Here is a 57,671-nt window from a genome sequence, read left to right as displayed (position 1 = left end):
TCTCACCGCTGACCAGGAGTGCCGTTGCCCAGGCGTCCGCCGCCATACAGGTGCTGGCCAGAACCGTGACCGAGGCGAGGCGGTTGGAAAGCGGGGCTCCCGTGCGAGGATCCATCGTATGGGAAACCACCCGGCCGCCGACATCCCGGCGGTGACGGTAGTGGCCCGATGTCGCCACGGCGCAATCCGTCAATTCGAGAACGCCCGCGAGACTGCGAAGGCCGGGCTCTGGCTGCTCGTGGCCGACCGCCCAAAGCCGTCCGTCGGGCTTGATGCCACAGGCGCACAGCTCCCCATCGATGCCAGCGAGGAATGCGGTCACTCCGGCAGTCGCGAGGACCCGCGCTATCTCATCCACGCCGAAGCCCTTCGCGATCCCGGAGAGATCCAGCGCAAGCGGCGCGAGCTTGCGCGCCCGGCAGCCCGGCTCATCGACCTGCAGCAGATTTGGCGTCACCAGAGAGGGGTGGCCCGACAAGGCCGCGATCGTGGCCGCGTCAGGCATTCGCGCACCGCTGCCAAAGCCCCAAGCGCGCACGAGGGTCCCTACCGCGATGTTGAATGCGCCGGCAGAGGCGCAGCCAATCTCGATCCCGGCGGCAAGCACGATGGCGAGTTCGCGCGGGATGTCGATCCAGGTCCCCACGCGGGCGGCGTTGAGGTGGTTGAGATCGGAGGCAGGATCCCAGGTCGACATCTGCCGGTCCACCTTGGTCACCGCCGCCTGGATGGCAGCGCGTAGCCCTTCCAAGTCATCTCCTGTCGAGGAATAGAAGACGGCCGACCACCGCGAGCCCATGGTGGGACCGTTGAGTGCCACGCGTCGCCCCGAGGGCGCGGCCCGCAGCCGTTCAGTAGACGTCTTCGACATAGAGCCCACGCGAGCTGAGGGTAGCGACATCGAGGCCGAGCGGCTGAACGACCCCGTCGAGCACGCGTTTCACGGCTTCCGCCATGTCGCGCCGCCCGCAGACCAGCACGTGGCCGCCTTGGCAAATCAGTTCCCGCACGAGAGCAGCGTCGGCGGCGATATGGTCCTGCACGTATCCGCCGCCCGGCTGGCGCGAGAAGGCTGTCCGCAACGTGGTCAGCCGCCTTTCGGCGAGGTGCTTCGCCAGCTCGTGCTCGTACAGGTAGCCCGAATTCGGGCTCCGACCGCCCCAGTAGAGATGGATGGGCCGTCGCGCCCGGTTCGACCGGACGAAGCCTGCGAGCGGCCCGATCCCGGTCCCGGCGCCAATGAGGATGAGCGGCGCCTTGCCCATGGCCGGGCGGAAATGCGGGTTGGTCCGGATGAACGCCCTCACGCGGCCCCCCACGGGGAGAGTGTGGAGGAAGGTGGAGCAAACCCCTCCTTGGCGCAGCCGCACGCAGACCTCCAGCACACGGTCTCCCGAAGAGGAGGCGAGCGAATAGAAGCGGGCCATGGTGGTACTCGGCGGTAGGATTCCGACGAGATCACCGGCTTCGAAGGGGGGCAGCTCTCCGATCTCCAGGTCACGCGCGGGAACGAAACGCAGGATCGCGATCGGCGCACCTGAGGCGACGCCGTAATCCTCCCGACTGACGAGTTCCAGCGTCGCGGTTTTCGGCGCCGGAGCAGCGTGCTCGAGGACGAACTCCCGCCCGTGGCCGAGCGCGTCCGCCAAGTCGCGGCCCCACTGCGCGAAGGCCTGCGCAGACTGGCGGTCGATACACGTCAGCGGCATCAGCCGCGGCCAGCCCTTGCGGTCGAGCGCATCGGAAACGTCCTGCGCGAAGCGGCAGAATTGGGGGAATGTTCGGTCGCCGAACCCGAGTACGGCTACCTGAGGCGAAGCCCCCACGGCGGCCAGACGGGCCATGAAGTGTCTGGCGGCCGCCGGAGCGGCACCGTCGCCGGCCGTCGCGGTCAGGATCAGGAGGCGATCGGCATGGCCGTGCACCGGCGACAAGGCGTTCATCGCGGCCGTGTGCACCTTGTGGCCGGCCCGGGTAAGCGCGGCATGCAGGGTCGCGGCGAAGCTCCAGGTCGTGTTGCCCTCGCTGCCGACCAGGATGACCGTGTCGGCCGACCGGGCGGGCAAGTTGTCGGGGATCTGCGCCCGCGCAGAGCGTCGTTTCCACCAGGTCGCGGCGCCCGTGATGGCGAAGACAGGAACGCAGCCGGCGCTCAGCCCAAGAACAAGGCCGATGGCCCACGCGCCGCGGCCCGTGTGGAGCATGACGACGGTGCGCCCCACATGATCGAGGTTAGTCGCTGAAACAAAGGAGAGAATGCGGCCCGTAGCAGGGTCGATGGACCACTCTCCCTTCAAGGTCCGCAACGTGTAGACGTCAGCGCGGTCCGTCGGATCGGGAAAGGTGAGGGCGTCGAGGTCCGCCACATCGACGGAACGCAGGGCTTCGAGCGAGCCCACGGGTGCCGGAGTGCCGCCGCTCGCGACAGTGCTCGCCACGGCCGCCTCGCGGGCCGGGAGCAGATCGAAGGTGTCCGCGGACATCCAGAGGCCGGTGAGGGACGACAGGATCAACCCGAGCGCGGCCAGCCGTCCGAGTTCGGCGTGCCAGCGCTGTGCGGGGGTGCCGCGCACCGGCCGCAGGAGCGCCCACCGGCCGCCCTGCCGGCGCGCCAGCATCTGCAGACCGGTCACGGCCAAAACGAACATGACCAACGCGGCGACAGCCGCGGCGATCCGGCCCGCATCGCCGGCCAGAAAAGCTCGGTGCAGATTCGTGACGATCCGCGTCGCCTCCGAGACGTGGAACGGGCCGAGGCTCTCGCCCGTGGCGGGATCGACGATCTCCACACCGCTCACGTCGCCATCGACGTAGGTGGCGGCCACCGCGCCCGTCGGACGGTGCACAATCTTCGTGACGGCCCGGTGCCGGGCCGCGACCGCTTCGGCAAGCGTGGCCACGCTCGTCCCGCGTGAGATGGTGGGGACAGTCGCGCGGTCGGCTGCTGGAACCAGGGACAGGGTCGCGCCGGAGACGGCAGTGACAATGAGGACCGCAGCCGGGGGAAGCCCCAGGAGGAAATGAATCCAGCGGAACACTGTTTCCTCCGGTCAGAAGGTGACCGTGAAGGTCTTCACGTGGGCCTTGCCGGGGGCGGCCTGGCCCGACGCGCCGGTAGAGAGCGGCACGACGACCTCGGACGGCTGATCCAGGCCGTCCTCGACGGCGGTATCGACATGGATTTGGTAGCCGGCGTCGATCAGAGCGTCGGCAAGATCGACAGTGACCTTCAGCGTCTTGCCCGAGCCGATGCTGGCACCCGTGATCCCGTCGATCTCGGCCAAGGCGCCGGTCGAGGCGCGTTGCCAATCCGAGAGGTGGCGATAGTACTTGGCCTTGCCTCCAGCCATCCAGAGCGTGCCGCGATACTTGCCAGCGACATCGGTCACGTACATGACCACATAAGCACCATTGCCGCCGTAGTTCTTGAGCTTGGCCTCGAAAGTGACCGGCCTTGCCAGGGCAGGGACGGCCAATGTGGTCGCAGCCGCGACCGACAGCGCGAGCTTCATGAAATGTCTCCGCGGTGTGATGGGGATGCAACCGGTTACTGGATTTGCACCCGGGGACGGGTCGTGCCGTTGAAGAGACCGCTGTCGGGGCCCGGAGCGTCAGGTGCGCTCAGGCCAGCCCGCGGAGGCGCCGGGCCGACCCCGCGTCCGTCGTCATCCTCGTCGTCCTCTTCCTCTTGGTCGCGCCGGCGGACCTCGCCGTAACGGCCGTGCTCATGCGCCTCGCTGACCCGGACGATGGGCCAGTTCTCTGCGCCGGACCGGATGTGATCCGCGTGGCCGTGCTCCGCCGGTCCCTGCGCAGCATCCGCTGCAATCACGGCGCCGACGGCCGTCATCGCCAGGAGCAGGGCCGTGCCGATCAGAAGGTGTTTGGTCATGGGTGCTCTCCCGTTGTTTCGTGCGGGAGCACCGTGTTGCGTGAGCCTGACGGTGAGCTGAAGCGCCGAGCCGGAGGCGTTCAGCCCGCTGTCAGGCTGCAGGCGCCGGCGGGCCAGAGGCGGCCGCAGCGATGTGGACACTCGCCTGGAAGCCGCTCATTTCGCCTGGAATGGGCGACGCAAGGTCGAGCCGAAGCCCCGCGCCGCGGCAGATGGCAGCCGCGATTGCCAGCCCTAATCCCGATCCTTCCGTCCGTGCGGGTCCCCGCGTGAAGGGACGGGTCAGATGCGCGAGGTCTTCGGGAGGAACCGGCGGACCGGCATTGCTCACCTCGAACACCTGCTCGGACAGACAAACGACAACCGGATTATCGGGATCGCCGTGCTTCAGCGCATTCTCGATGAGGTTGCGCGCAAGGATAGCGAAGGCATCAGGGTCAAGGTTCGAGACGGGACCGGCCTTCGACGCCATGACCACCTGCAGGCGGTCGCTGCCGTCGCGGTTGCGGCGCAGTTCATCGATGACGAGACGAAGCACAGGAGCGAGCGGCGTGGCCGTCTCGGCGATTAGTCCGCCGCCTTCGGCCTTGGCGAGTTGGAGCAGCTTCTCGGAGAGGCGCGAGAGCCGGCGCAGCGCACCCTCGATGGCGCGGGCGCGCTCGAGGCGCTCCTGATCCTGCAGTTCCGCGCAGAGACGCTGGGTCTGGGCCAGAGCGGCGGCGATGGGCGTGCGCAACTCGTGCGCGCTGTTGGCGGTGAAGCTGCGCTCGGCCTCGAGCGCGCTGCGCAGGCGGCCGAGCAGCGCGTTGACCGCGGCCGCCACCGGAGCCATCTCGGTCGGCAGGTCTTCCGTGGCGATCGGCGAGAGATTGCCCCGGCCGCGCGCCTCGATGGCATCCCGGAAGGCAAGCACCGGCCCGAGCGAGAGACGGACGGCCAGCCACACGGCGGCGAGCGCGAGGGGCACGAGCGCAGCGAGCGGCCAGACCAGGGTCATTATCGCCTTGAGAACCGCGGCCCGGCGGTGATCGAGCCCCTCGGCAGCGGTCACCAATATCGTCCCCCGGACACCCGCCTCCGTGTAGGTGCGCAGACCATTCACGGTCTGGAACCCCGGCGCGAGGCCGCTGGGGATCTTCATCCGATGGGCGTCGCTCGACCGCAGGAGTTCGCGTCCGCTGGCATCCCGCACGACGTAAGTGATGTACTCCCGATGCCGGCTGACGGGCGGCATGAGTTGGCTCGTCGTGCTGTCCTCCCGCGCCAGGACTTCGGCATAGGCGAGAGGCAGCACCCGCTGCGCGACCTCCTGCAAGGCACTGTCGAAGACCTCGTCGATCTCATGATGCAGCACCAGCCCGGCCACGACCGAGGCCGCGAGCCACACCGCCGTCACGCCGAGCGCCAGCCCGGCCCCCAGCCGGCGGCGCAGGCTCACCCGCCCGGATCGCAGGGCGGTCCTCACACGCCCCTGGCGGGCAGACCGAGCCGGTAGCCCATCCCGCGCACGGTTTCGATCACGTCCGCACCGATCTTCTTGCGCAGCCGCCCGATATAGACCTCGATCGTGTTGCTCTCGACCTCGGCGTCGAAGGAGTAGAGCCTCTCCTCCAGCTGCGTCTTTGAGAGCAGAGCATTCGGCCTCTGGATGAGAGCCTCGAACAGCGACCATTCCCGAGCGGTCAGCGGCACGGGCTTCCCACCTTTGTGGACCGAACGGGCCGCGAGATCGATGTCGAGGTCGCCGATCGTGACGAGCGGGTTGGGATTGCCGGAATAGCGCCGCCCAACGGCGCTGATGCGCGCGGTGAGTTCGAACAGGTCGAAGGGCTTGATGAGGTAGTCGTCCGCGCCCGCATTGAGGCCAGCGATCCTGTCGGAGATCTGGTCCCGGGCGGTGAGAATGATCACGGGCGTGACGTCGCCTAGGGAGCGGCGATGCTGAAGGAAGTCGATCCCACGGCCGTCCGGCAGCATGAGGTCGAGCAGGACAAGATCGTAGACGGCCGCCGTGATTGCGGCCGCGGCGTCAGCGACGGTCTTCATCCAATCCGCCGAGTGCCCGTCGGACAGGAGGTGGTCGCGGACGGCCTCGCCCAGCACGAGATCGTCTTCGATCAGGAGGATGCGCATGCCCGTCTCGGTTGACCTGCCGCGAGCTTACAGCGTTTCTCCGTCCGGAGGACCAGGGGACCTGCGTCCGGCGTTCAGGCCGGCGTCAGGTTGGGATGGTTGATGTGCGAGAGACGCACCGCGGATCCGGAGTTCCGGCAGTGAGACGCGTGATGACCACACTCGCCCTCGGCGCGACCCTGCTGGGCGGCCCTGCCTCGGCGGATGTGCACTGCAGCGTCCCGCTCGCCGATTGGCAGCCGCGCGAGGCGCTTCAGCGCAAGCTGGAAGCCGAAGGATGGACTGTGACCGCCATCCGGGCGGATGACGGCTGCTACAAGGTGCGCGCGACGAACGCACGGGGAGAGCGGCTGGAGGGGAAGTTCGATCCGGCCCGGCTCGAACCCGTTCGGCGGAAAACTCAGGAGGACGACGAGGACTGACGCGCTCCGTCAAGCGAGGCCGGTAGTCGGCGGAGCCGGGCGAGGAGCAAGGAAGGCCGCGAGGGCCACCCGTTCGCGGTCGCGGGTCGGGGAAGGGTGACCTGAGAGCCGGACTCACAAGTTCACGTTGGATAGCAGTACCTTGCGAGCCGTCGTGACATCAGCCGGATGCTGGCGATGAAGGCCCACGCAGCGGAACTCGCGGTGGTTTTCTCCCGGTCCTTCGCGAGGCGCCGGCAACGGCCAAGCCAGGCGAACGTTCATCCGACCACCCATCTGCGCGGGAGAACCGCGAAACCCTCCGCGGTGTCGGATCGCTTGATGATCGCGATGGTCCAGACGCCCTGGCCCTGACGCGCAGCGCGCAGCTTGTCACCCGGGGCCGAAATCCGCGTCGTGGTCGCGCACATACGTCAGGGCCCAATCGTGCAGTCCGTCACTCAGGGTCGAGCGCCGCCCGCGGGGCCTTGTGGCGAACGGCGAACGCGCCCTCAGCGCGATAGGCCTTGGCGAGGCTGTGAGCCTGGCGCCGGCTGATCCCCAGCACCCGCGCGGGCGGCCGTGACGGTCTGCCGACCCGCCAACACGGCGGAGAGAACCTCGACCCGCCGAAGCTCGCGCTCGCTCATCACACCCATCCCATGCCGGCCTCCCATGCCCATGCGGCAGACAGAGGAGTGTGACATTCCGACTTGGCCCAGGTGGGACACTTTAACTTTGCGCCTACAGCTTGGCCAGCGGAGTTGGTCGCGTGAGCTGCGTTATGAAACCGTAGTCCGGCATCGAATGTCCGGAGGACGTTCGAAGCGGCCTTCGGATGCACGCGGCATGAAGGTCCGCAGAGGATCAGCCCCGGTCATTGCAGGTCAAGGCGTAAAGGGACCCTTTTCACCCCAAATGGCCCCTTCATAGCCAAGGCGATTGGGTATTGATCCTGATGCGCCCCGCGCCCAGTGTCAGCAAGCCCGCCCGGCGCCGCCGCGCCGGGCTTCTTCGTTTCATCAGAGCACGCCCGACCAGTCGCCGCGGATCACGCCGGACTGAGGGTGCACCCCGAACAGCGTGATGGTGTCCCAGCCGAGCTGGTCAGCCTCAGGCCCGAAGGCGTCCACGAAGCGCCGGCAGTTTGCGAGCGTCTCGACTCACGCCTCGGGCCGAAACCAGGGCAGGGCGGGCTGGCCGGGCGACAGGCTGGTGAGCCCGCAGCCCCATTCGAGAACGGTGGGGGAGGGGGTGTCGAGCACGGGTGAGTCGGACATGACGGGGCGCTACTTGCGAGCGTGGCCGCGCGCGAGTGCGAACCGAACTTGCGGCCTGATGCTGGCGGTAGCCGTCGCGTGAGTGGCTGATCCCACCGCCGTCCACGATCGCTTGTTGACCACTCATTGGACAGGAGAGGACCGCGAATAAGCTAAGCCGTTGAGAAGGTTGGCGCACCCGTCACGTTTCGAACGTGAGACCTTTGCCTCTGGAGGGCAACGTATAGTCCAGCGCGGCCACCCGCAGCAGCTGCTCAAAGAACAAAAGCCGCGAGCCGAAGAAGGTGCGCCGCCGCAGCTACGCCTCATTGCTCGCGCTGCCAGCCATCTTTGTCGTCCAAAGCGCTCAAGGTTGTTGCTGATGCCAAGGAGGTTTCGCATCCAGACGGTGCTGACGCATCGGGTCGTTGACCCATCTCGAAGTGTCGATGCCAAGCCCAAGGCTTGACGAAAATTCGAGAACGGAACGAACCGTCATTTTAATGCCCGTTGGTATCGGAGGTCGGCTCGCCCAGCGTCACGATCCGCAGCAGGTTGGTGCTGCCGGAGATGCCGAATGGCATGCCGGCCGTTACCGCAAAGATATCGCCGGTTTGCGCAAAACCTTCCCGGGACGCGATTTCGCTGGCGTATTCCACGATTTCCGCCACATCCCTGACCTCGCGAACCACGACCGGGTGCACGCCCCAGACCAGCGCCAAGCGGCGCGCAGTTGTGACACTGGGTGTCATGCTGAGGATGGGAGCTGCCGGCCGTTCTCTCGCAGCCCGCAGGGTCGTGAACCCGGATGTCGTATAGGTGACCGTCACGCAAAGCGGCAGTATTCGCGCAGCCTGCCGCAGGGAGCAGCAGATGGCGTCCGCAACCGTGCGCTCGGGTGCGGGATGCGCTGCATCGGCCGCCCGAGCATAGTCGGGATCCTTCTCAACGACCTTGATGATCGAGTCCATCATCTCGACCGCTTCGAGCGGGAATTGACCGGATGCAGATTCAGCCGACAGCATGACGGCGTCGGCGCCGTCATAGATGGCGGTCGCAACATCGGAGACTTCCGCTCGCGTCGGGGCTGGCGCCTGAATCATCGATTCCAGCATTTGAGTCGCCACCACGACCGGCTTGCCAGCGAGCCGGCAGGCTTTGAGGATCCTGCGCTGGATGGGCGGGACCTCTTGCGGAGGCATTTCCACACCAAGATCCCCCCGCGCGACCATGACCGCATCGCAGGCGGCAATGATGGGCTCCAGTTGCTCCACCGCTGCCGGCTTTTCCAGCTTCGCCATGAGGGCCGCCCTGCCCGCGATCAGGTCGCGCGCTTCGTGGAGGTCTTCCGGACGCTGCACGAATGACAATGCGACCCAATCCACTCCCAGTTCGAGCCCGAACGCGAGATCCGCGCGATCCTTCGAAGTCAATGCCGTCAGCGGCAGGACGGCGCCGACCACGCTCACGCCTTTGCGCTCGGACAGAACGCCTCCCGTCACAACGCGGGTGAGCGCGTGGTCGGGTCCACACTCATCCACCCGCAGCCGGATCTTTCCGTCATCAAGCAGCAACTGCACTCCGGGCGAGAGTGCCGAAAAAATCTCGGGGTGCGGAAGGTATACGCGTGTGGAATCGCCCGGTTGGTTCTTGAGATCGAAGCGAAAGACAGCACCGGCCACTAGCACGACGGAGCCCGAGGTGAACCTTCCGATCCTCAGCTTCGGTCCCTGCAGATCCAACAGCACGGCGATCGGACGCCCCGTATCCCGCTCCACCTCGCGGATAATCTCGAAGCGCCGTCTGTGATCGTCGTGGCTTCCATGGCTGAAATTGAGACGAAACACGTCGACGCCGGCCTCGAACAGGGAGCGGATGAGCTCCGGAGTCGAACTCGCCGGCCCGAGCGTCGCTACGATCTTCGCCTTGCGCTGTCGCATGTCATTCGACCGGCCTGCTTGGCCGCCCCGCTGGTGCAGTCAGTTTGAGAACAGAACCAACAGTCACATGAAAATGACTGTTGGTATCACATCACCAGCGCAAGGCATCCTGGCGTGCTCGCGTCTCACCAGCGCTGGTACAATCGCCGCTATCGGCCAGCTACGAGGCGGGATCGGAAGCGGACGGCCCGGTGACGGAGCGTCAGCTTGCGCGCTGCTGCTCGATCTCGAAGTTCGAGAGCCTCTCCAACGCTCGCACCATCGCGGAGTGATCCCATGCGGCCCCTCCATGCGCGGCACAGCAGTTGAACAATTCCTGCGCGGATGCGGTGTGCGGAAGCGACAGCCCAAGCTGGCGCGCACTGGACAAGGCGAGATTGAGATCCTTCTGATGCAGTTCGATCCGAAATCCCGGGTCGAATCTGCGCTTGATCATGCGCTCGCCATGCACCTCCAAGATCCGCGAGGACGCGAAACCGCCCATCAATGCCTCGCGCACTTTTGCAGGATCGGCACCTGCCTTGGCGGCGAAGAGCAACGCCTCGGCCACGGCCTCGATATTGAGCGCGACGATGATCTGATTGGCAACCTTGGTCGTCTGGCCGTCTCCGTTTGCGCCGACGAGGGTGATGTTCTTGCCCATCAGCTCGAACAACGGCTTGACCTTGTCGAAGGTCTGCTGCCGCCCGCCGACCATGATGGACAAGGTCGCCGCTTTTGCGCCGACCTCGCCGCCCGAGACCGGCGCATCAAGATACTCGCAACCCAGTGCGTTGATGCGCTTGGCAAACTCCTTGGTGGCGAGAGGCGAGATCGAGCTCATGTCGACCACGACTTTTCCCGCCGACAAGCCGGCCGCGACGCCTTCGGCACTGAACAGGACGTCCTCCACATGGGGCGTGTCGGGCACCATGATGATCACGATCTCGGCGTTCTGCGCGACTTCGCGGCCGGACGTGCAGGCTGTGCCGCCGGCCACGACAAGGGCCTCCGGAACCGAGCGGCCACTGTGGAGAAATACGTCATGGCCGCCCTTGATCAGATGACCCGCCATGGGTGATCCCATGATTCCAAGTCCGATGAAGCCCACCTTCATGACGCCTTGCTCCTATGCTTCGACTGGACGCGCGCTCCTCGACAGCCAGGCCAGTCCGGCCTGCGTCTCTCCGCGCGGCTTGTATTCACACCCGACCCAACCGGCGTATCCGAGCCGATCGAGATGCTCGAAAAGGAACGGGTAGTTGATCTCTCCGGTGCCGGGCTCATGGCGACCGGGGTTGTCGGCAACCTGAACATGGGCGATGTGCGGCAGCAGCTTGGCCAGGGTGTTGGCGAGCTCTCCCTCCATCCGCTGCATATGATAGATGTCGTACTGCAGTTTCAGGTTTTCCGACCCAACGTCACCGATGATCCTGATCGCCTGATCCGACAGATTCAGATAGAATCCCGGAATGTCATACGTGTTGACCGGTTCGATAAGGAGAATAATCCCCTCGCTCTTGAGCGTCTCGGCAGCAAACCGCAAGTTGCTGACCAGTGTCTCGCGTTGAACCTGCGCATCGACATCGGATGCAGCCAAGCCGACCAGGCAATTCACCTGCGGACAGCCGAGGGCCTTGGCGTATTCGATCGCCTCGCCGACGCCGGTGCGAAACTCGCCGACACGGGCCGGATGACAGGCGATCCCACGCTCGCCCTTGTCCCAATCCCCCGCCGGAAGATTGAACAGGATCTGCTGGAGGCCCAGGGCCTTGAGCCGATCGGCCAGATCCCGTTTCGGATAGGCATAGGGGAACATGTACTCTACTCCCTCGAAGCCGGCGTTTTTTGCTGCCGCAAACCGGTCGAGGAAGGGCACTTCCGGAAACAGCATTGAAAGATTTGCACTGAACCGCGGCATGATCTTCTCCCTTCAGTCCAGGAGGGCGATTGCGGTGGGTGCGTCTTCCGCGGACAGGGCGAGGTCCTCGAATTCGGTCACCTTGTCGATGTCCACTCCCATCGCGACGTTCGTGACCCGTTCCAGGATGACCTCGACCATGACCGGCGTCTGAACCTGCTTCGCGAGGCTTTTCGCTTCCTCGAGAGCCGGAAGCAGCAATTCAGGATCCGTTACGCGGATGGCCTTGCAGCCGAGACCCTCGACAACCCTCACGTGGTCGACGCCATAGGCGCCGAGTTCCGGCGCGTTCTGGTTCTCGAAGGACAACTGCACGCAGTAGTCCATGTCGAAGCCGCGCTGAGACTGACGGATGAGCCCGAGATAGGAGTTGTTGACGACGACATGAACGTAAGGCAGGCGGAACTGCGCGCCGACCGCCAGTTCCTCGATGAGGAACTGAAAATCGTAATCTCCGGAGATGGCGACCACCAGCGAGTCGGGATCTGCCGCTCGTACCCCCAGTGCAGCCGGAACGGTCCAACCCAGGGGACCGGCTTGACCGCAATTGATCCAGCCGCGGGGCTTGTAGACATGCAGGAGCTGGGCGGCGGCGATCTGAGAGAGGCCGATCGTGCTGACATAGGTCGTGTCGCGGCCGAACGCCTTGTTCATTTCCTCATAGACGCGTTGCGGCTTGATCGGCCGATCCTCGAAATGCGTGCGGCGCAACATCGTTCGCTTGCGCCCAGCGCATTCTTCGGCCCAGGCGGACCGATCGCGAAGCTTGCCGCTGCGCGCCCTTTCCCGCGCCGCTTCGACAAACAGCTCAAGGGCTGCCTTGGCGTCCGAGACGATGCCGTAATCAGGCATGAAGACGCGCCCGATCTGAGTCGGTTCGATGTCGACATGCACGAAGCGACGTCCCGCCGTGTAGACGCCGAGGCTTCCGGTATGGCGGTTCGCCCACCGGTTGCCGATGCCGAGCACGAAGTCGGAGGCAAGCAGTGATGCATTGCCATAGCGATGACTGGTCTGAAGCCCCGCCATGCCGACCATGAGCTTATGATCGTCGGGGATGGAGCCCCATCCCATGAGCGTGGGAATCACCGGGACGCCGGTGATCTCCGCGAAGTCCACGAGCAAAGCGGAGGCATCCGCATTGACGATCCCGCCGCCCGCGACGATCAGCGGGCGCTCGGCCTCGTCGAGCATGGACAGCGCTTTCTCGATCTGAGCCCGCGTCGCCTGGGGCTTGTAGATCGGCAGGGGCTCGTAGGTTTCGATGTCGAACTCGATTTCGCCCATCTGCACGTCGAAGGGCAGATCGATGAGAACAGGCCCCGGCCGGCCCGAGCGCATGAGGTGAAACGCCTGCTGGAAGACACGCGGCACCAGGGCAGGCTCGCGCACCGTGACAGCCCATTTCGTCACCGGCTTGGCGATCGCCTCGATGTCGACAGCCTGGAAATCTTCCTTATGCAGTCGGGCAAGCGGGGCCTGACCGGTTATGCAGAGGATCGGAATTGAATCAGCCCAGGCAGAATAAAGACCGGTGATCATGTCCGTACCGGCCGGTCCCGAAGTGCCGATGCACACGCCGATGTTGCCGGCTTTCGCCCGCGTGTAGCCTTCGGCCATGTGCGAGGCGCCCTCCACATGGCGAGCGAGGAAGTGCTGAATGCGATTGCGGCCGCGCAAGGCTGCATAGAGGGGATTGATGGCTGCCCCCGGAATGCCGAAGGCAACCGAGATCCCTTCACGCTCCATCACCTGCACGGCTGCAGCCACCGCTGTCATCTTGGGCATGCGTTCCCTCGCTCCCAAATGGTGCCTTGCACCAAGGTCATCCGGCCTTCGTGTCAGCACCTTTTGCCTTGATGACATAGAACACAAAGACGAGACATTAGCAGGAGCGATTTCACATCGTGGAAATCCCGTTCTCAGGCGGCAGAGTCGAGCCGGCACCTTTGTCTTTGGTTGTTGCGGCTACAAAAAGGGGCGCGGCCTTTGCGAATGAAATGCGACACCAACAAGGTGAGCCCCCGGGCCAACGAGCCAGCGCAAGGCGTTCGGTTCGAACTGGACGAACCCCTCGCTCTGGAGTGTCGTCAACAGTCGATGTGCCGTGGACGGAGCCAGGCTGGTGCCCCGAACGATTTCGGTTAGCGTCATGCCGCGCCGATCCTGCGCAAGACACTTGAGGATCGACAAGGCACGTAAAACAGCCTGCACACATCCATGGCTCACAGCTATCTCGTGGCCATCACCACCCAGATTATGGGTGATATTCGTAGCCAGGCCCTTCTTATTATTATGACCGCTGGTCCAACGCGACTTGGCTCTTTCGGCAGCGCAGGCCAATGCTTCCTCCCATTTTTTTTGATAATGGATGGCCATGGTGTGCCCCTTGCAAACTATATGTCAAATATATTATTCGGATGCGATTATATCCGAGACGTATTTGTTGTCGGGGCGTGCTGTCCGGCGCGGCCGTGAGATCCGTGCGGCCCATCGGCCTGTCAGGGGCCTGAAGCTGACCAGTGCAGCCTGACGAAGCACACGATCCGTTTGCTGCCACCAGTGCGGGGACGGGTCCAGTCAGTCGCGCATTGTGCTTCTGCGATGCCGATCAGCCAAAAGCAGCCCCCGCCCTCAACCTGAGGGCGGGGGCTGCGAGCCGGCGAGGTCAGGGAATCAATCCCGCGTCAGGGGCAGTGTGGACGCATCAGCAAAAAATCCAGTGGATGCTAGCGAGCAGAGGGGACCTGATGCAGTTCCGGCTGCTCCCTATCCAACGCGTCCTCGCCTGAAACAGAGCGATCACCATTGAGAACCCGGTTGGCTTGAGCGCGGTCGATATCTCCCTCCCAAACAGCAATGATGACGGTTGCTACACAGTTGCCAATCAGGTTGCCGAGCGCGCGGGCCATTCCCATGAACCAATCGACCGACAACACGAGAACCAGGCCGATCACCGGGATGACAGGCACGGCAGACAACGTTGCGGCTAGGACGACGATTGCCGATCCCGGTACGCCATGCGCTCCTTTTGAAGTGAGCAGCGCAACACCCAAGACCACAAGCAAATCTGTCTCAGAGAGCTGAACGTTCGTGGCTTGCGCGATGAACACCGCTGCGAGAGTGAGGTAGATGGAAAAAGCGTCGAGGTTGAATGAATAACCTGTCGGAATCACCAGGCCGACAGTAGAGTCCTTGATGCCCATATGCTCGAGCTTTCGCATCACCTGCGGAAGCACGCTGTCGGAAGAGGCGGTGCCAAGCACGATCATCAGTTCTTCGCGAAGATAGGCGAGGAACTTAAAGAGACTGAAACCCGCCAGCCACATGATGGTGCCAAGCACACCAACGACAAAGACGATCACACTTACATAGAACAAGGCGACCAAATAGCCTAACTGCTGCAAGGACGCCACTCCGTACTTGCCAACCGTGAAGGCGATGGCGCCAAACACTCCGAGAGGTGCCAGCCGAACGATAAAGCCGATGACTTTGAACAGAACATCCGTGGTGACCCCAATGAAGTTGGCGACCGGTCGGCCCCGCTCGCCAAGAAGGCAAAGGCCCGCTCCAAAAAGGATCGCAAAGAGCAGAACCTGGAGAATATCGCCTTTGGTAAAAGCGTCGGTCACAGTCGACGGAATAATGCGCATTAAGAAGTCGACAGTTCCCGTCACTTCATGCACGTGTTCCTTATAGGAACTGAGAGCTTTCGCGTCCAGATTTGCCGGGTCAATGTTCATGCCCGCCCCTGGCTGGAAGAGGTGGGCCATAATCAATCCCAGGCATAACGCTATTGTCGTCACAACTTCGAAATAGACAATTGCCTTGACACCTACACGTCCGACTTTCTTCAAGTCTCCGGCACCAACAACCCCGTGAACGACAACGCCGAAGACCAACGGCGCAATGACCATCTTGATCAGCTTAATGAAACCATCTCCAAGGGGTTTCAGCTGGCTGGCAAAGCCGGGCCATACGATACCAACCAGGATGCCGAGCAGAAGCGCGGCAACTACCTGCCCAAAAAGGGATCGCAAGAATCTTGACATGCTTTCCTCCACAATCGGCGCGGCGTTATCGTTCTGATTCTATTAGAAGGGCCATCTGGGTTATCGTGGAGGAGCGAGCAGGGTCCGTCCTCCCACATGCCCATTCACCGTACTCACAAGGCCGTGCACGACGGCCGGTTAGATCACACAACCACGATGCCAGGAGGGAAGATTCCATATCATGGAATTGGCGGTTTTCGATCCCCTGGCGCACCTCCGCTGCCGTCCCGCGGACGCGTCCGGCCTCGCGGTGGAACGGTCGGAGGTTCTTCAATCAGATCCGGCCTTTGATCGGAGGCGGCTTTCCGCTTAGTGATACCGTCCGAGCAATGCTGCCTGGAATAGTACCTGACACCGACCGAAGAGCCTCCAACCGTGACCGCGTTCTATTGACCCCTCTTATCGTTGAAGAACTCGCGGGCCTCGGAAAGGAAACGGTGCACGACAGCACTATGATCCGGCCGATACAGCATCTTCACATCCGCAACTGGCGCAGGCTCTGCGAGCGCCTTATAAATAACGCCTGGGCGCGACAGCTCTTTTACAGCCTCTGGCACAAGAGCAATACCGAGGCCAGCCGCCACCAAGCTCAACAAGGAGTAGGCTTCGACCACCTGCTGCGAGATATTAGGAGCAAAACCGGCCTCGACGCAGCAATCTCTCAGATATCGAGCGAACCGGGAGTCCTTCAGCCGCAGGAAAACAAACCGTTCATTGCGCAGATCGGCAAGGGCGACTTCGCTGCTGCGCGCAAGCGCATGCGATAGGGGCATGACGACACCGACTTTCTCCGGCCACGCCAACTCAGTGGCCAAATCAGACACGCCTATTGGCCCGCGCAGGAAGCTGATGTCTATTCTGCGTGCATGAAGCGCTGCCTCCTGTTCGAGCGGCGGCATCTCCTGAATACGGACCATAACTTCGGGAACTCGCGTACTAAATCTGGCTATTAACTCTGCCAGCGGGCCGAGAAGCACCGACCCGGTCGTGGCGAGATCGAGCGTTCCAATCTGGCCAAGGCCAATCGCGTGTGCCTGCTCGGCGGCTTCATCAACCTGTGCAAGGATGGCGAGTGCGTATCGGCGAAAGGCGACACCTGCCGCTGTCAATTCGACGCGCCGCTTGTTCCTGACAAAGAGCTGAGTCTTCAGCTCATGTTCCAAATCTTGGATCTGCGTGCTCAACGGTGGTTGAGAAACACCTAGCCGGGCGGCTGCCGCAGTGAAACTCAGCTCTTCCGCGATGGCGATGAAGTAGCGCAAATGGCGCAGTTCCATGGCATTTTCCAGATGCTTGACGCCTGATCACATCATATCAAGCCGATCACTCTCGTCAGGCCGACATTTTCCATGATGCGGAAATGGGGATGCCGATGTGAGCCTTTCATGTCCGCCGTGAACGGCTCGCATTGCGCCTTCCGCGTTGCACGAAGGGAGACGGGGCGGCCTTGACCTGCGGTTAGCCTTCGACCTCGAACCCTCTGGCGTCAACCACGTCCCGGGGGCACCAGCGGTGCGCTCGTTCAGCGACGATGCGGCGAGAAGCCCGACAGGGGGCACGCGTTCGGGGACAGCATACCATTTCAGTCGCATGTTGCGGTGGCTGATGGGGCGGCATAGCCGGTCGGCATGACCCCGCCCTCCTACGCCGGCTACCGCTTCCCGCCTAGCGTCATCCAGCGTGCCGTCTGGATGTATCTCCGGTTCGCTCTCAGCTATCGCGACGTGGAGGAACTCCTCGCTGAGCGCGGCATCATCGTCGCCTCCGAGAGCATCCGACGCGGGGTGCTCACCTTCGGTCCGGTCATCGCGCGCCGGCTGCGCGCCTCTCGCCCGACGCCGCACGGCCGCTGGCACCTTGAGCTGCGTCCGCCAGGTGTTCGGATGGGGGCAGGCCCTTGGCGGCCAGCGCATCGTGGATCGCCTCGACCCGCATCACCTCGTGCACATTCGCCGGGGTGGCGTCGGCGTGCACGACGAGGGCGGCGCGTCTGCGTCGCAGGTCTCGGTGAGATGGACCATGTAGCCGATCCAGGTCGTACGCCGCTTGGTGCGGAACCGGGCCTCGGCAACGTAGGGCGACTCGACGCGGTCACCCGGGCCGCGACCCTGCACGAGGCGCAACTGCACGCCGGAGGTCGGGTCGTCCTGAACCTTCGGGCTGTCAGGCTCAGAGAGGGGCGACTGCCTTAACACACTGACAACCCGTGCACCGGCGCGTTTGCGGCAGGCCTCTTGCTGAAGCGGGTCTCGATGGAGGCGCACAATCGCGGCAGCGTCCACTCGCCACCCTCTTCGTCCAGACTGGGACAGCGGAATACCTTGGCCCACTACGGCGCCTGCTCGGCGTTGCTGAGCATCGGTAGCCGACCCGGCTCGGAGCGGTCGCGCAAGCCCGTGAGGTCCCCGGCGGCGCTATTCCGATGAAGGCATCTTCCGGGTCTTGCTCGATGCTATGAGCGGCGCGGCGCGGCGCACAAAAGTTTTTACGGCAAAATTCGACTGAATTCGGGCTACGCCGGGCAAAGTTGTCATGTAATCAAGAAATGTCTGGTAGTGTTTTAGATCACGCACGACGGCATGGATCAGATAATCTGGGTTCCCGCTGATCAGAAAGCCGCCAATGACCTTAGGCAATCTGGCAACTTTGTCTTCAAAGATTGTTAGATTCTCTTTTATCTGGCGCTCCAGAGTCACCGAAATAAAAACCACCATCGATCCGAGAACGCGCGTCTCGTCGATGGACGCCATGTAGCCACGGATCGTCCCCTCTTCCTCGAGGCGTCGAACGCGTCGCAACGTCGGCGAGAAGGACAGGCCAATCCGGTCGGCGAGATCGCGCCAGCTGATCCGCCCTTCCTCAGACAGCACCTGCAGGATTTTCAGGTCGAAGGTGTCGAGATCCCGTTCCGGCATCATGCGATCCAACAATCCACGTGATTGTAGATCATATGATCTAAAAATTTCCTGTATGACAAGCCAAACCGCATAAACATGCACGCCGAACAGCACTAACCTTGGTGCAGTAGGACGCTGGTGGCGGCAAAGCGCGAGGTCGGTTCTTTGAGCTCGGCTTCAGAGAATGGATGGCGCCTCGGCCATTAAACGCCTCGAAGAACGGCGCTTTCCTGGCCACCCTCGCCGCTTTGCCGGCAGGGCGCGGCACACGTCAAGGGAGGTAGGTTGATGGCTCAGACCCTCATACTCCGTGCCGCGCAAGGCTCTGATGATCTCGTTGTTGCCGGTACGACCAGGCGAACGGCTGATTGGGCGTCGAACGCCATGCCTCGCGCGGGCTGCGTGCGGCATCCGGGGCCGCCGGCGGCTACCCGCGTCGAGGCTGTCGAGACCGACATCGTACCCATTGTCGGCACTCTGCGGCCTGGGCATGATGTGACGGCAGAGGTGGAGCGCGTCTTCGCCGAAGCTGGCTGCCGCGGTGGCGTCGCTTTCCTTCAAGGAGGCTATTGCCAGCCCTTCCAATATGTTGGCCCAGCACTGTCCCGCGATAGCGAGCACGCGGTTTGGTACAGCGACGTCGTTGCTCCAGCCCATGGTGCCAGCATCCTTGCGGCGACGGCGCTCGTCGGGCGGCGGGATGGCGCAACCTTCCTCCACTGCCACGGGACGTGGGAGACGGGCCGTGGCACTCCGAACATGGGGCACATGCTGACCTCCGACAGCATCGTTCGTGAGCCGATCGCACTCACCGCGTTTGGCAGTCAGACAGCGTGGTTCGAGAGTCTACCCGACGCGGAAACCAACTTCACGCTCTTCACGCCACGGAGCATCGAAGCAGGCCGCGGCTCGTTGCTGCTCCGCATCCGGCCGCACGAAGACCTGTGCTTCGCGATAGAGACGGAATGCCGTCGCCATGGGATTTCAAATGCACTCATCTACGGCATCGGCAGCCTGATCGGCTCGAAATTCGAAGACAATGAAGGCCTTGGCTGCGCCGTCACCGAGATTGCCGTGGAGCGGGGCATTCTGACCAACGGCATCGTGACCCTCGATCTGGCAGCCGTCGACGTCGAAGGCACCGTTCGGCGTGGGCGGATCAGACGCGGCGACAACCCTGTCTGTGTAACCTTCGAGCTCGTGGTGATCGGCCTCAGTGGAGGCGGTCGCGCTTAATCCAGAGGACCACTCAAGTGTAAAACTGGACGCCTTCTGTCATCGGGGTTCATGCTTCTTCCCGTGATCGGCGCCGCTTCCATCACATGACGTGGCCAGACAAGACCCGAAAGGCGATTTCATCGGAAAAGCATTTGTAATCGCGAGTGAGAGCGAATGCCGGACAAGCTTGCGCCTTAACGTCCGGAAGACCTTGATGCTCCATGTCGTAACTGGCGCAATCTCATCTCGACCCAATCCGTTTCACGACGAAGGAGCTTCTTCAATTCCTGCTGGCGTTTCTCGCCAAGTCTTCCTTCGATTGCTCCGATAGAAAGCGCGCCAATAGGTCGCCCATTCTCTCCGCGAATGACCATTCCGATCGCCCAAGACCCAGGAAGCATCATGCCAGGATTGAGTGCGTAGCCATTTTGTCGTGTTTCTTGGACAAGCCGTAACAGTGTCGAACCGGCATATCTGGGATATTTTTCGGCGAGAATGTCCGCATTGGCTGCGATGATCTGCTCGACCTCCCTGTCCGGAAGGGCGGAAAGGAGTGCGAGACTTCCGGCGCCCACCCCGAGAGGGTGACGATCTCCCGCCTCCAGCGAGTGCACTTTGATCGGGTAGGGGCCGTCCTCGCGATGAAGGCAGATCGAGTAGACGTCGTGCGCGACTGAGAGAAAAGCCGAGTCGCCCGACTCCTGACTCAGACGAGTCAAGGCTCTCATCGAAACCGGATGCAAGCCAAAGCGAACACTCGCGAGCGTGCCGAGCACATAGATCTCGGGGCCGAGATGGTAGCGCCGTGTCTGCGGGTCCTGGTCCAGCAATCCTGCCCGCACGAGGGCGGTCAGCATCCGGTGCACCGTCGGCTTCGTCAGGTCTGTCTCAGCGATCAGATCCGCCAGGCGCGCGCCCGAGGGGCCCGCACGGCCCACGAGGATCAGGAGCGTCGCCGCTCGGTCGAGGCTCTGAGCTCCGCCGGCGCTCGTGGTGGTCTGGACCGCCTTGCGGGCCGAAATCGATCTAGGGTGTTCCATATGGTGGACCTCTCATCGACTGCTATGCTGTACTTCACAGAGGGGAAAACAGGCCGCGTTGAGAACTTGGTTGACATTACCTTTCGGCGCCCTCTTGATGGGGCTGTAGAACACGGGTCCACAATATGGACCTATGAGGTTGAGGAAACAAGAGCCCCCGCCGGGCTCCGACCAGGAGGTCCATCCATGCATCTGTCCCGTCGTCGTCTGCTGGCCTTCGGCTCCTCGGCCGTTGTGGGCAGCCTGATCGGGGCGCCGCGGATCGTCCGCGCCCAGGCCGCCGAATTCACCTACAAGTACGCCAACAATCTGCCCGATACGCACCCCATGAACGTGCGTGCCCGTGAGATGGCGGCGGCCATCAAGGCGGAAACCAACGGCCGCTTCGATCTGCAGATCTTTCCGTCGAGCCAGCTCGGCTCTGACACCGACACCTTGAGCCAGCTCCGGGCTGGTGGCGTCGAGTTCTTCACACTGTCACCGCTGATCCTGTCGATCCTGGTTCCCGCCGCCTCGATCAGCGGGATGGGGTTCGCCTTCCCGGACTACGACGCGGTCTGGAAAGCGATGGATGGCGACCTCGGCGCGCATGTCCGGCAGCAGATTGCCAAGTCCGGGCTCTTCGCCATGGAGAAAATCTGGGACAACGGCTTCCGTCAGACGACCTCATCGTCCCGCCAAATCAATACACCCGACGATCTGCGCGGTTTCAAGATCCGGGTTCCCCCTTCGCCGTTGTGGACGTCGATGTACAAGGCGTTCGAGGCTGCTCCGACGTCGATCAATTTCAACGAAGTTTATTCGTCGTTGCAAACAAAGATCGTTGACGGCCAAGAGAATCCGTTGGCGATCATTGCTACCGCGAAACTGAATGAGGTGCAGAAGTACTGCTCTCTGACGAACCACATGTGGGACGGGTTCTGGTTCCTGGCGAACCGGCGAGCCTGGGAACGGCTGCCGAAGGATGTGCAGACCGTCGTTGCCAAGCACATCAACGAAGCCGGCCAGAAAGAGCGCGAAGACGTTGCTCAACTTAACGCCAAGCTCCAGCAGGAACTGACTGCCAAAGGCTTGGTCTTCAACAGTCCAGATCAGGCTCCTTTCAGAGACAAGCTGCGCAAGGCTGGGTTCTACGCCGAGTGGAAGGGTCGCTACGGACAGGAGGCCTGGACAATCCTCGAGAAGACGACCGGAAAGCTGGTATGACGGCGATGGCTCAGCTCCAGTCTCTCACCTTGGACGCCGGCCTTCATCCGGGCGTCTCGTCCCTTCGCCGCTCCCTGGCCGTGTCCTGCGATGCGGCGCTCGGCACTCTAGTCGAGGCAGTCGCCGCGACCCTGGTCGCGGTCGAGATCGCGATCCTGTTCTCCGGGATCGTCGCCCGCTACTGCTTCGATAGCCCGCTCGTGTGGTCGGACGAACTCGCCTCGATGCTGTTCCTCTGGCTCGCCATGCTGGGCGCGGCCGTGGCGCTCCGGCGCGGCGAGCACATGCGGATGACCGCTGTCGTTGCGCTGCTCCCGGGCGGGGTGCAGGCCCTGCTGGAAGTGGTCGCAACCGGAGCGGCGCTCACGTTCCTCCTCTGCGTGGCGTGGCCGGCCTACGAGTTCGCCTTGGAAGAACTCTTCATCACCACGCCGGCCCTCGAGATCACCAACGCCTGGCGCGCTGCCGCGCTTCCGACCGGCCTTGGCCTGATGGCCGCGTTCGCCGCACTGCGTCTGTTGCGCACCGCCTCGCTGCGCCTCGTGGCCCTCGGCCTCGTGGCCGTCGCTGCGGTCGTTGCCGTGTTCTGGCTGAGCGAACCGGTTCTTCGCCAGCTCGGCAACCTCAATCTGCTGATCTTCTTCGTCGGGGTGGCGGGTGCCTGCGTTTTCAGTGGCGTGCCGATCGCCTTCGCGTTCGGGCTCGCCGTGCTCGGTTACCTAGCCCTGGCGACGAGCACGCCGCTCATGGTCCTGGTCGGGCGGATCGACGAGGGCATGAGCCACCTCATCCTGCTGTCCGTACCACTGTTCGTGTTCCTCGGCTTGCTCATCGAGATGACCGGCATGGCTCGTGCCATGGTCGGCTTCCTGGCAAGCCTGCTCGGCCACGTGCGTGGCGGCCTGCATTACGTGCTGATCGGGGCGATGTACCTCGTCTCAGGCATCTCCGGATCCAAGGCGGCCGACATGGCGGCGGTGGCCCCGGTGCTGTTTCCCGAGATGAAGGCGCGCGGGGCCAAGGAGGGTGACCTCGTCGCGCTCCTGTCGGCGACCGGAGCCCAGACCGAAACCATCCCCCCGAGTCTCGTGCTCATCACCATCGGGTCGGTCACCGGCGTGTCGATCGCGGCCCTGTTCACCGGTGGCCTGCTGCCGGGGGTCGCGCTCGCGGTGCTGCTCTGCTTCGTCGTCTGGCACCGCTACCGCAACGAGGACCTCAGTCACGTCAGGCGTGCCACCAAGAGCGAGATCGGGCGGGCCTTCGTCATTGCCTTTCCGGCCATTGCTCTCCCGTTCGTGATCAGGGCGGCGGTGGTGGAGGGTGTCGCGACCGCCACCGAGGTTTCGACCATCGGCATCGTCTACGCGGTGCTGGCCGGCCTGCTCATCTACCGGCAATTCGACTGGCGGCGTCTCAAGCCGATGCTGATCGAGACGGCATCCCTGTCGGGAGCGATCCTGCTGATCATCGGCACCGCCACCGGCATGGCCTGGGGTTTGACGCAGTCGGGGTTCTCGCGCTCGCTCGCGGCGGCCATGACCGGACTTCCCGGTGGCGCCGTGACCTTCATGGCCGTGTCGATCGTGGCGTTCGTGGTGCTCGGCTCCGTGCTCGAAGGCATTCCGGCCATCGTGCTGTTCGGGCCGCTCCTGTTCCCCATCGCCAGGGCTGTGGGCATCCACGAGGTGCACTACGCCATGGTGGTGATCCTGGCGATGGGGATCGGTCTGTTCGCCCCACCCTTCGGTGTCGGCTACTACGCCGCCTGCGCGATCGGGCGCGTCAACCCGGCCGATGGTATTCGCCCGATCTTGGGATACGTTCTGGCCCTGTTCATCGGCACAATCATCGTGGCTGCCGTTCCCTGGATATCGATCGGCTTCCTCAACTGACGATCAGGTGAGGCAGACCAGGGGCTGCCATATCGAGGGCTGTACGCAAACCCTACTCTGACACAAACTTGACAGGAGAACTGATATGACGCGCGCCTGCATCGTGGGCTGGGCCCACACGCCCTTCGGCAAGCTCGAAGACCCGGATGTCGAGAGTCTCATGGCCCGTGTGTCCGGCGAGGCGCTCGCCCGTGCAGGCGTGAGCCCCGAGCAGGTCGACGGGATCTACGTTGGCGTCATGAACAACGGCTTCTCGAAGCAAGGCTTCGAGGCCGCCCAGGTCGCCCTTCATCAGCCGGCCCTCGCTCATGTGCCGGCGACGCGTCTCGAGAACGCCTGCGCTACTGGCTCGGCGGCGCTCTACACGGCCCTCGATTTCGTCGAGAGCGGACGCGGGCGCATTGCCCTGGTGGTCGGCGCCGAGAAGATGACCGCCAAACCCGTCGTTGAGACCAGCGACATCCTGCTCAGCGCCTCCTACCGCAAGGAGGAGGGCGACATCGACGGCGGCTTCGCGGGTGTGTTCGCGCGCATCGCCGCCAACTACTTCCAGCGCTATGGCGACCGCAGCGAGGAACTCGCCCGCATCGCCGCCAAGAACCATCGCAACGGCGTTGCCAACCCCTACGCCCAGATGCGGCGGGATTTCGGGTTCGAGTTCTGCAACCTCGTCTCGGACAAGAACCCCTACGTGGCCACCCCGCTGCGCCGCACCGACTGCTCCCTGATCTCGGACGGGGCGGCCGCCCTGGTCGTGGCGGATGCGGAAACGGCCGAGACGCTGGAGCGCGCCATCGGGTTCCGCACCCGGCAGCACGTCAATGATTACCTACCCTTGTCGCGGCGTGACCCGACGGCCTTCCAGGGCGCGCGCCTCGCCTGGGAGAAGGCCCGGGCTGCGGCCGGGATCTCGCTCGATGACCTCGACTTCGTCGAAACCCACGACTGCTTCACCGTCGCAGAGCTGATCGAGTACGAGGCCATGGGCTTGGCCGCTCCGGGCGAGGGCTACCGGGTGGTGCGCGAGGGCATCGCCGAGATGGGCGGCAAGCTGCCGGTCAATCCCTCGGGCGGCCTGAAGTCCAAGGGGCACCCCATCGGTGCGACCGGTGTGTCCCAGCACGTCATGGCCTGCTTGCAGCTGACGAACGAGGCCGGTGCCATGCAGGTCCCCGGCGCTGCCCTGGCCGGTGTCTTCAACATGGGCGGCGCCGCCGTCACCAACTACGTCTCGATCCTGGAGCGCCGCAAATGACGACGACCTGCCAAGCGCCTAAGGGCGGCGTCGCGCCGGTCTCGAAGCGGGTGATGAACCTCTCGCACTTCATGCGCAAGGCGGCGCGCCGCCACCGCGATCAGATCGGCCTCGTCTGGGGGGAGAAGACCTGGACCTGGGCCGAGCTGGACCGCCGCATCGATGCGATGGCCGCCGCGCTCGCGGCGCGGGGCGTGACGAAGGGCGACCGGGTGCTGGTGCAGTCGAAGAACTGCAATCAGCTATTCGAGTCGATGTTCGTCTGCTTCCGTCTCGGTGCCGTCTGGGTGCCGACGAACTTCCGCCAGACGCCCGGTGAGGTTGCCTATCTGGGCCACGCCAGCGGCGCCTCCGTCATGATCTGCCACAGCGACTTTCCCGATCATGTCGCGGCAGTCAGGGAGGTTGCGCCGGACCTCCGCGAGGTTATCTCGATCGGCGCCTCGAGCTTCGGCACCGACTACGATACCCTCGTGGCGGACTATGCCGGACAGGCCATCCTTCCGGCTTCGGTCGACTACGACGATCCGTGCTGGTTCTTCTTCACCTCGGGCACGACGGGCCGGCCCAAGGCGGCGGTGCTGACGCACGGCCAGATGGCGTTCGTCGTCACCAATCATCTGTGCGACCTCATGCCCGGGACCACACACCAGGACGCCTCTCTGGTGGTGGCGCCACTTTCGCACGGTGCGGGCATCCACCAGCTGACCCAGGTGGCCGCCGGCGCCAAGACGGTGCTGCTGACCAGCGACCGCTTCGATATCGAGGAGGCCTGGGCGCTCGTCGCGCGTTGGCGCGTCACCAACATGTTCACGGTGCCCACCATCGTGAAGATGCTGACCGAACATCCCTCTGTCGATCAGCACGACCATTCATCGCTGCGCTACATCATCTATGCCGGCGCACCGATGTACCGGGAAGATCAGAAGCACGCTCTTCGAAAGCTTGGCAAGGTTCTCGTCCAGTATTTTGGCCTGGGTGAGGTTACGGGCAACATCACGGTACTTCCACCGGCCCTGCACGATCTGGCGGATGGCCCGGGCGTGAAGGTTGGAACCTGCGGGTTCGAACGCACCGGCATGCAGGTGCAGATCCAGGATGAGCAGGGCCGCGAGGTCGGACCTGGTGAAACCGGTGAGATCTGCGTTTGTGGCCCCGCAGTCTTCGCTGGTTACTACAACAACCCGGAAGCAAATCAGAAATCATTCCGTGACGGCTGGTTCCGCACGGGTGATCTTGGTCACGTTGATGAGGATGGGTTTCTGTTCATCACCGGTCGCGCCTCCGACATGTACATCTCGGGCGGCTCGAACGTCTATCCGCGCGAAACCGAGGAGAAGGTGCTGCAGCACCCGGCCGTGGCAGAGATCGCCATCCTGGGAGTGCCGGACAAGACCTGGGGTGAAGTCGGCGTTGCGGTTTGCGTGCTGAAGGCGGGCGCGACGCTGAGCGAGCAGGAGCTGTTGTCCTGGTTGGAGAACAAGGTCGCCCGCTACAAGCTGCCCAAGCGCGTGTTCATTTGGGATGAGCTGCCGAAATCCGGCTACGGCAAGATCACCAAGAAGGCCGTCCGGGCAGAACTCGAGACGCGCGGCTGCCTGCCGCTCGATCAACCGAGCAAGATCTCAGCCTGAATCCGACTCATCTTAGTCTCGGCACGACGTATAGGTGAGGCGTCGGAGCACAAATCCTATAGAAATGTTGGGAGAAAACATGCCAACGCCTCAAACAGTGCTGGTAACTGGGGGAGCTTCCGGCATTGGCTTCGCGATCGTCGAAGCCGTGCTGGCCGAGGGCTGGCGTGCGATCGTCGCCGACCTCGATCAGAGGAGCCTCGACCGGGCCCGTGACGCCTTCGGCAGCCGAGCTGATGTCCGCCTCGAAGCTCTGAACGTCACGGACGAGGAGGCGGTCACGCGCTCGATCGCGGCATGTGAGGCGGAATTCGGACCGCTCACGGGCGTCGTCAACTCCGCCGGGATCGGCAGGGATGTGCCCGCGCTGGAAACGAGCACGGACCTGTTCCGCACAATCGTCGAGGTCAACCTCATCGGCAGCTTCGTCGTGTCGCGCGAGGCCGCCAAGCGCATGGCGCTGCGCGGACGCGGTGCGATCCTCAACATCGCGTCCGTCTCCGGCATCATGGGCAATGCCGGACGGACTGCCTACGGCGCTTCCAAAGGCGGGCAGATCACGATGACCAAGGTCATGGCCGTCGACCTCGCCCCGCTCGGGATCCGGGTCAACGCGATCGCGCCGGGTCCGATCGAGACGCCCATGGCGCAGGAGATGCACACGGAGCAGACCCGCGGCGCTTGGCTGTCCACGGTCCCGCAACGCCGGTACGGAACGCCGGCGGAAATCGCCGCGGCTGCGATCTTCCTCCTCGATGAGCAGAAGTCGAGCTTCATCACTGGACAGACGCTCTGCGTCGACGGTGGCTTCACCGTCGCCGGCATCATCGGCCAGCCCACGGCGGCTGTGCCCGCAGCAGCTTAGGAAGGCTGGACGATGACGAACATCTACTCACTGGGTGGATACTCACCCAAGCTGCCTCCAGATGGTCAAGGCTGGATCGCACCCAACGCTACCCTGATTGGGAACGTGCGCCTCGCACGGGACGTGAGCATCTGGTTCGGCGCCGTGCTGCGCGCCGACGACGACCTCATGGAGATCGGCGAACGCAGCAATATTCAGGACAGCTGCGTGCTCCACGTTGACCCGGGATACCCGATTACGATCGGACGCGATTGCACCATTGGCCATCGCGTCATGCTGCATGGATGTAAGATTGGCTCCAATACTCTGATCGGAATGAGCTCAACTATTCTCAATGGAGCCAAAATTGGTAGTAATTGTTTAATCGGTGCCAATACCCTGATCACCGAGAACAAAGAGATCCCGGACAACTCTCTTGTCATGGGCGCGCCGGGTCGAGTGGTTCGGCAACTCGATGAAGGTGCTATTCGCAACTTGACTGAAAGCGCGGCGCTCTATGTCAGGCGCTGGCGTCGTTACGAACAGGAACTCGTACCTGCTGACGTGAGCTCGCCATGAGACGTCCTGCTGTCCCCCACCCACCCCGGCCGCGCACCCTCATTCACCCGGGGCGCTTCAACCCGGTTCGCATTCAGAGCCTCCGGTCGAACGCCGGGCGTCACGTGCGCTTGGCCCTTCAGCCCGGGGTCAGCATCTATGACGGCATTGTCAAACCGCTCGGGGAACTCGGCATCAAGAGTGCCTCGATGACCATCCTCGGGGGTTATTTTGAGAGCCTTCAATACTGTGTAGCGCCACCAGATCCAACTGGACAGGCCGTGATCGCTTATGGTGCGCCAATTCAGGCCGGCCGCACCTATATGGTTTTCGGCAATGCGACCTTAGGAAAAAGCCTTAAAGGAAATCCTTTGGTGCATTGTCACGCGGCCATTCGCACCGAAACCGGCGAGGTCAAGGGTGGTCACATCTTAACAGATCTATGTATTGTCAGTACGTACCCGATCCCCGTGCTCGTCACCTCGCTCGATGGTTTCGAACTCCGTCAAGCTTACGACCCGGAAACCAACATCCCGCTTCTCCAGCCCTATAAGGACGACACCCATGAGTGACACGATCGTAGTCGAGAAGGGATCGATGGGACGTGTCGCCTACGCCCGTATTGGCCCGAACGAGGATCTTGTTCTGGGTGTCGAGAAGATGTGTCTCGCCGAAGGCTTCAGGAACGCGTTCGTGCGCGGGGCGCTCGGCAGCCTGGTCGATGCATGTCTTGGCACTCTCAGCGGGGAATATATAGAGATCAAAGGTCCCGCCGTTGAAATTGTCAGCCTGGCCGGGGAGGTCCGCTCGACGAGCGATGGTTCTCTGCGAGCCGCCCTTACCGGTGTGGTGGCGGATACGGATGGCAATGTCTACGGGGGACCTTTTGTTGCCGGTGCCAATCCGATCTGCATGACATTTGAAGTGACACTCGAGGAGTGGCTGCCCTCGACGTAAACGAGGGCTGCCAGATCATTCCACGACAGCCTTGGCTCCGGCTCGCTCCCGATTCGGTAAAGCAATACGTTATGTTGCACTCTCTACAATCTGGACACCCAGCCGCGGGAGCAGAGCCGAGCACGGCGGCCGATCAAGCATCAAAGCTGCCGGCTGACACCGGCAGTTTCCTTGACACGCTTCGTGCGATCGTTGGACGCCGCCATGTTCTGACTCATCCTGATCAAACGCGGCGCTTTCGTACAGGGTATCGTTTCGGAGGCGGCAACGTGCTCGCCGTGGTGAGGCCGGGCAGTCTCGTCGAGCAATGGCGCGTGCTGCAGGCCTGTGTTCAGGCCGGCAAGATCATCATTATGCAAGCCGCCAACACCGGCCTCACGGGCGGCTCAACACCTGACGGCGACACTTACGACCGCGAGGTGGTTCTTCTCAACACCATGCGAATGAGGACCGTGCGTCTGATCGAGGGTGGCCAGCAGGTCGTGTGCCTGCCGGGGGCCACTCTTGATCAACTTGAGAAGACCCTCAAACCGCTCGGCCGGGAACCTCACTCGGTGATCGGCTCGTCCTGCATCGGCGCGTCAGTACTGGGCGGTATCTGCAATAATTCTGGTGGAGCACTCATTCAGCGGGGACCTGCCTACACTGAGCTTGCGTTGTTTGCTCGGGTCGATGAGAAGGGGCGGCTTGAGCTTATCAATCATCTCGGAATACAGCTGGGGGAAAGCCCTGAGGATATTCTGGAGCGGCTGGACCGTTGGGACGTCAACGAGAGTGACATCGACCGCAGCGCGAGCCGATGGGCGTCGGACCGGGACTATGCGGATTACGTCCGCGACGTCGATGCTGATACACCCGCACGTTTCAACGCTGACGCACGCAGGCTGCACGAGGCGTCAGGCTGCGCGGGGAAGCTCGCGGTTTTCGCCGTGCGCCTCGATACGTTTCCGGCTGATGAGCAAACGACTGTCTTCTACATCGGAACAAACGATGTCGATAACCTTACAAAAATCCGGCGACATATCCTAGGTAGCTTCATTCATCTTCCTGTTGCAGGCGAATACATCCATCGCGACGCTTTCGACATTGCTGAGCAGTATGGCAAAGACACGTTTCTACTCATTCGTGCGCTCGGCACGTCGCGCTTGCCAACGTTCTTCAAACTCAAATCCAGCTTCGACGCGCTCGCGAAACGTGTGGCGTTTCTGCCTGCGGATTTCAGCGATCGCGTTCTTCAGGCGGTAAGTCGGTGGCTGCCAAGTCACTTGCCGGCTCGCATACGGCGCTTTCGCGATGCCTACGAGCATCACCTCCTCCTCAAAATGTCAGGCGAGGGCGCTGGCGAAGCAGGCCAATTCCTTCGGCAGTTTTTCGAGACAGCTGAGGGCGGGTTTTTCGAATGCACGACCGAGGAAGGAAACAAGGCGTTCCTGCATCGGTTCGCGGTCGCGGGGGCGGCGGTTCGGTACCGCGCCGTACACGCGCGTGAGGTCGAGGATATCGTCGCGCTCGATATCGCTTTGAGGCGCAATGAAACGAACTGGTTTGAAACACTGCCATTCAACATTGATGAAGCAATAATTCATAAAATCTATTATGGGCATTTCTTCTGTCATGTGTTTCACCAGGACTATGTCGTAAAACGCGGCGTAGATTGTTTGGAGCTGGAGCATAAAATTTGGCGCCTTCTAGATGACCGCAAGGCTGAGTACCCAGCTGAGCATAATGTTGGGCATATCTATCGGGCCAAGCCGCAGATGAGGGAATTCTTCTGCAATCTTGATCCATGCAATGTGTTTAATCCCGGGATAGGGCAAACGTCGAAGCGCAGAAACTGGGAGTGCAGTTCGGTTGCTGATTAATCGGCATCTGATCATGAACGAATGTATTCCGCAAAGGAGGAAACTATGGCGGCGGAATTGACGGGCCGGGTAGCGGTTGTAACCGGTTCTGCACGAGGAATAGGTTTATCAATCGTTCGCCTGTTGGCAGAACGCGGGGCATCGGTTGTTGTGACCGATATCAATGTAGAAGCGGGTGAGTCATCTGCGGCGGAATTGCGCAAAGAAGGTCACAATGCAATTTTCATCGCTGCTGACATTTCGAAGGAGACTGATGTTATTCAACTCATTGCAACGGCGATCGATAAGCTAGGGTCTATTGGCATTCTTGTGAACAATGCTGGCATAGTTTCAACCGGACCTGTGACCGACATTGATCTTCAGCACTGGCAGCGTCTCATCGACATTGATTTGACGAGTGTGTTTCTCCTCGTCAAAGCCGTGTTGCCTCATATGATGGAGCGCCGCTCCGGGCGCATTATAAACATAGCGTCAGTTGCGGGCCTGAATGGCGGCGGTCTGCTGGGAAACAGCTGCTATGCAGCTGCAAAGGGCGGTGTTATCGCGTTCAGTAAAGGGATTGCGCGGGAGGCGGGCCAGCACGGTGTGACATCGAACGTGATCTGCCCGGCGCTGACGGAAACCGACATGACGGCGTCCATGCCCGAGGCGCAGCGACGGCGCATCATAGATGCAATCCCTCTTGGACGCGCTGGAAAGCCGAACGAGGTCGCAGCTGCGGTTGCCTTCCTGGCGTCAGATGACGCGAGCTTCATCACAGGAGCGACACTGGAAGTAGATGGCGGATTTATGCGTCGTTGAAGGCTCTGCAGCCTGCCCCTGACGTGGCGGTCTCCTCGGACCATGGCACCGCACCAGAGACGCCACCCGCGGGTCGAATTGCCTCCCTCCGGTTGCCAGTTGCGCGGCCCGCGGTTCCCCTCTCGCACAAGGAACATCGGCTTGCCGCCTGTCATCTTCGGACCCATGTGGAAGCTCGGCGTCGATATGGCGATGCTCGGCGTTGAGGCCCAGACGGTGATCGGTCTGCGCCTCGCCAAGATCGCGCTGGGTGGCCCAGCCGCGGCGGTGGAGGCGCACCTCATGGTCGGCGAGAAGGTGGCTGCGGCTGGCGAGGCAGCGATGCAAGTTGCGACAGGCAAGTCGCCCTGCCACGTGGTGCGCGGCTATCGCCGGAAGGTCCGTGCGAATGCGCGGCGGCTGCGCAAAGGATGACAGCACCGGATCGGCCCAGGGGTCACGCGTAGTCTCGGGTTGAGCGGTGATTGAGGCCCGTGCTGACCGTTTCCCGCTCCGCGCAACGGGGGACGAGCAGCATAATCGAAGGTTTCGCGGCCAGCTTCACAGGGCTTGAGGATCCACAAGAGGCCACCTGGTGCGATCATGCGTGAACCCTGAACACCATGCCCAGCAGGTTCTGAAAGGGCGCTGTCAGGAAAGCGACGGGATACTGTTGGCGAATTCGGGTCGCTCCTCGGCCGGGCGTCTGGCGCGGCCGCTGCACGGGCGTGAGGCCGGTCCCATGATCGAGAGCGACCACTCCCGGGTGAAGAGACCGATGTCGCGGGCGGGCGGCTTGCACTCGTTCACCACGGCCCGGCGCACGATCCAGGGCTTCGAAGCCATGCTGTGGCTGCGCAAGGGCTTCGGGTTCTCGGGCGCGTGGACGATGTGCGAGCAGAATCAGCTGCTCGCCGATTGCTTTCGGCTTCCGGTCGCGAAAAGTGTGAACTCCCGATCAGCGCGCGGCGTCGAGGGCCTGCGCGAGGTCGTCCAGCAGGTCCTCCTCGGCCTCAAGCCCGACCGACAGCCGCAAGAGGCCATCGCCCACGCCGGCCCTCCGGCGCGCCTCGGGATCCATGGCCGCGTGAGTCATGCTCACCGGGTGAGCGATCAGGCTCTCGATCCCGCCAAGCGATTCCGCCAGGGTGAAGACCCGCAGCCGCTCGACAACGGCGCGGATGGCCTCGCGCCCGCCCGCGAGTTCGAAGCTCAGCATCGCGCCGAAGCCGCTCTGCTGCGCCTTCGCGATCGCGTGTCCCGGGTGCTCGGGCAAACCAGGGTAGTGGACGCGCGCCACCGCCGGGTGCGCCGCCAGGAATGCCGCGATGGCCGCTGCGCTCTGCTGCTGGCGCTCCACGCGCGCGAACAGCGTGCGAATGCCACGCAGAGTCAGGTAGGCGTCGAAGGGCGAGCCGGTGACGCCGATGGTGTTCGCCCAGGCGGCAAGATCCTCGCCAAGCTTAGCATCCGCGGCCACTACCGCCCCGCCGATCACGTCCGAATGGCCGTTGAGGAATTTCGTGGTGGAGTGGACGACGAGGTCCGCCCCGAGCGAGATCGGCTGTTGCAGGGCGGGAGACAGGAACGTGTTGTCGACGACGAGCAGGGCGCCGACGGCCTTGGCCCGCGCGGCCACGCGGCGGATGTCCACAATCCGCATCAGCGGGTTGCTCGGCGTCTCGATCAGGACGAGGCGGGGCCGCTCCACCAGGGCGGCCGCGAGAGCGTTCTCGTCGGTCTGGTCCACGAAGGCGACGCGGTAGTGCCCCTTCGCGCTGCGCTGGCTCAGGAGGCGGTGGGTGCCCCCGTAGCAGTCGTGCGGGGCGACCAGCAGGTCGCCGGGCGCAACGGGCGAGAGCGCGAGGTCCAGGGCCGCCATGCCGCTCGCCACCACCACGGCGTGCGCGCCGCCCTCCAGCTTGGCGATGGTGTCGGCGAGCTGGTCGCGGGTCGGGTTGCCGAGCCGCGAATAGTCGTGCGCCCGCGGGCGCTCGAAGCCCTCGAACGCGTAGGTCGTCGAGAGGTAGAGCGGCGGGCTGACGGCCCCATAGGCAGTATCCGAGCCAATGCCGTTCGCGGCGGCGATCGTCTGTGCGGCCTTCCGATGTGCCACGACTGAACCCTTCCTGTCTTGAGCCGCCGCGATCAGGCGCGGTCCGCTCCCCGAGCGCTGGGCCGGGTACGTCGTTCCATAAACAGAACGAAGCGAGCTTACAACAGAACGGCGCCCAATGGCATGGTGCATCCGGACGCGCGTTCTTCGCCAGACCGGGATCAGGAGGACCACTGCTCAAAGATGCAGCCTCGATCAGGAGCCGCGCGTCTCTCCCTCAGCTTTCAGCCTCGCGCGCGTGTCCGCACCTCCGGCGCGGCGTGCCGGTGCGCGGCGGAATGGGTCCCCACCCACACTGATGATCACCAAGGGAGGCGTGTAGATCGGGCATTCATCTCCCGCCCAGGATCATGTTTGTAAATATAACGACGGGAAACCTTCCACGCAGATTGCGTCCTGCCAGGCGCTCCAGCCCCTCGGCGGCCTGTGTCCAGAAACCCTGTCAGGAAATCAAATGACCGGAAAACGGTCGCGACCGGACGTTCGCCTCGCGCGCCGCGAGGGGCCGCTTTGGGTCATCGTCTGGCTGCCCTGATCAACCCTGCTGAGTGACAGGGGATAACCGGCGTCGCCTGATCGTCACGGCGTCCGCGCCGCAGCGGGGCGCCGTCAGAGGGAGATATGCATGACCTCAAGGACGATCGGCCCGGTCCTCGCCGCTGCGCTTCTGCTTGCTGGCACAGGGAGTCTCGCGATGGCGCAGGGTGCGGGCGGAAGCGCCGGGACGGGCGGCAGCGCGGGCATCGCGACCGGCGGAGCCGCCAGCACGGGCAACACGGGTAATGCCGGGCAGGTGGGCAGCGCGCCGCGCTCCAGCCCGGGCGCCGGCCACAGCAGCCTGTCGACGGGGACCACGGGCGCGGCGGCCGTGCCGCCCGGCGGGACTGCGGCGGGCGGTGCAACCGGTACCGGCTCGCCCGGGTCAGCCGGCTCGGGCAGCGGCGGCGGGCGCTGATCACCCACGAGAGCCGTGGCCGTTTCCGTTGAAACGGCCACGGCTCTAGCGACCCTGCAGAACAGGGCATGATCGGGTGTCGCAGCCAACCCCAAGTGCCACCGCCGGACTTGCCAAATGGCGCAGATATATCCATCTTTCGCCATATGACGAGGGATCGCCATGGCTACGCTTGCTCGGGTCGCCGTTGAGCCTAAACCGTTCTCGCCAGAGCCGATTACGGACGACGAGGCGGCAGCGATGTTTCGTGCTGCCCTCAACCTGTTCCGCCTGTGGGATGTCACCGATGATCAGGCGGCCACCATTCTCGACGTGCCACGCCGGACGTTCGCGCGCTGGAAAGCTGGCGAAATCGGCCGGCTTGGCCGAGACGGTAAGGCGCGGCTCTCGAATTTGATGGGAATTCACAAGGCACTGAAGATCATCTTTCGCGAACCAACGCGTGGCTACGCCTGGGTCAAGACTCCAAATGACGCGTTCGGTGGTCGCTCGGCACTGGACGTTATGCTCGGTGGTGAACTGACCGACTTAATGCGCGTTCGCCGCTACCTGGATGCTGAGCGTGGTTGCTGGTGACGGATCCTGCACGCGTTCCTGTGACGGCTATTCGGTGGGTGGGCGCGCGACGGATCATCCGGAGCCTATACCCGCCGATCGACCTTTTTGAGGACATCGCCGATCCGGAGGACTGGCCGCTGCTCATTGCAGCGGAGCAGAAGACCAACCCACGGCTCATGGAGACGATCGGTACGCTCGACCTGGTGCCACCGCCGAGGCGTGTCGCTGGGCCCGGCGCTACTTTCCTGATGGCCCCGTTCACGCATGTCAGCCCGGATCGGCCGAGTCGGTTCAGTGACGGTACTTACGGTGTGCTCTACATAGCCGAACATTTCGAGACGGCACTTCTCGAAACTATCCACCATCACGCGCGATTTATGGCTTGCACGAATGAGGCGCCCGGCTGGACGTCGCAATTCCGCGAACTTGTGCTGGACATTGACGCTGCACTTCACGACCTTCGTGGCGGTGATCCGGTATTCGCTCCCGCTCTCGACCCGGACAGCTATACCGACTCACAGAAGCTTGCCGCTGCGTTACGGGTGAGTGCATCGGAGGGTATCGTCTACCCGAGCCAACGAGACCTTGGTGGCATATGCGTAGGCCTATTCTATCCCGACCGCGCGACAAACCTCGTCCAGGGGCGCCACCTCGATTACCACTGGAATGGCTCACGAGTGGATTTCTACCGCGATATTGGAAGTGGTGAGGTCTTCCGGGTTAGCTGACCAAACCTCAGCACGAAGCACTCGCGGCCGCGCGGGTGCGGCAGGAGAGCGAGATGGGCCGGCAGTCATATGCCCAATGCCAATGTGTCCGGGCCTTCGGCTTGCGCCGGGCGCGCTATCGCAGGCTGGCGAAGACCGGCCTGCAGAGCGTGGCGACGGCTGTAGCTGCCGACTACGCTGATGGCCAGCCGCATCTCCAAGGCGATGTTCAGCCGAGAAACGCCTCGAGAGAGGTGAGGAGTTCTTCAGGCCGCTCCTCCTGCAGGGTATGGCCGCAATCGAGGGCGTGGCCGGACACATCGAGGGCCTTCTCGCGCCACGTCTCCAGCACGTCGTAGGTCTGCCCGACCACGCCCTTCGCGCCCCACAAGGCCAAGAGCGGCGCCTGCATACGCCTGTCGGCATCCGCCGCATCGTGCTCCAGGTCGATTCCGGCCGCTGCGCGGTAGTCCTCGCAGATCGCGTGACGTGTGGCCGGATCGGAGTAGCAGCGCAGATATTCCGCAAAGAGCGCCGGTGGCGTTGAGCCGGGCGTCTTCGATTGCCCCGCGATGTGCGTGCGTAGGAAGAACTCCGGATCGGCAGCAATCAGGCGTTCGGGCAGCGGCTCGGGTTGAATGAGGAAGAACCACCAGAAGTAGCGCGTGGCGAAGTCCTTGTCCGTTCGCGCGTACATCGTCGCGGTCGGTGCGATGTCGAGCACCGCGAGGCGTGAGACGCGCTCGGGAAAGTCGAGGGCCATGCGATGGGCAACGCGCCCGCCGCGGTCGTGCCCGACCACGGCGAAGCGATCATGCCCAAGGGTCTGCATCACGGCGACGGCGTCGGCCGCCATGACGCGCTTGGAGTAGTTGATGTGGCCTGCGCCGCCCGGCGGCTTCTCGGAGTCACCGTAGCCGCGCAGGTCCATTGCCACGACGCGGAAGCGCTCAGCCAAGCGCGGGGCTACGGCGTGCCACGTGGCGTGGGTCTGCGGATGCCCGTGCAGCAGCAGCAGCGGCTGCCCTGTGCCGCCGACGGCAGCGCGGATGCGCACGCCGTTCACCGCGATGTCGTGCAGCGCGAAGCCTTCGAGAAACGGATCCGACACCGGCATGCTCTACCTCCTCACCGGACAAGCCAGGGATGGGCAGCGTGGTACCGCGCCTCGAAGGCTCGGATCGCCGCGGCCTGATCGAGCGTCATTCCGATCGCATCGAGCCCCCGAACTAGAGCGTCCTTTCGAGTGGGTGGTATCTCAAAGCCCAGGCGCACCGCGTCACCGGCAGCGATAGTCTGTTCCGGCAGATCGACGGCGAAGCGGTTGCCGTCCGGCTTTGCAGCCAGCGCGGACAGGACGCTCGCCTGCTCGGGATCGAGCGTGACCAGGAGAAGCCCATTGTTGGCAGCGTTGTCAGCGAAGATGCCCGCGAAGGTCGTGCCGATAATGGCACGGATGCCGAGTTGCAGCAGGCCCCACACCGCGTGCTCGCGCGAGGAGCCGCAGCCGAAGTTCGGGCCGACCACGAGGAAGCGCGCGTTCTGCCACTCCGGACGGTTGAGCACGAAGTCGGGACGGGGGACGCCGTCCTTGTCGAAGCGCAGGTCGTGGAGTACCCCCTGTGCGAGACCGCTGCGGTCGATGCCCTTCAGGAACTGCTTGGGCATGATGACGTCGGTATCGACGTTGGCGGCCGGCAGGGGCGCGGCCGGGCCGGCGACAACAGTGAAAGGCTGCATGGCTCAGTTCTCCCGGGTGAGGCGGCGTACGTCAGTCAGGTGGCCGGTGACCGCGGCCGCCGCGACCATGGCGGGGCTCATCAGGTGGGTGCGCCCGCCGGCGCCTTGGCGACCCTCGAAGTTGCGGTTGGTGCTTGATGCACAGCGCTCGCCGGGTGCCAGCACATCGTCGTTCATGGCAAGGCAGAGCGAGCAGCCCGACTGACGCCACTCGAACCCGGCCTCGATGAAGACGCGGTCGAGACCCTCGGCCTCGGCGGCGCGACGCACGCTGGAGGAGCCGGGCACCACCATGCCGCGCACGCCCTCGGCGATGCGCCGGCCCCGCAGCACGCCCGCGGCCTCGCGCAGGTCGGAGAGGCGGGCGTTGGTGCAGGACCCGATGAAGGCGCGCTGGATCGGCACGGCTTCCAGGGCCGTGCCGGGGGCGAGGTCCATATAGGCGAGTGCGTGCGCCATGTCCCGGCGACGGTTCGCGTCCGGCTCCGAGGCGGGATCGGGGACGCGGCCGCCGATCGGCATCGCCTGGTCCGGGCTGATGCCCCAGGTGACCAGCGGCTCGATCTCCGACGCCTTGAGGCGCATCTCGCGATCGAACACCGCGTCCGGGTCGCTGCGGAGCGTCGACCAGTGTCGCACGGCGGCCTCCCATGCGGCACCCTTTGGCGCGCGAGGCTTGTCGGCGAGATAGTCGAACACCGCGGCGTCGGGCGCCATGATCACGCCGCGCGCGCCGCCCTCGACGGCCATGTTGCAGATCGTCATCCGGCCCTCGACCGGGAGCGCCGTGAGGCCGTCGCCGGCGAATTCCACCGCGTAGCCCGTCGCCCCCGAGGCGCCGATCCTGCGAATCAGGGCCATCACCACGTCCTTGGGCGTCACGCTTGGCGGCAGGGCACCCTCGAGCGTCACCCGCATCGTGCGCGTCCGGCGGTAGCGGAGCGTCTGTGTGGCGAGGTAGTGCTCGATGTCCGAGGTGCCGATGCCGAAGCCGAGCGCGCCCAGCGCGCCGTAGGTAGTGGTGTGGCTGTCGCCTGCTCCCACGACCATGCCGGGCAAGATAAAGCCGAGCTCCGGTGCGACCACGTGCTCGATGCCCTGGAGCGGGTGCAGCACGTCGAAGAGTTCGATGCCGAAGTCGCGGCAGTTCTCGCCGAAGTAGCGCACCTGCCGGGCGCCGCCCTCGTCCGGCATCGCGGCGCCGCGGTGAGGCGCGGTCGGATTGACGTGGTCGACGACGGCGAGCGCAGCGCCCGGCCGCCAGACCTGGCGGCCCGCCTCGCGCAGGCCGCTGAAGGCTTGCGGACTCGTGTACTCGTTGAGGACAGTGCGGTCGATGTACAGCAGAACTTCAGCGCCCGGGCCGTCGCGGTCATCGAGGCGGGTAATCGTATGGGAGTCGATCAGCTTATCGTAGAGGGTACGGGGTGACATCGTCTGGATCCTTGGGGGAATGAGGCGCGATGTTGCCAGTCACGCCTGGAAGGCCGGGCGCGCTCAGGCCGTCACATGGGCCGGGACGGCGGCGCGGGAGGGGGTGTCTGCGTCGTCGCCAATCGGGTAGTCCTCGAGGAGTCGGCCTTCGAGCACGTCGCGCATCCGCCTGATGTCGAGTTCGCCTTCGAGCTTGGCCATGACGACCGCAGCCACCGCGTTGCCGATGATGTTCACGATGGCACGGCCTTCGCTCATGAAGCGATCGATGCCGAGGATCAGCGCCATGCCGGCGAGCGGGATCGCAGGGACGACCGAGAGCGTGCCGACGAGGGCGATGAAACCGGCCCCGGTGATGCCGCTCGCCCCCTTGGAGGTCAGCAGGGACACGCCGAAGATCGCGAGCTGCTGGGTCAGGGTGAGGTCGATGTTGGTCGCCTGCGCGACGAAGAGGGCAGCCAGCGTCATGTAGATGCAGGTGCCGTCCGCGTTGAAGATGTAGCCGGTCGGCACGACGAGACCGACGACGGACTTCGAGCAGCCGAGGTGCTCCAGCTTCTCCATCAGCGAGGGCAGCGCCGCGTCCGAGGAGCTGGCCCCGAGCGTGATCAGCAGCTCCTCCTTGAGGTAGCGCAGCAGCTTGAACAGGCTGAACCCGGCCCACATCGACACGACACCGAGAACGCCGAAGACGAAGATCGCGCCGGTGAGATAGAACGTGCCGATCAGCCCGACGAGCTGGCCGAGCGAGCCGAGGCCGAACTTGCCGATGGTGTAGGCCATCGCGCCGAACGCCCCGAACGGCGCGAACCGCATCAGCACGTTGATGACGCCAAAGATCCAGTGGGAGGCCGCGTTGACGAGATCGCGCAGCGGCTTGCCGGATTCGCCCAGCTTGGACAGGACGTAGCCGAACAGCACGGCGACGAAGACGACGGGCAGGATCTCGCCCTTGGTCAGGGCGTCGAAGACCGTGTTCGGGATGATATTCAGGAGGAAGTCGACCGTGCCATGCTCCTTGGCCGCGCCGGCGTACTTGGCCACCGCGTCCGCATCGAGCTTGCTCGGGTCCGCGTTCATGCCGACGCCCGGTCGCACGAAGTTGCCGACCACCACGCCGATGACGAGGGCAATGGTGGAGAGCACCTCGAAGTAGAGCAAGGCCTTGCCGCCAAGGCGGTCCATCTTCTTCATGTCGCTCATGCCGCTGATACCGGCGACGACGGTGCAGAAGATCACCAACCCGATGACCATCTTGATCATCTTGATGAAGGCATCCCCCAAGGGCTTCATGTCTACGCCAACGGTCGGAGCGACGTATCCGACCGCTACGCCGAGCACGATCCCAGCAACTACCTGGACATAAAGGCTCTTATAGAGCGGTTTTCTTCGGGCCTGGGCCGCCTTCTGCATGGCGCTTCTCCCTGATTGCTTTTCGGTGCGACTGCTGTGCCGATCTGCGGCCGCACCGATCCTCGGTCACAGGACCCGAACCCGATCGAAATCGCCAATGCCGTTGTTGCATCAGTTGATGCCGGGCCGACCGCTGCGTCGTTGACCGCTGCGCGGCTGCCCGTCATGGTTCTGCAGCCGGGTGCGAAGGGTCGACCGCTCTGAGTGGTGGTTTCCCGGCGGGAGGGCTCGACGGATGGACGTCGCTTGGCTCGAAGACTTCCTGGCCCTAGTCGACCTCGGCCACTTCTCGCGTGCGGCGGAGCAGCGCTGCATCACGCAGCCCGCCTTCAGCCGTCGGGTCCGTGCTCTTGAGGAGTGGGTCGGCACCTCGCTATTCACGCGCGACGTGCTGCCAGTGACGCTCACACCGGCCGGGGAACGGTTCCGGCCAGTGGCGGAGGAGACGCTCCGGCGCCTGTACCAGGGACGCGAGGCGGCGCGCGAGGCCGGCCGCATGGCCGCAGCGACCGTGCGGTTCGCTTCGACCCAGACACTCTCGGTGAGCTTCTTCCCGAACTGGTTGAAGGCGGTCGAGAGCTTCGAGCGCGTCCAGGCGACGGTCAACCTGACCGCCGCGCACATGGCCGCCTGCGAGCAGATGATGCTGCGGGGCGAGGCGCAGTTTCTGCTGTGCCACGATCATCCGTCGACCACGCACATGCTGGCCTCGGACCAGTTCCGTTCGCTTCGTCTCGGAACCGACCTCCTGTTGCCGGTGAGCGCGCCGCGGCCGGACGGGACAGGGCCGCTCTTCGCGCTGCCCGGCACTCCCAAGGCGCCGCTTCCTCTTCTGACCTACACGGGCGAATCCGGGCTCGGCCGCATCCTTGCTGGCGCGCGGGCCGTGGAACGGAGCGAGGCGTCACTGAAGCCGGTCTTTGCCTCGCATCTTACCTCAGTTCTCATCGCCATGGCGCGCGACGCCCGCGGGGTTACCTGGGCACCGATGAGCGTGGTCGCGGACGACCTGGAGCGCGGAAGGCTGATGCGGGCGGGCGGGGCGGACGGCGACATCCCCATCGAGATCCGGCTCTACCGTCCGCGCGCGCGGCAGAGTCCGGCGGCGGAGCGCCTCTGGTCGCTCGTCGCAGGCCGCGACTGGGACGCGCAAGCCGGCTGCGTCGGCTCTCTCTCCTGCCGCGTCGACTCAAAGACCGAGCGTCCCCCGGAAGGCAAGCTGAGCTGAAAGCGCAGATGGTCTACACAGAATGCTGAGCCAGAGGTCTAATCGGCACGATGCACACACTCCTGCACTTTCTGGTTTCAGCAATTGCTCTGCTCGTCGGCCAAGTAGCCGCACGGGCAGCAGACAGCCGAACCGCACTGGTCATTGGCGTCAGTACCTACCAGTATACACCGCGACTGCCCAACACGCTCAACGATGCCCGAGCTATCAGCCAGGCGCTGCAGCGTCTCGGATTTTCGGTCCAGACGGTGCTGGATCCGGATCGGCTCGCTATGGAGGTGGCAGTTCGACGGTTCGGCGAGGAGGCCCGAAAGGCGGATGCAGCAGTCTTCTTCTATGCAGGCCATGCCCTTGAGGTCGGTGGCCGCAGTTGGCTTCTGCCGGTGACAACAAGGGTCGAGGCACCGCGTGATCTGCGATTTGAGGCGCTCGACCTTGAGGCGGTGCTGGAACAGACAGAGGGCGGAGCCCGAGTAAGCATTCTGTTTCTCGATGCCTGCCGCGATAACCCGCTGCAACGAAGGCTGAGCACGGGCAGCCGGGATCTGCCGCGAGCCGGGCTTGGGCAAGTATCCGCTGGAATTGGAACACTGATTGCGTTTGCGACGGCGCCCGGCATGGTCGCGGCCGATGGCAAGGGCCCCAACAGCCCATTCACGGCAGCGCTTCTCCATCACCTGGAGACGCCGGGACTCGAAGTGCGCCAGATGCTGTCTGCTGTCCGGCGGGAGGTTCGAGAAGCAACACGCGGTGCGCAGATACCATGGGAGAACTCGGCTCTTGAGGGCGAATTCTATTTCTATCCTGCGGATACAAAATCGCCGACCAACGATCTTGCAAAGATGGCAAGAACAGAGCTCCAAGACAGCCATACTGATTCCTCTTCACCGCTTGCGTTATCCATCCGCGACAGACTGCATAATCTTCTCCCCAATTATCGACCTGACCGCCTCGAATTAAATATTAAAGAATACATTAAAGCAAAAGGACATAAAGCAATTGCCATAACCTATGAGAAAAATGGCACTTGGCGCGTACATAACCGAAGCAGCCGCGCAGCAGCAGCCGAGGCCGCGCTCGAAGGTTGCCAGGTATACTACGGGAGACCCTGTGCGCTTGCTGTTACCGACGGCGACGTTGAAAAAATTCCTCCGGGGAAACAAGACATACCCACACAAAATATGAGCAGGGTGAATTATGACGGGCTTTTTGATCCAGAGCGTATCCCAAATGCAAACCTTTTCTCGACTAGATCGCCTGAAGTTCTTGCATACCGCAGTGCCCCCGCTCTGAAGGCGGCCGCCTATCATCCTTGGGGGCGCATTTTCGTTGTTTCTGGCAGATCAGCGCAGCAGGCTGCTGAGGAAGAGGCTTTGGCTCAGTGCAATGCTGATCCTGACCGGAACGGCCGCGATGGATCATGTTATTTGTATGCGGTGGGTGACCGTGTCGTCTTGAAGGAAAGGCTGACGAAGCCTGCCTCTGCATCACCGGTACCGTGAGAAGTGTGCTGGCCGAGGAGGGTCGTAAACATGTCAGCTTCTCCTGTCTGAGTCTTTGGCGTGTCCGAAGTGTCGGTCACCAATCTCAACGAAACACCGATGTCCGCACGAGTGGACTGATTTGAGCCGGCGGCGTGAGGCGCCGCTCAGTACGTCTCGTACCGCCGCACGTTCGAGCTGATGCGTTCTCCGCGCCACCCACATCCCGGCCAACATGGTTCGTGTGAACGGATCAGGGCGAGCGTGCGCCGGTATCATGCGGTCCGATCTTGAACCTCTGCGGTCCTGAGCCAACGAACGCATTGCGCCACTTGCAGACCTTCAGTCAGTGCCCTGGGAATAGCCGCTCGCCACCCGACAGCGGACCTCTCGTAAGCTCTCGGATCACACCTGCCGGCCCTCATCCCATTCGCATGAGGGCGGCGCATAGAACTGCCGCCTCAGACTGCCCCGCGGTCTCCTTCGTGGAGGCTTTCGAACGCTGGTCCTCCTCCGCGGCAGATCCGTCGCGCTCAAGCCGGCATCCGAAACCTTTCACACGAGCCGACATTCCGCCCGACCGCGGTGATGGTCCGCTGTCGGCGAGATTCTGTTGAAAAACTCCGCTGTTGCGGCGGTAGTCGCGGGGTGATTCACTCCTGTCGAAAGACGGAGATCGAAGCAGATGATGGGACCTCGGCAAGTCGAGCAGGGCGCCCTGTTTTACGAGTTCTCGCTCGATACCCACGTACCCGCCGACCATCTCCTGCGCGCCATCGACCGCTTCGTCGACCTGTCGGGCCTACGCGCGCACCTGCGTCCCTTCTACAGCACCACGGGTCGGCCTTCGGTCGATCCCGAGCTGATGGTTCGCATGCTGCTCGTCGGCTACTGCTTCGGCATCCGCTCCGAGCGCCGTCTGTGCGAGGAGGTGCATCTCAACCTCGCCTACCGCTGGTTCTGCCGGCTCGGGTTGGATGGCGCGGTGCCCGACCACTCGACCTTCTCCAAGAACCGACACGGTCGTTTCCGTGACAGCGACCTGCTGCGCGAGGTGTTCGAGACCACCGTGCAGCGCTGCATCGAGGAGGGGCTGGTCGGTGGCGAGGGCTTCGCGGTCGATGCCAGCCTGATCCGGGCCGATGCCAACAAGCAGCGCTCCGCAGACGCCTCCGAGGCCGTCGACTGGAACGATCTCGCCCGGATCCGCCGGTCGGTGCGCGAGTACCTCGACACCCTCGACGAAGCCGCCTGGGGAGCAGCGAGCGAGGTCCAGCCGAAGTTCGTCTCCCGCTCCGACCCGGCGGCGCAGTGGACGGGCGCGCTGAAGGGCCATGCCTTCTTCGCCTACGCCACCAACTACCTGATCGACCTCGACCACGCCGTGATCGTCGATGTCGAGGCCAGCCGCGCCATCCGGCAGGCGGAGGTCGGGGCAGCCCGCACCATGATCGCGCGCGCGCAGGACCGCTTCGGGCTGTGGCCGGCCCGGCTTGCGGCCGACAGTGCCTACGGGTCGGCCGAGCAGCTCGCTTGGCTCGTGCACGAGCGCGGGATCGAGCCGCACATCCCCGTCTTCGACAAGTCCGAGCGCCGCGATGGCACCTTCAGCCGGTCAGCCTTCACCTACGACCCTGCAGCCGATGCCTACACCTGCCCGGCCGGCCACCCATTGCGGCCACGCCAGAAGGTCTATCGGACGCCGTTCCCGCTCGTCGACGACGATGGCATGATGCGCTACCGGGCCAGCAAGCGCGACTGCGACGCCTGCGCGCTGAAGCCACGATGCTGCCCCACCACACCCGCCCGCAAGATCCCGCGCTCGATCCACGAAGGCGCCCGGCAGATGGCGCGCGACATCTGCGCCTCGGAGGAGGGCCGCACCTCGCGGCGCGAGCGCAAGAAGGTCGAGATGTTGTTCGCCCACCTCAAGCGAATCCTGAAGCTGGATCGGCTGCGGCTGCGGGGTCCGAACGGGGCCCGGGACGAGTTCCACCTCGCCGCAGCGGCCCAGAACCTCAGGAAGCTCGCCCAGCTGATCCCGCTACAGCAGCTGAGCCCGGCCTGATCGGCCGGGATCCCCCTCATGTTGGATCGGCTCGCTCAGCCGATCGGTGCTCGATCCAGATCGCCCGCGAGTTTTTCAACGAAATCGGCGACGAAGCAGACGTTCGCTGGCCGGGGGAGCACGCGGTCCGGGCTGGTGGCCATCTCCTGCGCCAACAGGCCGAGCGCCCGGTCCTCCGCATCTTAGTCGAGCGTGCGAGAGGGGCGGCTGGCCAGCTCCGCCGTGATCAGGACGTCATCAACCCCGACGGGGAGATCGCCACGGTTGGCACTGGTCATGGATGACCCGCAATCGACCACGGTTGACCTCGTCGCATGCGCCGATACCGCGATCCGCGTGGCACGGGGTCTGAAGGAGGTGCGGGCGGACCGCCTGATGCTCCCGGGCAGCAGGAGGTGTTCCGGCGCTGGAGGACGGGCGACTAAGCAGCCCTTTGACGCTCGAAGAGGACACCGTGGCCAAGGCCGCGTGGATCGGGCATTCCCGCCCGCTGTTAATGCTGTCCAGGGCTGTCAGGCCAGGGAAGAGGACGGTCAGCGCCACCGCCCGAATTTCACGCATGCCGCGCCACCCGTCTCTCACGCAGGTTGAACTTGGCCGAAGGTGGCCAGCTTCATCTTGTCGTCGGTGATGACGGCACGGACGGGCGCACGGCCCTCTGGGCCTATCATGACCGCGTCATGGCGAGCCTGCCGCCCTGCGTGTTCACACTGACGGACGAGGGCCGAATCGTCCGGGCTCGGCAGCAGTCATGAGCCAGAACAGGGCTACCCTTGCCCACAACCCAGGATGGCTGAGACCTCGGTCCGCAAGCACCTGGCACTTGGGCGAGATAGTGGTCTCGATCCAGGGCCGGCGCATGGACCTGCGGCGAACTCTGGATGTGGAAGGCGTGGTGCTGGACCTCCTCGTGCAGCCCAGGCGTGACAATGCCGCAGCCCTAATCGATGAAGTGTGACTTTCGCCACAGATGTTCAGCTAGATGCGTTGCATGATCCATATGCGCTTGAACAAAATATATAAAAATAATGCTAACCGTAGAAATCCAGAGAGAATAAAGTCATGATTAGTCTTGACGGATACCACATGGGTCTCAACGATTCACGTACAACCAATAAAGTTCAGATGTGGAATACGTGGCCCGTCAAAACCACGGAGACCGTGGAGCATATGATAGGGTGGGTCGCCGAAGTCGCTCGACGTGCGCCAGGCGGGAAGCTCAATCATGTCGTGTTCCGCTGCCACGGGCGCCCCGCCTACCTGCAATGCGGCGCGGGCATCTCACGCGCCGACACGGCAAAGTTCTCGGCTTGGGCGGGCCTTGTTGACAAGATCTGGTTTTCAGCCTGCTTGGTGGCCTACATCACGCCGGGCACCACGGCCACCGCGGGTGCAGCTTGCGGACCAGGACCGGCGAGCGGCGACGGCAACCTGTTCTGCTCCGAGATCGCCAAAGCGGCACAATGCTACGTCGTTGCGGCGACCGAACTGCAGGTCATCGGCAGGAACCGCGTCCTGCCCTATGGCAAGCTTGATACCTTTGAGGGGCTTGTCCTCTCATATGGACCGAGCGGGAACGTCACCTGGAGCCATCGCTATCCCTCGACCTACAACATGGCGGCGCCCGGCGGTCCCGACAATTACTACAGTAATCCTGACTGAGTGAAATCAACTATACAATCACACTCTTTTCTATCTTGTACTATTAAACAAAAAGCTAAATAGTGCAGACGATCCGAGATGCTGACCCACCTGCCCGGAGGGTGAGCGCCCAGGTTCTTGCGTGATCTCGCCCTGCAGCAATGGGTCAGGACTTCCACTCGGCGGTATGAATCCCACGCAGCTCTGCGCCCAGGTCTCTCGGGTTCTGGGCTGGCACGCGTTTGACGCCGGACTCGACGGGATCAGCTTTCTCTCGCCGCGCTGCGGTGAAGCGGGCCAGTCCGCGATCGCCGATCTCGCGCGCATGGAGCCGGGTTTGCGCGACCGCGTAGGAGTAGAGCTCCCGGCGGCGATCGAGCGGGCCTATGCGCCCCGCCTCTCCTCATCGCCCGTCACGCTGCTCCTCGTTCCAGCGGCGGGAGCGCGCCGGGAAGCACTAACGGGTAGTGCCAGACTACATCCGCAAATTATTCCGTTTTCAGGAGATAAGCTTCTCGGGTTATATTGCCGAGCGGCGGCTTGAGCAGATCTATGCTCGGCTAGCAGGTGTAAACAGGCCGCCCAGGTGCTGCACCGGTGCCATCGCCGCGGAGCTCGGGTTCGACAACCAGTCGCACTTCAACCGTTTGTTCCGGCGCTGATTCGACGCTACGCCCGGAGAGGTCCGGCGGCAGAGTACGGCCCCTACAGAGGTTGAGACCTGGCGACGGACTAGAGCCGCGCCCGTTTCGGTTGAAACGACCACGGCTCTTCAGTCTCTGATTTTTCGCGCTCCCTCACGCCGAACCGGTTTCCACTTCGGCGGGGAGCGCTCTAGCGACGGGCCCACCCGTCGCGATGGTGCCAACCTCAGCCCAGGTCCGTGGTCATCAGGTCGGTGAGGAGGACGAAGGCCTCCGCCCAGGCCGCGCGGGCGGCTTCGGTGAAATCGGGCATGCGTTGCTCAAGCGTGTCGAGCAGGGCGTGACCCACGACCACGTAATCCTCGCTGCGCACGCCGTAAGCGGCATGGCGCCGCCCGAGGGCACTCACGGGCTCGGTGAGGAGATCGGCCCGGTCGAGGCTCCGACCGACGAAGTCCAGCATCGCGGCAAGTTTGGTGCTCTGAGCGTCGAGGTCGGCCCCGAAGAGCGGCCGCAGCGACGGCGCGAGCTCGAACAAGCGGGCGAAATAGTCGGCTGCGAAGCCCTCGGGATTGGCCGCGATGGCCGCGAGGTGGGACCGGATCAGGGAGACGGCGCGCGGATCCATGGCGGCGGACCGGGGTCGTCGGGAGCCGGCTCAGCCGCGCCGGACGCGGCGGTGCCGCGCGGGCGGGAGTACCGTCACCTCGATGACGCGCGAAGCGACGAGCGGCGCGAAGGGCTTGTGCCGCGCGTCGCCGAGCACGAGCTGGAGCCTGTGGCGCCCCGGGGGGAGGTCGAGGTTGGTCTCGGTCTGGCCGGCCCCGAAATGCAGGTGCTGCTTGTCGGCCGGGATCGGCTCGCCGGGCGCGACCGGCTCCCGGCTGTCGACGAGGAGGTGGTGGTGGCCCGCCTGCGCGGCCGTGCTGCCGGCCTGGGTCACGCCCATGCCGCGCAGCCCGAACTGGACGAGGACGGGGCCGCGCAGGCGCGCGCCGTTCGCGGGCGCGATGAAGTAGAGGTGCGCGTTCGGCGGGGCAGGGCTCGCCTGGCCCGGCGCGCCGGCCGCGGCGTGGGCGGCGGGGTGGTCCGGCTCGGCCAGGGCCGGGGCCGCGAGGAGGGGCAGAAGGGCTGCGGCGAAGCGGAGCATGGACATCGGGGTCTCCCTGCGGCGCCGGTCTCCGGCGCCGCTCCGATCGGGTCTGTGGGGGTGAGACTGCGGGGCGATTGTTTCGGTCACATGCTGCGCGCGACGCGCAGGCCGTGTCCCGGATAGCGGACTGTTGCGTCGTAGAATTCGCGGCTGCCGAGGCGCTGCGCCTCAGCCTCCGTGAGCCACGACCCGCCGCGCAGCACGCGCTCGCGGCAGGTACGGGTCGTGCGGGCGGAGCCGTCCGCCGGGGCGCCGCGGTAGCTCGGCACCCAGCAATCGGCCAGCCACTGCGAGACCGAGCCGGTGATCTCGCCGAGACCCGCGGGATTGGCCGGGAAGCGCCCGACCGAGGGCGGGTTCGGCGCGGCCGGCCCACACTTGCGGCAGTCGGACCGGTCGGCCCGGAACCTGTCGCCCCACCAGTAGCGCGTGGTGGTGCCGGCCCGGGCGGCGTACTCCCACTCCGCCTCGCTCGGCAGCCGGTAGGGCTCGCCCGTGACGGATGCGAGCCATCCCACGTAGGCCTGCGCGTCATCCCAGCTGAGATTGTGGGCGGGGGCGTCGTCCTCGCCCTCGGGGCTGGGCGCGCAGCGGCCGTCGCGCACGCAGGCCTTCCACTCCCGCACCGTGACCGGGTGGCGGCCCAGCGCGAAGCGCTTGAGCGTGACCCTGTGCACCGGCCGTTCGGTCGGGTCGGCGGTGCTGCCCATGGCGAAGCTGCCGGCCTTGACCGGGACCATCTCCGGGCATTGCGCGCAGTCGCGGAAGGCGCCGTCGTGGGGGGCGGGGGCGCTCTCCTGCGCCGCTTCGGCGGGCGGCGGCTCGGCGGGCGGCGTCTCCGGCCGATCAGCCTCCGCGTTCGGCGCCCGCGGCGCGTCGGGAACGGACTTCAACTCCTCGAGCGCGGCGTCCTGCGGGTGCGCCGGCCCGGTCGAGGTCGGGAGGATGGCGGGCGCAGGCGGCGGTAGGGAAAAATTCACGCCCGCGACCGCCGCCCCCGCCGCGAGGAGCGCCGCGAAGGCCAGCCCGCGCCAGCGCGGTCGCGCCTGCGGCGCGCGCGCGCCGGGTTCCGCGTCCGCCCAGGCGGCGATCTCGGCCATGCTGGCGGGCCGGTCCTCCGGGCGCGGCTGCAGCATCGCGAGCAGGATCGGCCGCAGCCCCGCATCGACCATGTCGAGGTCCGGGACAGCCTGCCGCTTGCGGATCACCTCGGCGTGGCTGCCACCCATATCGAGCGGGCGGCCCAGCAGCGCCGCGACGAGCGTCAGCCCGAGCCCGTACATGTCCGACTTCGCCGTGACGATGCCGCCGTAGAGCCCGAGCTGCTCGGGCGAGACGTAGTTCGCCTTGCCGGCGAAGTCGCTGCCGATGACCGTGCTGCCGTCGAGCCGGCTGCGGGCGATGCCGAAATCGATGATCTTGGCCTGCGCCGCGTCGCCGTCGGGCAGGATAATGTTGTCCGGCGAGACGTCGCGGTGGACGACCCCGACCTCGTGCGCGGCGTGCAGCCCCGCGGCGAGCCGGCGCAGGAGCACCCGCACGGCCGGCCCGTCGAAGGGCCGGCGCCGCGCGATGGCAAGGAGCGACTCACCCTCGACGAACTCCATCGCGAGGTAAGGGCAGCGCAGGTCCGGGTCGGTCGTGAAGACGTAGTAGCGCACGATCGCCGGGTGCTGCAGGAGGTGCAGGGCCGCCGCCTCCTTGCGGAAGAGGGCGAGCAGGCGCTCGTCCTCCGCCATGTCGCGGCGGATCATCTTGATCGCGACCCGGCTGCCCGTCTCGAGAGCGCGACCGCCATAGACCTCGCCCATGCCGCCGGTGGCGACGAGTTCGTCGATCTCGTAGATGCCGTTGAGCCGGGTGCCCGGGCCGGGCCGCCGCTCGATCCGGCCCGAGAGGTCGGTTCCGGGCATTCTCACGGGATTGTGCTCCTCGCACGGGGGACGGCCGGGATCTCCCACGCCGCCGTTTCGGGTTCGTACCGCGCGGGTGGCCGTGCGGCCGGCAGCGCGAAACAATGGGGGCTGCGCAGCATGGCCGGCCCTCAGCGAACGGCCGGCTGGGCCGGCGGGGCCGGAGGCCCAGCGGCCAGCAGGGCCTCCGGCCCCGCCGCGGAGCGGCGCACGCTGCTGTAGCGGGTGAGCCGCACGCCGATCATCGATTCGAACTTGTCGCGCACCGCGGCGACCGAGAGGCCCTTGGCGGCGCCGTTCGCGTCCTTGGCGTAGAAGATCGTGCGGTTGGCGGCCGCGGGCTTCGGCAGCAGGTTGGCGGCGACGGCGTCCGGCGCGGCCTGCGCGCGTTCAAGGAGCCGCGCCGCCCCGTCGGGGCCGAGGAAGTGGACGAGGTAGGTCTCGCCGCCCGTGAGCGGCCGCCCGAGGCGGCGGGCGATGCGCTCGCCGTCACGCTTGAGCATCTCGGCGGCCAGCACCGCCGACAGGTAGGCGTCGCGGCGGAGATCCAGGATCCGGGCGCGCTCCTCGGCGCGGACCGCCTCCGACTTGTCGAGGAGGAGCGCCACGGTCTTCGCCTCCCCGGCGAGGCCGTAGCGCGGGCCGAAGTCGCGCACGACCGCGAACCAGGTCTTCTCGATGAACTGGAACAGACCCGTGGCCGAGGAGGTGCGCGCCTGCACCTCGGTGGCGAAGCTCGATTCCTTGTCGGCGATGGCCATGAGCAGCACCGGATCGGTGCCGGTCGCCGCTGCCGCGCGCACGATCTTCTCGACGAGGTGGCGGCGGATGCGCATCGGGCCGAAGGTCAGGAGGTCGTTCGGGTTGCGCGTCCCAGTGGCATCGCCCTGCAACTCGCGGGCGAGGTCCCCGTAGGCGGCGAGTTCGGGCCGCTCGCCGGCGCGCTGGCGCACGTCCGCGTAGTCGCCGCTCACCAGCGAGGCGCCGACCGCCGCCGCGAGCTTGATCGCGGGGAGGGTGACGGGTCGTGCGCCGGCCTCGTCCCCGCTTCGGCCCAGGATCCGGATGCGGGGCTGCAGCGGCGAATCCGGCCGGTCGAGGTCCGAGACGTCGTAGAGCTGCCCCGCGGCTTCCGCGCTCACCAGCACCACGTCGGGCTCGGCCGCGAGCGTCAGGATCGCGCTCGCCGTCCCGTGCTCGTCCGCCTCCTCGGTCTCCGCCGGCACCCCGAGCCAGCCCACGCCGCCGCCGAGGCACGCCATGAGCGCGATCGCCGCGAGGCCCGCGCCGCGCCAGCGCGGGGCGGCGAGGCCGAAGGAGCCGAAGGAATCGACGGCCGCTGAGGCCGGCGCGCCCGCGTCGAGGCCGCGCGCGACGTCGAACCAGTCGATCCCGCCATGATCGGGGTCCTGGCGCAGGTCCTCGATCGCCCGCGCCATGCGGCGCGCGACGGGGGCGGGAAGGCGCAGCCCGCGCGCGAGCGCGGCCCCTGTCAGCGGCCCCGGCGTGCGAGCCGCGAGCCTGAGCGCCCGGAACCAGTCGGAGAGGCGGGGACGCGCCCGAAAACGGGGTGCCGGCGCAGGGGTAGAGCTTGTAGCCGCAGGCCCGGCACGCGAAGGCGCGCTGCTTCTCCAGGAACCGGCTGACCTCACCACGGCGGCAGGCCGGGCAGGAATCGGCGAGGCCGCGCGCGACCCGCACGGCGGCCAGGCAGGCCTCCTCGCGGCGTCCGGTCGGGTGAGGGTGCAGGCCGGGCATGGGTCTCGCCTCGCGCGTCGCGGGGCGGCTCTTCCGCCCGCCTGAAGGGAGTAGCAGGCGGCATCCAGGCCCGACTGTGAGCAGCTTCACGCAAGCGCCGGCCGGGCGCCGGGCTCGTAGCGCACGACCACGACCGTGACGTTGTCCCGCGCGCCGCGTTCGAGCGTCAGCGCGACGAGCCGGTCGCAGGCCGCCTGCGGGTCCTCCGCGAGCGCGTGGGCCAGGATCTCGGTGTCCTCGACATGGCCCGTGAGCCCGTCCGAGCAGAGCACGAACCGATCCCCGGGCCGCAACTCGCCCGCCTCGCATTCGAGTTCCGGCTCGGGCCGCACCCCGATGGCGCGGGTGATCACGTTGCGCCGCGGCCAAGTGCGGGCCTCCTCGGGGCTGAGGACCCCCTCCTCGACGAGCGCCCGCGCCTCGGTGTGGTCGCGCGAGAGCGGCGCGATCGCGCGGTCGCGCACGAGGTAGACCCGGCTGTCGCCGGACCAGATGCAGGCGAAGTGCGGCTCGAAGGTGAGGAGTGCGGCGAGGGTCGAGCCGATCGTGGTGCCGCGCTCCTGGGCGAGCGCGTGCACGGCGGCGTTGGCGCGCAGCATCCGGTCCTCCAGGCGGGCCAGGAGGTCGGCGGCGCTGACGGCCTGCCCGATGGAGGCGAGCGCCCCGACGATCGCCGCGCTCGCGACCTCGCCGGCCGCGTGCCCGCCCATCCCGTCCGCCACCGCGAAAATGCCCCGCTCGGGGGCGGAGAAGCAGCGGTCCTCGTTGATCTCCCGCACGCAGCCGACATGGGTCGCAGCGCCCGCCCGGAACGGGTGGGTGGGGACGGGGGAGGGCGGGACGGCCCGGGAGAGGGCGCGGCGCGCCCCGCGCGTGAGGGCGCTCAGCACGGCGCGCCTCCCGGAAACTCGCCGGTGAGGAGGGAGGCGAACAGGTCGGGCCGGGGCATCCGGTGCGCCACGACGGCGCGCGGCGCGAAGCCCTCGCCCCCTTGCGTCCAGAACACTGCGAGCGCCGCGGCGTGGCGCGCGGGATCGGCGCGCCGCGCCTGGTCGAGGATCGCCGGGAAGCCGAGCGCGAGCGGCAGCGCGAGCGCGTCCGGCGCGTCCTCCGGCGGCGGCTCCGCCCCGAGAAAGGGGAGGGTGGCGAGTCGGGCGGTCAGGGCCTCGAAGGTCGCCCTCTCGTCGAGGGCGGAGAGCAGCAGCGCTTCGGCCGCCGCGCACCAGGGGGCGTGCGCGTCCACCTCCGGCGGGGGCAGGGCCTCGCCGCGGTCCGCGATGGCGAAGAGCGCGAGCGGGAAGTAGCGGCCGATCCCGTCGACCGAGGGCATCAGCACCCCGAGCACGGGCGCCCCGCAGATGTCGGCGCCGAGCCAGAACCGCCAGAGCGGCGCGCGCAGGTATGCCTCGCGCCAGCCCTCGGCGAGCCGCGCCCGGCTCGCCGCGAGCCCGCCCTGGAGCCAGGGCTCGACGGCGGCGAGGACGGTGCGCGGCACGTCGTGGGCGACGAAGTCGCGCTTCATCGGCAGCTTGCCGTAGAGACCGAGCCGCATGACGGATCCCTCTTGGTCACAGGCTGCTCGGGCAGCGGAACTCCCGCAGCGCCGGAAGCGTGAGCGGATTGGCAATGGCGCTCACGGCAAGGCGGTAGGATACGTCGCGTCCTCCGAGCGAGAAGGTCGCCACGACCGCGTCGCCCTGCCGGAGCAACGAGCCGGCCTCCAGGAGGCGGTAGAGGGCCCAGGCCCCCGCGCGCTCGACGCTGGCCGCGTTCGTCCCGAAGATCCCCTCGACGCTCACCGCCGCGCGGCCGAGGCCGGAGGCGCCGGGCCAGGCGAGCGAGGCGGGCGCGTTCACGCCGGTGCCCGCCTCGACGGTGCTGCCGTTCAGCTCGAACTTCGCGCGCGTCGCGTCCCCGGTCAGCGCGAGCGGCGTGACCGCGAGGGTGAAGCCGGGCGTGGTCCCGCCGGCCGCGAAGAAGGCGTCGCGGATCTCGGCCGCGCGCTGGAACTCGCGAAGGGTCGCGAGCGAGAAGGCGCGGGCGACCTGGTCGTCGGCGCGCCACGTCCATTGCGGCCGCGAGCGGTCCACGTGGGAGACGAGGTTCTGCGTGAAGAAGCGGTCGAGGATGCCGCCGGGGGCGAAGAGCCGGGCGAAGTCGGCGAGCGGGATCTCCCGCTCGGAGCGCGCGAAGGGGTAGCGGCCCGCGACGGCCGCCTGGCACTCCCGCGTGACGGTCTCGGCCAGCCCCTGGGCGAGGCCCGCCACCGCCGCCCCCGTGACGCTGCCCTCGAACTCGGCTGCGGCCCCCTGGATCATGGCCTCGAACGGGGCCGGGAAGCGGGACGCGAGCGAGCGCAGGTTGCGCGCCTGGGCGGAGAGCGGCGCGGTCGCCCCGCCCGGCGCGGCGGCCTCCAGCGCGGCGGCGCGCAGGTCGCTCAAGTTCGCCAGCAGGGCGTCGACCGCCCGCTTCCCGCCCTCGCCGTCGAGCACGGCGTGGAAGGCCCGGAAGCCCGCCTCGATCGCGGCGCCCGGCGCCTCGCTCGCGTCGATCCGCGCCGGGCCTGCGGCCTGGGGCGGCGTGCGTTCGAGCGCGAGGCGCCCGAGCGCTGAGGCGGTCGAGGCCACGCGGGACGGCAGCACGCCCGCGGCCTGCCGCTCGGCTTCCGCCGACAGCGCGCCGGCCACGACGGCAGCGGCCTTCGTGGCGCGGGGATCGGCCTCCGTCCCGGGCCGGGCCGCGGGCCGCTCGCGGGTCAGGCGCGTCTCGGCTCCGACGGATTCGAGGAGGCGCTTGAGCGGAGAGGTCGGAGCCGCGAGCGCGGTGAGCGCCACGTAGCGCGGCCGGTCGGCGGCAAGCGGGCGCAGCTTCAGGCGCCCGAGAGTGCTGCGCCACGCCGCCGCGAAGTCGCGGGCGTAGAGCTTGAGGAGGTCGGCGAAGAGCGAGCCGTACTGCGCCGTGTAGGCCTCCTCCTCGCCCGCGCCGCCGAGCACCCAGCGGTCGCGCCCCACCGCCTCGGCGATGTCGCCGAATCGGTCGATGAAGGCGTCGAAGAAGCCGTCGTAGGTCAGGAAATAGGGCACGCGCACGCCGTCGAGGTCGCCCCGCCCGGTCGCCTCGAAGACGAGGGCGGCGTCGGGTCCTGCGGCGGCGGCGAGCGTCCAGTCGCGGCGGCCCGAGGCGCGCGCCTCCGACTTGAGGAGTTCGTAGGCGCGCTCGGCGACGCTCAGCCGCGCGAGGGTGCGCTGCGTCTCCTCGACGAGCCCCTGGTTGATCGACACGACGGGCTCGCCCGCATCCTCCAGGTCGAGCATCGCCACGAGGTGGTCCTCCAGCAGCTGGCGGCCCTTGGCGAAGCCCGCGCCGGAGTAGAGGAACTCCGCCCAGTCGCGGCGCATCCAGGCGAGGACGAGGTCGCGGTCGAGGGGTGCCTCGGGCCGGCGCCCGATCATCAGGTAGACCTTCAGGGCTTCGTAGAGGACGCCCGGATTGCCGCGATTGGCCTCGATCAGCTCTTCGAGCCGGTAGATCAGGCGCGGGCGCAGCAGGCGTTCGAGGCCGGCATGGTAGGCGGTCTCCGCCGCCGAGCCGAGCCGCGCGCGCTGGGAGAGCCCGAAGGTCGCCAGGACCGGCCCGGCCTCGCCGCGGCTCGCGTAGCCGGCCGGCAGGTAGCGCAGGGTGTTGAGATAGGGCAGGACCTTCGAGAAGTTGCGGTCGGCGACGACGGAGTCGCGCAGGACGTCGACCGCCTCGGCGCGGTACTTCGCGGCCCCTGCGGCGGCTTGGCCCGAGAGCGCCTCGTTGCGCAGGAAGCTCGTCCACCACAAGCCTACCGCGAGCGCCGCCGCGAGCGCGAGGCCCGCATAGGCACCCGCGCGCAGGGCCAGCAGGCGGCGCAACGCGGCCCGGTTCGTCGAGACCCAGCCGGCCTCGGCGATGACGACCTTCCGCAGGAGGTCGGCGAGGAAGAAGCTGCGCCCGAGCCCCGGGGCGGCATCGGGCGCCGCGTCCTGCGAGCCGAAGCTGCGCGACAGGGCGCCGATGAGCCGGTCGATCGGCGTGCCCTGCTGCGTGCCCGACACGAAGTAGAAGCCGCGCAGGGCCGCCGCCGCGTGGTAGCGCGTCGGCTCGAAGACGGCGGTGAGGAAGTCGACGACGAGGTCCTTGAGCGAGGCGACCTGGGACGGGAAGCCGAAGAGCACGACCCGCGAGGTCGGGTTCGGCTCCTCCTGCAGCCGGTCGGGCAGCCACGCGTTCGTCCGCTCGACGAGGGCGTCGAACTCGGCGGCGACCGACCCGACCATGTTGCGGGTGCGCTCACCGGTCTGGAAGGTATGGCCCCAGACCATGCGCCGCCCGGCCTCCGGCAGATGGCCGAAGAATTCGGCGAAGCCCGCGATGAGGTCGGCCTTGGTGAACAGGGCGTAGACCGGGAAGTCGACGCCGAGCCGCTCGTGCAGTTCGAGGAGCCGCTTGCGGACGGCGGAGGCGTGGGCGGCGACCGCCTCGGGCGGCCCGGCGATCAGGTCCTCCAGGCTGATGGCGACGAGGACGCCGTTGATGGGCTGGCGCGGCCGGTGGCGCTTGAGGAGGTCGAGGAAGGCGAGCCAGCTCTCGCGGTCGCCGCGGGGATCGGAATCCTGCGTGGTGTAGCGGCCGGCCGTGTCGATCAGCACGGCCTCCTCGGCGAACCACCAGTCGCAGTAGCGCGTGCCGCCCGCGCCGGCCACCGCGGCGGCGGCGCCCTCGCGCGCGAGCGGGAACTTGAGCCCGGAATTGACCAGCGCCGTCGTCTTGCCGGCGCCCGGCGGGCCGATGATGACGTACCAGGGCAGTTCGTAGAGCGGGTCGCCCTTGGGCGAGCCGACCTTGCGCAGCGTCGCGAGCGCGTCGCGCATGGTCGCGCCGAGGACCGCGCCGTCGCCCTCGTCCCGGCTGATCTCGGCTTCGAGCGCCGCTACGCTCCGCCTGTGGCGCCGCAGGCGAAGCCCGCAGGTGGCGAGCCCCGCGAGCAGGATCGCGGCGGCGAGCGCGGCGCGCGGGAGGTCGCCTTCGAGCGGACGCGCTGTGCCGAAGGCCACGAGAGGACCGGCCCACCAGACGAGCGCCGCGAGGGCGGCGGAGCCTGCGAGCGTGGCG

Annotated in this window: 48 protein-coding genes, 1 tRNA gene and 4 pseudogenes (2 of these 53 cut by a window edge); 23 read left to right on the top strand and 30 right to left on the bottom strand. The window is 65.6% G+C overall.

Going from position 1 to position 57,671, the window contains the following annotated elements; all coding sequences use genetic code 11:
- The 6 genes from MNOD_RS14685 to MNOD_RS14660 form a co-directional block, all read right to left on the bottom strand.
- Window positions 1-799, bottom strand: partial view of an FAD:protein FMN transferase gene (locus MNOD_RS14685; RefSeq protein WP_015929708.1) — the 5' portion only. The gene continues 164 nt to the left of window position 1, outside the view; 799 of the gene's 963 nt are visible here — the first part of the coding sequence; it begins with the start codon at window positions 797-799; its stop codon lies beyond the left edge, outside the window.
- Window positions 800-851: 52 nt separating this feature from the next.
- A complete protein-coding gene (locus tag MNOD_RS14680; RefSeq protein WP_015929707.1) occupies window positions 852-3,038 on the bottom strand; it encodes a PepSY domain-containing protein in 2,187 nt (728 codons plus the stop codon).
- Window positions 3,039-3,050: 12 nt separating this feature from the next.
- On the bottom strand, window positions 3,051-3,512 hold the full coding sequence (locus MNOD_RS14675; RefSeq protein ID WP_015929706.1) for a DUF2271 domain-containing protein: 462 nt from the start codon (window positions 3,510-3,512) through the stop codon (window positions 3,051-3,053).
- A 35-nt stretch (window positions 3,513-3,547) separates the two neighbouring features.
- A complete protein-coding gene (locus MNOD_RS14670) occupies window positions 3,548-3,892 on the bottom strand; it encodes a hypothetical protein (protein ID WP_015929705.1) in 345 nt (114 codons plus the stop codon).
- Window positions 3,893-3,983: 91 nt separating this feature from the next.
- A complete protein-coding gene (locus tag MNOD_RS14665; RefSeq protein ID WP_244424737.1) occupies window positions 3,984-5,330 on the bottom strand; it encodes a sensor histidine kinase in 1,347 nt (448 codons plus the stop codon).
- Between the two features lie 23 nt (window positions 5,331-5,353).
- Window positions 5,354-6,025 carry a response regulator gene (locus MNOD_RS14660; protein ID WP_015929703.1) on the bottom strand — a complete coding sequence of 224 codons (672 nt, stop codon included), beginning with the start codon at window positions 6,023-6,025 and terminating at the stop codon, window positions 5,354-5,356.
- A 152-nt stretch (window positions 6,026-6,177) separates the two neighbouring features.
- Between MNOD_RS14660 and MNOD_RS14655 the strand changes: the two genes are divergently transcribed.
- The gene (locus tag MNOD_RS14655; RefSeq protein WP_015929702.1) at window positions 6,178-6,447 is read left to right on the top strand and encodes a PepSY domain-containing protein; all 270 of its coding nucleotides are present in this window, start codon (window positions 6,178-6,180) and stop codon (window positions 6,445-6,447) included.
- 122 nt (window positions 6,448-6,569) lie between these two features.
- On the opposite strand, the pseudogene MNOD_RS46570 reads toward MNOD_RS14655, so the two are convergent.
- The 9 genes and pseudogenes from MNOD_RS46570 to MNOD_RS14620 all read right to left on the bottom strand — a co-directional run.
- A pseudogene (locus MNOD_RS46570) lies at window positions 6,570-6,824 on the bottom strand (transposase); the annotation flags it as partial.
- A 1,052-nt stretch (window positions 6,825-7,876) separates the two neighbouring features.
- Window positions 7,877-7,951: transfer RNA gene (locus MNOD_RS46565), tRNA-Trp, on the bottom strand.
- 234 nt (window positions 7,952-8,185) lie between these two features.
- Window positions 8,186-9,625, bottom strand: a complete 1,440-nt coding sequence (gene pyk / locus MNOD_RS14645; protein WP_015929700.1) for a pyruvate kinase — start codon at window positions 9,623-9,625, stop codon at window positions 8,186-8,188.
- A gap of 202 nt (window positions 9,626-9,827) precedes the next feature.
- Window positions 9,828-10,721 (bottom strand): 2-hydroxy-3-oxopropionate reductase, encoded by an 894-nt coding sequence (locus MNOD_RS14640; RefSeq protein ID WP_015929699.1) that lies wholly within the window; start codon window positions 10,719-10,721, stop codon window positions 9,828-9,830.
- Window positions 10,722-10,733: 12 nt separating this feature from the next.
- Window positions 10,734-11,525 carry a hydroxypyruvate isomerase gene (gene hyi, locus MNOD_RS14635; protein ID WP_015929698.1) on the bottom strand — a complete coding sequence of 264 codons (792 nt, stop codon included), beginning with the start codon at window positions 11,523-11,525 and terminating at the stop codon, window positions 10,734-10,736.
- Between the two features lie 12 nt (window positions 11,526-11,537).
- On the bottom strand, window positions 11,538-13,313 hold the full coding sequence (gcl, locus tag MNOD_RS14630; protein WP_015929697.1) for a glyoxylate carboligase: 1,776 nt from the start codon (window positions 13,311-13,313) through the stop codon (window positions 11,538-11,540).
- A 180-nt stretch (window positions 13,314-13,493) separates the two neighbouring features.
- Window positions 13,494-13,904, bottom strand: a complete 411-nt coding sequence (locus tag MNOD_RS43255; RefSeq protein ID WP_083786421.1) for a helix-turn-helix domain-containing protein — start codon at window positions 13,902-13,904, stop codon at window positions 13,494-13,496.
- Between the two features lie 350 nt (window positions 13,905-14,254).
- Window positions 14,255-15,577, bottom strand: a complete 1,323-nt coding sequence (locus MNOD_RS14625; RefSeq protein ID WP_015929696.1) for a dicarboxylate/amino acid:cation symporter — start codon at window positions 15,575-15,577, stop codon at window positions 14,255-14,257.
- A gap of 386 nt (window positions 15,578-15,963) precedes the next feature.
- The gene (locus MNOD_RS14620) at window positions 15,964-16,854 is read right to left on the bottom strand and encodes a LysR family transcriptional regulator (RefSeq protein ID WP_015929695.1); all 891 of its coding nucleotides are present in this window, start codon (window positions 16,852-16,854) and stop codon (window positions 15,964-15,966) included.
- Between the two features lie 351 nt (window positions 16,855-17,205).
- On the opposite strand from MNOD_RS14620, the pseudogene MNOD_RS46560 reads away from it, so the two are divergent.
- Window positions 17,206-17,481: pseudogene (locus tag MNOD_RS46560) on the top strand (IS6 family transposase); the annotation flags it as partial.
- On the opposite strand, the pseudogene MNOD_RS46555 reads toward MNOD_RS46560, so the two are convergent.
- Window positions 17,438-17,712 (bottom strand): annotated as a pseudogene (locus tag MNOD_RS46555) (IS5/IS1182 family transposase); the annotation flags it as partial. The pseudogenes MNOD_RS46560 and MNOD_RS46555 sit on opposite strands and share 44 nt — an antisense overlap.
- 279 nt (window positions 17,713-17,991) lie before the next feature.
- Entirely contained in the window at window positions 17,992-18,492 is a 501-nt protein-coding gene (locus MNOD_RS14610; protein ID WP_015929694.1) for an Lrp/AsnC family transcriptional regulator, read from the bottom strand.
- A gap of 270 nt (window positions 18,493-18,762) precedes the next feature.
- Between MNOD_RS14610 and MNOD_RS14605 the strand changes: the two genes are divergently transcribed.
- Window positions 18,763-19,710: a PPC domain-containing DNA-binding protein gene (locus MNOD_RS14605; protein WP_050783336.1), complete on the top strand. Its 948-nt coding sequence runs from the start codon at window positions 18,763-18,765 to the stop codon at window positions 19,708-19,710.
- A 176-nt stretch (window positions 19,711-19,886) separates the two neighbouring features.
- Here the strand turns inward: MNOD_RS14605 and MNOD_RS14600 are convergent, their stop codons facing one another.
- Window positions 19,887-20,732: an IclR family transcriptional regulator gene (locus MNOD_RS14600; RefSeq protein WP_015929692.1), complete on the bottom strand. Its 846-nt coding sequence runs from the start codon at window positions 20,730-20,732 to the stop codon at window positions 19,887-19,889.
- A gap of 186 nt (window positions 20,733-20,918) precedes the next feature.
- Between MNOD_RS14600 and MNOD_RS14595 the strand changes: the two genes are divergently transcribed.
- From MNOD_RS14595 to MNOD_RS46550, 12 genes and pseudogenes are all read left to right on the top strand, one after another.
- Window positions 20,919-21,938, top strand: a complete 1,020-nt coding sequence (locus MNOD_RS14595; RefSeq protein WP_015929691.1) for a TRAP transporter substrate-binding protein — start codon at window positions 20,919-20,921, stop codon at window positions 21,936-21,938.
- 5 nt (window positions 21,939-21,943) lie between these two features.
- Complete coding sequence (locus MNOD_RS14590; protein ID WP_083786678.1) at window positions 21,944-23,833, top strand: TRAP transporter large permease; 1,890 nt, start codon at window positions 21,944-21,946, stop codon at window positions 23,831-23,833.
- Window positions 23,834-23,918: 85 nt separating this feature from the next.
- Entirely contained in the window at window positions 23,919-25,088 is a 1,170-nt protein-coding gene (locus MNOD_RS14585; RefSeq protein WP_015929689.1) for an acetyl-CoA acetyltransferase, read from the top strand.
- Window positions 25,085-26,722 (top strand): acyl-CoA synthetase, encoded by a 1,638-nt coding sequence (locus tag MNOD_RS14580; protein ID WP_015929688.1) that lies wholly within the window; start codon window positions 25,085-25,087, stop codon window positions 26,720-26,722. Before MNOD_RS14585 ends, MNOD_RS14580 begins: the two co-directional genes overlap by 4 nt.
- 79 nt (window positions 26,723-26,801) lie before the next feature.
- Entirely contained in the window at window positions 26,802-27,587 is a 786-nt protein-coding gene (locus tag MNOD_RS14575; RefSeq protein ID WP_015929687.1) for an SDR family NAD(P)-dependent oxidoreductase, read from the top strand.
- Window positions 27,588-27,599: 12 nt separating this feature from the next.
- Window positions 27,600-28,145, top strand: coding sequence for a gamma carbonic anhydrase family protein (locus MNOD_RS43250; protein WP_015929686.1), 546 nt, complete (start codon window positions 27,600-27,602; stop codon window positions 28,143-28,145).
- Window positions 28,142-28,696, top strand: a complete 555-nt coding sequence (locus tag MNOD_RS14570) for a PPC domain-containing DNA-binding protein (RefSeq protein WP_015929685.1) — start codon at window positions 28,142-28,144, stop codon at window positions 28,694-28,696. Before MNOD_RS43250 ends, MNOD_RS14570 begins: the two co-directional genes overlap by 4 nt.
- On the top strand, window positions 28,689-29,081 hold the full coding sequence (locus MNOD_RS14565; protein WP_015929684.1) for a PPC domain-containing DNA-binding protein: 393 nt from the start codon (window positions 28,689-28,691) through the stop codon (window positions 29,079-29,081). The genes MNOD_RS14570 and MNOD_RS14565 overlap by 8 nt, the downstream gene beginning before the upstream one ends.
- Before the next feature lie 71 nt (window positions 29,082-29,152).
- Window positions 29,153-30,943 (top strand): D-lactate dehydrogenase, encoded by a 1,791-nt coding sequence (dld, locus tag MNOD_RS14560; RefSeq protein ID WP_015929683.1) that lies wholly within the window; start codon window positions 29,153-29,155, stop codon window positions 30,941-30,943.
- A 45-nt stretch (window positions 30,944-30,988) separates the two neighbouring features.
- The gene (locus MNOD_RS42370; RefSeq protein ID WP_015929682.1) at window positions 30,989-31,744 is read left to right on the top strand and encodes an SDR family NAD(P)-dependent oxidoreductase; all 756 of its coding nucleotides are present in this window, start codon (window positions 30,989-30,991) and stop codon (window positions 31,742-31,744) included.
- Window positions 31,745-31,909: 165 nt separating this feature from the next.
- Window positions 31,910-32,158 (top strand): hypothetical protein, encoded by a 249-nt coding sequence (locus MNOD_RS14550; protein ID WP_015929681.1) that lies wholly within the window; start codon window positions 31,910-31,912, stop codon window positions 32,156-32,158.
- A gap of 310 nt (window positions 32,159-32,468) precedes the next feature.
- Window positions 32,469-32,663: pseudogene (locus MNOD_RS46550) on the top strand (DDE-type integrase/transposase/recombinase); the annotation flags it as partial.
- 18 nt (window positions 32,664-32,681) lie between these two features.
- Here MNOD_RS46550 and metB read toward each other — a convergent pair.
- On the bottom strand, window positions 32,682-33,839 hold the full coding sequence (gene metB / locus MNOD_RS14540) for a cystathionine gamma-synthase (protein ID WP_015929679.1): 1,158 nt from the start codon (window positions 33,837-33,839) through the stop codon (window positions 32,682-32,684).
- Window positions 33,840-34,464: 625 nt separating this feature from the next.
- Between metB and MNOD_RS14535 the strand changes: the two genes are divergently transcribed.
- The 3 genes from MNOD_RS14535 (at window position 34,465) to MNOD_RS14525 (ending at window position 36,080) form a co-directional block, all read left to right on the top strand.
- Complete coding sequence (locus tag MNOD_RS14535; protein ID WP_015929678.1) at window positions 34,465-34,794, top strand: hypothetical protein; 330 nt, start codon at window positions 34,465-34,467, stop codon at window positions 34,792-34,794.
- A 162-nt stretch (window positions 34,795-34,956) separates the two neighbouring features.
- The gene (locus tag MNOD_RS14530; RefSeq protein WP_015929677.1) at window positions 34,957-35,370 is read left to right on the top strand and encodes an MbcA/ParS/Xre antitoxin family protein; all 414 of its coding nucleotides are present in this window, start codon (window positions 34,957-34,959) and stop codon (window positions 35,368-35,370) included.
- Window positions 35,367-36,080, top strand: a complete 714-nt coding sequence (locus MNOD_RS14525) for an RES family NAD+ phosphorylase (RefSeq protein WP_015929676.1) — start codon at window positions 35,367-35,369, stop codon at window positions 36,078-36,080. Before MNOD_RS14530 ends, MNOD_RS14525 begins: the two co-directional genes overlap by 4 nt.
- Before the next feature lie 208 nt (window positions 36,081-36,288).
- Here the strand turns inward: MNOD_RS14525 and MNOD_RS14520 are convergent, their stop codons facing one another.
- From MNOD_RS14520 to MNOD_RS14505, 4 genes are all read right to left on the bottom strand, one after another.
- The gene (locus MNOD_RS14520; RefSeq protein WP_015929675.1) at window positions 36,289-37,176 is read right to left on the bottom strand and encodes an alpha/beta fold hydrolase; all 888 of its coding nucleotides are present in this window, start codon (window positions 37,174-37,176) and stop codon (window positions 36,289-36,291) included.
- 11 nt (window positions 37,177-37,187) lie between these two features.
- A complete protein-coding gene (gene leuD, locus MNOD_RS14515) occupies window positions 37,188-37,799 on the bottom strand; it encodes a 3-isopropylmalate dehydratase small subunit (protein ID WP_015929674.1) in 612 nt (203 codons plus the stop codon).
- 3 nt (window positions 37,800-37,802) lie between these two features.
- Window positions 37,803-39,233, bottom strand: coding sequence for a 3-isopropylmalate dehydratase large subunit (gene leuC, locus MNOD_RS14510; protein ID WP_015929673.1), 1,431 nt, complete (start codon window positions 39,231-39,233; stop codon window positions 37,803-37,805).
- Between the two features lie 63 nt (window positions 39,234-39,296).
- Window positions 39,297-40,646 carry a dicarboxylate/amino acid:cation symporter gene (locus MNOD_RS14505; RefSeq protein WP_015929672.1) on the bottom strand — a complete coding sequence of 450 codons (1,350 nt, stop codon included), beginning with the start codon at window positions 40,644-40,646 and terminating at the stop codon, window positions 39,297-39,299.
- 235 nt (window positions 40,647-40,881) lie between these two features.
- On the opposite strand from MNOD_RS14505, the gene MNOD_RS14500 reads away from it, so the two are divergent.
- From MNOD_RS14500 to MNOD_RS50625, 5 genes are all read left to right on the top strand, one after another.
- Entirely contained in the window at window positions 40,882-41,874 is a 993-nt protein-coding gene (locus tag MNOD_RS14500; RefSeq protein WP_015929671.1) for a LysR family transcriptional regulator, read from the top strand.
- 50 nt (window positions 41,875-41,924) lie between these two features.
- Window positions 41,925-43,376: a caspase family protein gene (locus MNOD_RS43245; RefSeq protein WP_083786417.1), complete on the top strand. Its 1,452-nt coding sequence runs from the start codon at window positions 41,925-41,927 to the stop codon at window positions 43,374-43,376.
- 664 nt (window positions 43,377-44,040) lie between these two features.
- Complete coding sequence (locus MNOD_RS14490; protein ID WP_012631264.1) at window positions 44,041-45,423, top strand: IS1182-like element ISMno9 family transposase; 1,383 nt, start codon at window positions 44,041-44,043, stop codon at window positions 45,421-45,423.
- A 1,086-nt stretch (window positions 45,424-46,509) separates the two neighbouring features.
- Window positions 46,510-47,085 carry a hypothetical protein gene (locus MNOD_RS14485; protein WP_157091468.1) on the top strand — a complete coding sequence of 192 codons (576 nt, stop codon included), beginning with the start codon at window positions 46,510-46,512 and terminating at the stop codon, window positions 47,083-47,085.
- Window positions 47,086-47,531: 446 nt separating this feature from the next.
- Window positions 47,532-47,726, top strand: a complete 195-nt coding sequence (locus tag MNOD_RS50625; RefSeq protein ID WP_083786416.1) for a helix-turn-helix domain-containing protein — start codon at window positions 47,532-47,534, stop codon at window positions 47,724-47,726.
- 208 nt (window positions 47,727-47,934) lie between these two features.
- On the opposite strand, the gene MNOD_RS14480 is transcribed toward MNOD_RS50625, so the two are convergent.
- The 7 genes from MNOD_RS14480 to tssM form a co-directional block, all read right to left on the bottom strand.
- Entirely contained in the window at window positions 47,935-48,336 is a 402-nt protein-coding gene (locus tag MNOD_RS14480) for a globin domain-containing protein (RefSeq protein ID WP_015929668.1), read from the bottom strand.
- A gap of 30 nt (window positions 48,337-48,366) precedes the next feature.
- On the bottom strand, window positions 48,367-48,864 hold the full coding sequence (locus tag MNOD_RS14475; protein WP_015929667.1) for a DUF4399 domain-containing protein: 498 nt from the start codon (window positions 48,862-48,864) through the stop codon (window positions 48,367-48,369).
- An 80-nt stretch (window positions 48,865-48,944) separates the two neighbouring features.
- Entirely contained in the window at window positions 48,945-50,774 is a 1,830-nt protein-coding gene (locus MNOD_RS14470; RefSeq protein WP_157091704.1) for a bifunctional serine/threonine-protein kinase/formylglycine-generating enzyme family protein, read from the bottom strand.
- 131 nt (window positions 50,775-50,905) lie between these two features.
- Window positions 50,906-52,213, bottom strand: coding sequence for a transglycosylase SLT domain-containing protein (locus tag MNOD_RS41490; RefSeq protein ID WP_015929664.1), 1,308 nt, complete (start codon window positions 52,211-52,213; stop codon window positions 50,906-50,908).
- Between the two features lie 405 nt (window positions 52,214-52,618).
- Window positions 52,619-53,422, bottom strand: coding sequence for a PP2C family protein-serine/threonine phosphatase (locus MNOD_RS14460; protein ID WP_015929663.1), 804 nt, complete (start codon window positions 53,420-53,422; stop codon window positions 52,619-52,621).
- The gene (tagF, locus tag MNOD_RS14455; RefSeq protein WP_015929662.1) at window positions 53,416-54,084 is read right to left on the bottom strand and encodes a type VI secretion system-associated protein TagF; all 669 of its coding nucleotides are present in this window, start codon (window positions 54,082-54,084) and stop codon (window positions 53,416-53,418) included. The genes MNOD_RS14460 and tagF overlap by 7 nt, the downstream gene beginning before the upstream one ends.
- Before the next feature lie 16 nt (window positions 54,085-54,100).
- Window positions 54,101-57,671, bottom strand: the 3' portion of a protein-coding gene (gene tssM / locus MNOD_RS14450; RefSeq protein ID WP_015929661.1) for a type VI secretion system membrane subunit TssM. It continues 44 nt past the right edge of the window; the window shows 3,571 of its 3,615 coding nt (coding positions 45-3,615); its start codon lies off the right edge, out of view; it ends in the stop codon at window positions 54,101-54,103.

This window comes from Methylobacterium nodulans ORS 2060 (genome assembly GCF_000022085.1).
In the GTDB taxonomy this organism is placed as follows: Bacteria; Pseudomonadota; Alphaproteobacteria; order Rhizobiales; family Beijerinckiaceae; genus Methylobacterium; species Methylobacterium nodulans.
Note: the sequence above shows the minus strand (reverse complement) of the source record. Positions and strands in the feature narration are given on the sequence as shown.

Coding starts and splice junctions, on each gene's coding strand:
- MNOD_RS14675 (WP_015929706.1), bottom strand. CDS start 3,512: ATGAAGCTCGCGCTGTCGGTCGCGGCTGCGACCACATTGGCCGTCCCT.
- MNOD_RS14670 (WP_015929705.1), bottom strand. CDS start 3,892: ATGACCAAACACCTTCTGATCGGCACGGCCCTGCTCCTGGCGATGACG.
- MNOD_RS14660 (WP_015929703.1), bottom strand. CDS start 6,025: ATGCGCATCCTCCTGATCGAAGACGATCTCGTGCTGGGCGAGGCCGTC.
- MNOD_RS14655 (WP_015929702.1), top strand. CDS start 6,178: ATGACCACACTCGCCCTCGGCGCGACCCTGCTGGGCGGCCCTGCCTCG.
- pyk (WP_015929700.1), bottom strand. CDS start 9,625: ATGCGACAGCGCAAGGCGAAGATCGTAGCGACGCTCGGGCCGGCGAGT.
- MNOD_RS14640 (WP_015929699.1), bottom strand. CDS start 10,721: ATGAAGGTGGGCTTCATCGGACTTGGAATCATGGGATCACCCATGGCG.
- hyi (WP_015929698.1), bottom strand. CDS start 11,525: ATGCCGCGGTTCAGTGCAAATCTTTCAATGCTGTTTCCGGAAGTGCCC.
- gcl (WP_015929697.1), bottom strand. CDS start 13,313: ATGCCCAAGATGACAGCGGTGGCTGCAGCCGTGCAGGTGATGGAGCGT.
- MNOD_RS43255 (WP_083786421.1), bottom strand. CDS start 13,904: ATGGCCATCCATTATCAAAAAAAATGGGAGGAAGCATTGGCCTGCGCT.
- MNOD_RS14625 (WP_015929696.1), bottom strand. CDS start 15,577: ATGTCAAGATTCTTGCGATCCCTTTTTGGGCAGGTAGTTGCCGCGCTT.
- MNOD_RS14620 (WP_015929695.1), bottom strand. CDS start 16,854: ATGGAACTGCGCCATTTGCGCTACTTCATCGCCATCGCGGAAGAGCTG.
- MNOD_RS14610 (WP_015929694.1), bottom strand. CDS start 18,492: ATGCCGGAACGGGATCTCGACACCTTCGACCTGAAAATCCTGCAGGTG.
- MNOD_RS14605 (WP_050783336.1), top strand. CDS start 18,763: ATGGCTCAGACCCTCATACTCCGTGCCGCGCAAGGCTCTGATGATCTC.
- MNOD_RS14600 (WP_015929692.1), bottom strand. CDS start 20,732: ATGGAACACCCTAGATCGATTTCGGCCCGCAAGGCGGTCCAGACCACC.
- MNOD_RS14595 (WP_015929691.1), top strand. CDS start 20,919: ATGCATCTGTCCCGTCGTCGTCTGCTGGCCTTCGGCTCCTCGGCCGTT.
- MNOD_RS14590 (WP_083786678.1), top strand. CDS start 21,944: ATGGCTCAGCTCCAGTCTCTCACCTTGGACGCCGGCCTTCATCCGGGC.
- MNOD_RS14585 (WP_015929689.1), top strand. CDS start 23,919: ATGACGCGCGCCTGCATCGTGGGCTGGGCCCACACGCCCTTCGGCAAG.
- MNOD_RS14580 (WP_015929688.1), top strand. CDS start 25,085: ATGACGACGACCTGCCAAGCGCCTAAGGGCGGCGTCGCGCCGGTCTCG.
- MNOD_RS14575 (WP_015929687.1), top strand. CDS start 26,802: ATGCCAACGCCTCAAACAGTGCTGGTAACTGGGGGAGCTTCCGGCATT.
- MNOD_RS43250 (WP_015929686.1), top strand. CDS start 27,600: ATGACGAACATCTACTCACTGGGTGGATACTCACCCAAGCTGCCTCCA.
- MNOD_RS14570 (WP_015929685.1), top strand. CDS start 28,142: ATGAGACGTCCTGCTGTCCCCCACCCACCCCGGCCGCGCACCCTCATT.
- MNOD_RS14565 (WP_015929684.1), top strand. CDS start 28,689: ATGAGTGACACGATCGTAGTCGAGAAGGGATCGATGGGACGTGTCGCC.
- dld (WP_015929683.1), top strand. CDS start 29,153: ATGTTGCACTCTCTACAATCTGGACACCCAGCCGCGGGAGCAGAGCCG.
- MNOD_RS42370 (WP_015929682.1), top strand. CDS start 30,989: ATGGCGGCGGAATTGACGGGCCGGGTAGCGGTTGTAACCGGTTCTGCA.
- MNOD_RS14550 (WP_015929681.1), top strand. CDS start 31,910: ATGTGGAAGCTCGGCGTCGATATGGCGATGCTCGGCGTTGAGGCCCAG.
- MNOD_RS14535 (WP_015929678.1), top strand. CDS start 34,465: ATGACCTCAAGGACGATCGGCCCGGTCCTCGCCGCTGCGCTTCTGCTT.
- MNOD_RS14530 (WP_015929677.1), top strand. CDS start 34,957: ATGGCTACGCTTGCTCGGGTCGCCGTTGAGCCTAAACCGTTCTCGCCA.
- MNOD_RS14520 (WP_015929675.1), bottom strand. CDS start 37,176: ATGCCGGTGTCGGATCCGTTTCTCGAAGGCTTCGCGCTGCACGACATC.
- leuD (WP_015929674.1), bottom strand. CDS start 37,799: ATGCAGCCTTTCACTGTTGTCGCCGGCCCGGCCGCGCCCCTGCCGGCC.
- leuC (WP_015929673.1), bottom strand. CDS start 39,233: ATGTCACCCCGTACCCTCTACGATAAGCTGATCGACTCCCATACGATT.
- MNOD_RS14505 (WP_015929672.1), bottom strand. CDS start 40,646: ATGCAGAAGGCGGCCCAGGCCCGAAGAAAACCGCTCTATAAGAGCCTT.
- MNOD_RS14500 (WP_015929671.1), top strand. CDS start 40,882: ATGGACGTCGCTTGGCTCGAAGACTTCCTGGCCCTAGTCGACCTCGGC.
- MNOD_RS43245 (WP_083786417.1), top strand. CDS start 41,925: ATGCACACACTCCTGCACTTTCTGGTTTCAGCAATTGCTCTGCTCGTC.
- MNOD_RS14490 (WP_012631264.1), top strand. CDS start 44,041: ATGATGGGACCTCGGCAAGTCGAGCAGGGCGCCCTGTTTTACGAGTTC.
- MNOD_RS14485 (WP_157091468.1), top strand. CDS start 46,510: ATGGGTCTCAACGATTCACGTACAACCAATAAAGTTCAGATGTGGAAT.
- MNOD_RS14480 (WP_015929668.1), bottom strand. CDS start 48,336: ATGGATCCGCGCGCCGTCTCCCTGATCCGGTCCCACCTCGCGGCCATC.
- MNOD_RS14475 (WP_015929667.1), bottom strand. CDS start 48,864: ATGTCCATGCTCCGCTTCGCCGCAGCCCTTCTGCCCCTCCTCGCGGCC.
- MNOD_RS14470 (WP_157091704.1), bottom strand. CDS start 50,774: ATGCCCGGAACCGACCTCTCGGGCCGGATCGAGCGGCGGCCCGGCCCG.
- MNOD_RS41490 (WP_015929664.1), bottom strand. CDS start 52,213: ATGGCGCGGGCGATCGAGGACCTGCGCCAGGACCCCGATCATGGCGGG.
- tagF (WP_015929662.1), bottom strand. CDS start 54,084: ATGCGGCTCGGTCTCTACGGCAAGCTGCCGATGAAGCGCGACTTCGTC.